The following is a 57671-nucleotide window of genomic DNA, read 5'->3' on the forward strand; positions in this document are numbered from 1 at the left end:
CCGCGAACTCCAGCGGCCGCGGCGTGTAGACCGCGACCATGATCACGACCAGCGACAGCGCGATGTTGAAGGTGAACAGGACATCCAGGGCGATGGGCGGCAGCGGCAGCACCATCATCGAGAGCATCGCGATCAGCAGGATCGGCGCCCCCAGGCCCCACTTGCCGACAGTCCCCAGGCGGTCGAAGAAGGCCATTAGCGGTTCCTCCGACGGCCGCGCGGCTGCTGCGGATCGAGATAGTCTTCCGGCACCGGCAGGTCATCCGGCATCGCGACGTCTGCATCCGCGCGCTTCAGCTGATAGACGTAGGCGAGGATGCGCGCGACTGCGACGAACAGCCCGTTCGGGATCTCCTGGTTCAGGTCCGTGGTGAAGTAGATTGCACGCGCCACCCGGGGTGCCTCGACGCGAATGATTTTGTGTTCGTCCGCGACCGCGCGGATCGACGCCGCGACCTCGTCCACGCCCTTCGCCACGAGCTTCGGCGCAGCCATGCGCGAGGCCTCGTAGGTAATCGCTACCGCGTAGTGGGTCGGGTTGGTGATGACCACGTCGGCCTTCGGGACTTCCTCCATCATCCGGCGCTGCGCCATCTCCTGCTGCAGCTGCCGGATCTTCTGCTTGACCTCCGGCTTGCCGTCGGTCTCCTTGTACTCGTCCTTCAGCTCCTGGCGCGTCATGCGCAGCTGCTTCTGGTGGTTCCACATCTGAAACGGCGCGTCGATCGCGGCCACCAGGATCAGTGCGGCCGAGACCGCCACGAACGTCCCCAGCGCCAGCTGCGCCGCGTGCGCGATCGCTTGCTCAAGGGGCTCGTAGCCGAGCATCAGCAGGCGATCCGAAAAGGTCCACAACACCGACATCGCGACACCCGCGATGAGCACGAACTTGGCGAAGGTCTTGCCAAACTCCATCAAACCCTGCCACGAAAAAATGCGCTTGAGACCCTTGAGCGGGTTCAGCTTGGAGGCCTTGGGTTTCGCCGCCTGCCAGGAGAAGTTGGCGCCGCCGATCAGGATGGGCGCCAGTACCGCCGCGACCATCAGCACGCCAAAAAGCGGCAGCAGCGTGCGCAACGTCATAAAGATCTGTTCCGACAGATACGGCAGCAGCAGCGAGCTGTCATAGGCCAGATCACGCTCGATGTCGAAGCGCCCGGCCGTCTGTTCGGCCAGCTGCCCGCCCATCGTCGGGCCGAAGAACGTCATGAATCCGCCGGCCGCCATCAGTACGAGGAAGGTCGACAGCTCCCGCGAACGCGGGACCTGACCCTTCTCCTTCGCCTCGCGCAGGCGTTTCGGAGTCGGCTGTTCGGTTTTCTCTTGTCCGCTCTCGTTCTCGGCCATCCTAGAACCCCAGCATCGCTTGCATCAGGCCAAAACCTTCGAACAACAGATCCCCAAGCCGCTCCGGCAACCCGGGCATGGTCAGCATCAGCAGGATGAAGCCCATCAGGATCATCATCGGAAAGCCCACCGCGAAGATGTTCAGCTGCGGCGAGGCCCGGGTAATCACCCCCATCGACAGGTTGACCAGCAGCAGCGAGGCCACCGCCGGGATCGCAACCAGCACGGCCCCCTGGAACATGACACTGCCAAACGCGATCAGCGACGCCAGCGCCTCGGCATCCAGCCCCGAGGGGGCGACCGGCAGCGTCTCGAAGCTGGTCAGAAGCAGCTCGAGCGCGATCAGATGCCCATTCATTGCCAGGAAGATCAACGTGGCCATGATCACGAAGATCGTGGAGACCACCGGCACCTGCACGCCCTGTGCCGGATCCACGATCGAGGCGAAACCAAGACCCATCGACAGTGCGATCACCTCGCCGGCCTGCGTCAGTGCGGAAAAGACCATCTGCAGGATGAAGCCCATCACCAGACCGATCAGGATCTGGTGCACGGTCACCACCACGCCCTCGATGCTGATCGGGTCCACTGCTGGCAGCGCCGGCCCCTGCATGGCCACGAAGATCGCCAGCACCAGGGCAAACAGGATGCGCACCGTCGCGGTGAGCTGATCACCGCCGAACACCGGCATCACCAGGAGCATCGCCCCAATGCGGGCAAACGGCCACATGACCGCCCCCACCCACACGAGGATCTGCTCCATGGCGAGGTTCACGGCTGCCTACCCCACCATGCCCGGCGCGGCATCATAGAGTCGCTCCGTGTATTCGATGATCAGCGCCAGCATCCAGTGTCCGGAGATCAGCAAGGCGGCAAACATCGCCAGCAGCTTGGGGATGAAGGACAGCGTCATCTCCTGGATCTGGGTCGCGGCCTGCAGCATCCCGATCGCCAGGCCCACGGCCAGGGCCGTCAGCAGCGGCGGCGCGGCCAGCAGGACCACGACCGTGAGCGTCTCGCGCCCGACATCAACCACCATTTCGGGTGTCATCGCGTATCCCCCTAAACGAAGAAGCTGGTGGCAAGCGTGTTCATCATCAGCGCCCAGCCATCGACGAGGACGAACAGCATCACCTTGAACGGCAGCGAGATGATCAGCGGCGACAACATGACCATCCCCATCGACATCAGGACGGACGCCACCACCAGGTCGATAATCAGGAACGGAATCAGGATCAGGAATCCGATCTGGAAGGCCGTCTTCAGTTCGCTGGTTACGAAAGCCGGCACCAGCAGGCGCAACGGGATGTCATCAGCGTCTTCGAATCCGTCGATGCCGTTGATCTCGGCAAACATGCGGATATCGCTCTCGCGGGTGTGCGCGAGCATGAATTCGCGAAGGGGCTGCACACCGGCCTGCAGGACTTCTTCGGTCCCCATCTCCTCGTTCATGTACGGGACCACGGCGCTCTCGTAGATCTCGTCGAATACGGGTGCCATCACGAACAGGGTGAGGAAGAACGCCAGGCCAATGAGGATCTGGTTCGAGGGGGTCTGCGTCGTCCCCAGCCCCTGGCGCAGGATCGCCAGCACCACGAGGATGCGGGTAAATGCCGTCATCATGATCAGCGCCGCCGGCAACAACGTCAGCAGCGTCATCAGCAGCAGGATCTGCAGGGTGACGGAATAGGTCTCGCCGCCCTCGCCGTCGGTGGTCACCGTCAGCGCCTCGATCCCCTCGCCGCCGAACTGACCCCAGGCCAGCCCCGGAAGCAGCAACAGCGCCAGCGCCAGAACGGCGCGCGGCAGGTACCTGAGCCGACCCGCCATCACGACCGCTCGCCTCCCGCCTCGCGCCGACCCGAGACGGCTCGGCGCAGCGCACTGGAGAAGTCAGGCGTCGTTGCCTCCTCGACGCTGACCGGCTCCCGCAGCGTGTGCAGGGTCCGCATCCCCGAGGGTGCGACCCCGATCAGGACCTGCTCCTCCCCTACCTGGACCAGCATCAGGCGCTCGCGCGTCCCCACCGAGCGCACCGCCACCAGCTCGATGGTCTGCGAACCCCGGCTCAGGCCACCCTGGGTCCGGCGAAGAATCCAGCCCAGAACGACGATCGCGATGATCACGATGACCAGCCCGCCGATCATCTGCGTCAGGTGGGCGGCGGCCGAGATCCCGCCGTTCGCCTCCTCGGCGAGGCCAATCGCAGGCCAGAGCCCCCCTGTGCCGGTCAGTCCGAGGACTGCCAGCCAATGTGCAAATCGTAGTTTCATCAGTTACTTGAGCTTGCGAATGCGTTCACTGGGGCTGATCACGTCAGTCAGCCGTATGCCGAACTTCTCGTTGACCACGACCACCTCGCCATGCGCGATGAGCGTCCCGTTCACGAGCACATCCAACGCCTCCCCCGCGAGTCGGTCGAGCTCCACCACCGACCCCTGGTTCAACTGCAGCAGATTGCGAATGGGGATGCGGCTGCGACCGATCTCCATCGAGATGGTGACCGGCACATCCAGCACCATCTGCAGATTAATGTCCTCGGCCGACATGCCGGCCGACGCCGCCAGTTCCTCCGGCTTCAGAGGTTCGGCCTCCGGATCGGGCTTGTGCTTGCGCTCCCTTTTCTCCGCTCCCATCAGGGGATCGGCCGATTCACTTCCGCTACTGCTGGCCTGGGCCTGATTCAACAGCTCGTCCGGATCGGCGGCCGGCTCACCGTCGGTGTCCTTCTGCTCGGCCAGCGCTGCGGCCCATTCGTCCGCCAGGGCGTCCTGGTCCTCTTCGGATTCCCCTTCGGCTGCCTCCGGGGTCACGTCACTGTCCTCACTGGAAGCCAGGCTCTCGTCGTCTTTCTTGTTGTCTTCGGTGTCTGCCATGGGTGCAGCCCTCTATCGCTTGATAATGCGATCCGTCACCTGGATCGCATTCTTGCCATCGGATACGCCAAACTTCCCACGAAACAGCGGGATATCTTCGACTCTCAAGGTAACGGTCTCGGGGAGATTGATCGGGATGATGTCGCCCGGCTGGATGTCGAGCAGCTCCTGCACCGTCACTTCGGTCTCGGTCAGGGTGGAGCTCACCTCGACTTCCGCGTCCTGAATCTCTTCTTCCAGCGCCTTCATCCAGCGTTGATCCACGTCGGACCGGTCCGATTGCAGCCCGGTATCCAGCTGCTCGCGGATCGGCTCGATCATCGAGTACGGCAAGGTGAAATGCAGATTGCCGCCGCCACCATCGAGCTCGATATGGAACTCGCTGATCACGACGATCTCGGTGGGCGAGACGATATTGGCGAACTGCGGGTTCACCTCCGAGTTCAGGAACTCGAAGCGCAGATCCATCACCGGCTGCCAGGCCTTGACCATGTCCTCGAATGCGCCTTCGAGGATGCCGTGGACCACGCGCATCTCCATCGGCGTGAAATCCCGTCCCTCGATGCGCGTGTGGTAGCGACCGTCGCCACCAAAGAAGTTGTCGACCAGGATGAACACCAGCTTCGGGTCGAACACGAACAGACCAGTCCCGTGCAGCGGATGCGCCCGCACCAGGTTCAGGCTGGTCGGCACGAACAAGGAGTGCATGTACTCCGAGAACTTCGAGACCCGAGTGCCGACCACGGAGAGCTCCGCAGAGCGACGCAGCATATTGAACAGGCGTACCCGGAGGTGTCGTGCAAAGCGCTCGTTGATCATCTCCAGCGTGGGCATCCGCCCACGCACGATCCGATCCTGCGTCGCGAAGTTGAACTCGCGGGCCTCTCCGTCATTCGGAAACGGGTCATCCGTTTCGATATCGCCGTCATCGACCCCATGAAGGAGGGCGTCGATCTCGTCCTGGCTGAGGATGTCCGTTTGCGCCATGGTTCTGCCTACTGCATGACCAGTTCGTTAAAGCGCACCGCTTCCACATCATGTGGTGCGTCCCGCTCCTCAAGGATCTCGGCGATCGCCTCGCGCAGCTCCTCGGCAAGCGATTCCTTCCCGTCACGCGTATTGAGGTCGTCGTAGTGTTTCTCTCCAAGCAGGCCCAGCACATCGTTGCGAACGGCCGGCATATGCCGCTCCAGTGCTTCAATCACCTCGGGGTCGGTGGTGACGACGCTTAGCTCGACCCGGAGATAGCGAATGCGTCCGGGCCCATCAATGTTCACGGTCATCGGCTCCAGCCCGTGATAGTGACGCTCGGCCGGGCCTTCTTCACCGGTCTCTTCCTCGCCACCGCCGGACAAGAAAAACCACGCAGCCGCCGCGCCGGCCCCGGCGAACACGAGCACCAGCAAAATGACAATCCAGAGCAGCCCCTTCTTGCCCTTATTGCCGGCGCCTTCTCCACCCAGTTCGACTTCCTTCTCCGCCATTTCCCACCCTCGAGATTCGTGAATCCGTCCATGTTGACGGCACGGGATCGCGCTGACTATTGCCTGAACTCATAGCAAAGGCAGTGCCAAAATTAATTTATGTAATGATTTCCGACGCTTAAGCGGTAACGAGGAGAGCACAGGAGGGGTGCAGCCGGGAATTAAAAAGGGGATCGTCAAGATTCAGCCGCCCCGAACCCGGCAGAAGACGGGATCTTGGCGGCACAACAACCGAGGTTGGGAACGACCGGGCGGGTTTACGCACCCGGTCTTTTGCAAACGGACTTACTCAGGCGAACAGGTCAAGCCGGCGGTTCAGGATAGAAAGGGTGCTACCCGTCGCCTGCTCTTCCTCGGCCTCGGACTCATCGGCCTCGCGCCCGGCCCGCTGCCCGTCAGCCAATTCCTGCTGACCTTCACGCTCTTCGGCCGCCTGATCGGACACGGTCGCATCCTCGAGCGTAAGGCCGCTCTGGGCGAGACTCTCGCGCAGCCGAGGCATCGCCGCCTCCAGAACCTCGCGGGTCACCGGATTTGCACTGATGAACTGGACGGTGGCTCGATCACCGTCCACGTTCAGGCGGACATCGAGTGTCCCCAGCTGCGGCGGGTGCAGCTTGATCTCGGTACGGCCGCCCTGGGCACGCGCCAGCATGCGGATCTGGTCCGTCAGCTCGCGCTCGCCACCCGGCTGCAGCAGCCGAGCCAGGTCCAGGCGCAACGAGCTGCGTGAACCCTCGCTGCCTTCCGCAGCCTGTACATGCGCCGGCAGAATGCCGGCCAGAGGTTCCGCGCGTCCCTGCGCCCTTTGCGTATCAGTCCCCTGGGACATCCATTGCGCCAGCAGCTCCAGAACATTCTCGCGCGAAAGGCGGCTGTTCGGACCGAGCAGCTCGGTGCCCGCCCCGCCGCCTGAAGCAGCCGAGCCCTGGCTGGACTCGAGGAACAGCCGCATGACCGCTGCAGGCAACGGCTTGATCTCGCGCGCGCCACCGTTGCCTTCGCCGCGCTCCATACGTGCAACGGACGGACCGGGGCGATCATCCACTGCCGTCATGAGCGCGGCCAGCGGCAAATCCTTGCCGCCCGATTCCACCTCGACGGCCAGTTCGCCTCCGTCCATCAGGGCTTGCAAGCGGGCCAGCATGCCCTCCAGATCGAGCCCTTCAAGCTCCTCTTCACCCACGCCCAGATCGGCCAGCAGCGCCTCGAGCTGTGGCTGAAGAATATCGAGGAAACCCTCGCCTTCTGCGGTTTTCAGGTCCTTCAACCCTTCGAGGCCTTCGAGCGCCTGAAGGTCCTTGAGGTCACTGCCACCCCCCAACAACTGCAGCAGCGGCATCATCCCCTGGCCGGCATTGCCTGTCGCGATCATCAATGGATCCTCTGAGTCATTGCCCGGCTCGTACGCCTTTGATGGGCATTCCTGGTCAGCTCATTCAAGATTCTTGCCAGTCGTTGTTCGTCTCCTGCGTGCGCGTGTGCACCTGCCGTGTCGCCCACATGTCCTGCTCATGCTGGCGACGGCGATCGGCCACCCGCTCCTGTTCTGCAATGCGGCGCTCCAGGAGCTTTTCCAGGGACATCACCGCCCGGTGGCGGAGCAGCCACTCCTGGCGTGCCTGCTCCGCCTGGGCGCCTGCGGCCTGCGCGCGAAGGTCTTGCTGTTCCAGTGCATGCCGCAGTTGATCCCGCATCCCGGAAAGCCACTTGAGCTGATTCGTGTCATCGGGCAGTGGCGCCCGGAGATACTCGAGCTGATAGCCCTCCAGCTGGGTCCGCTGGGTCTCGACCGCGTCCAGTTGCTGCAACCGCGCCCCCAGTTGACGCGTGGCTTCACTCTCTTCGATGCGTCGCAGACGCAGAAGACGTTCCAAGCGCCGAGAATCCATTTCAGGCGCCCCCGATCAAGGCCAGCAGTTCGTCGCGGGCCTGATCAAACCCGACCGCCTCGTCGCGACCCTGCCCAAGGTAGGCCTCCAGCCGCTCGTGCATCGCCACCGCTTCATCCAGATGCGGATCCGCTCCCCTGCGGTAGGCGCCCACGGCGATCAGGTCGCGGTTGCGCATGTAGGTCGAGGCGAGATCCCGGAATCGCCGGGCCGCCTGCTCGTGCTCCGGCGTGATCAGCGCGCTCATCACTCGCGAGACCGACGCCGACACGTCGATCGCGGGATAGCGTCCGGTCTCCGCGATCTCGCGCGACAGGACCACGTGCCCGTCGAGGATCGCACGCGCCGCATCCACAATCGGGTCGTTCTGGTCATCGCCCTCGGCGAGCACCGTATAGAACGCCGTGATCGAACCACCGCCCACATCCCCGTTGCCGGCCCGCTCCACCAGTTGCGGCAGACGCGCGAACACCGAGGCGGCGTAGCCCTTCGAGGCCGGTGGCTCGCCAATCGCCATCGCGATCTCGCGCGCCCCCTGGGCAAAACGCGTGAGCGAATCCATCAACAGCAGTACATTGAGCCCCCGGTCGCGGAACGACTCCGCCACCGTGGTGGCTACCCAGGCCCCGTGCTGGCGAAGCAGCGGCGACTGGTCGGCGGGCACTGCCACGACCACGGTGCGCTGGCGTGACTCCTCATCCAGGATCTCGTGGATAAATTCATTTACTTCGCGCCCACGCTCACCGATCAGCCCGACCACGATCACATCGGCATCAGTGTTGCGTGTCATCATCCCGAGCAGAACGCTCTTCCCGACACCGGACCCGGCGAACAGGCCCAGCCGCTGCCCACGGCCGACCGACAGCAGGCCGTTGATCGAGCGAATCCCGACATCCAGCGGTTCCCGCACCGGAGCCCGCTGTAGCGGGTTGATCGGCCGCCCCGACAGCGGACTGTGGTCACGCGCGCGCAAGGGCCCTTTGCCATCCAGCGGCTGGCCATTGGCATCGATCACGCGCCCGAGCAGCGCGTCCCCGACCGGGATCTCGCGTTGGATATCGAGTGGTTCGATGCGCGCACCGGGCGTCAGGCCCGAGGCAAGCTCCTCCGGCATCAGAAAGGTGCGGTCGTTCTGGAACCCCACCACCTCGGCCGGGACGGCCGCGCCATTCTCGCCGTGGATCAGCGCCCGGCCACCCATCGGAAGGCGCAACCCCTCGGCCTCGAAGGTCAGGCCCGTCAGCCGCGACAGGCGGCCTTCGGACTGTGGCGGTTGCACGCGCTCCAGCCGGCCACGCGACTGCTGCAGACGATCCAGAAGCCCGGTGGTCAGTTGCTCTTGCCCACGCTTGCGCAGGGTATCGAGGGGCGAGCTCATGAATCGTCCTCCGATACCGAAGCATCCTCGGGCGCCGTCGAACGGGCAGGCTCAGCCAGATCGCCCCAGACCGCCTCGACCGCCTGTTGCAGGCGGCGCTCCAGCGAGGCGTCCACAAACGCCGCGCCCGACTCGACGCGGCAGCCACCCCGAACAAGGTTCGTATCCGCGACCCAGCGCACCCGCGTATCCAGCGACTGGACATACTCTTCCAGCAGGTTGCGGTCATCCGGGTGCACATGCACCCGCACTTCCTGATTCCGCCCAGGCAGTTGTGCCAAGGCCTGATGCAATACCTGTTCGATCAGTTCCGGTCGGGTCTCCAGCTCGGCAGACAGCACTTTGCGGGCCAGGGCGACGGTCAACGCCAGCAGCTCCGGCTCCAGCTGGTCGGCTGCTTCGGCCAACGGGTCGGTCAGCCCACCCGCCAGTGACTCCAGTCTGGCGACCGTCTCGCGCAGCTGCTTGTCCGACTTTGCCCGCGCGGCCTTCTCGGCCTCCTGTTTCCCGACCTCGTGGCCTTCGGCGTATCCGGCCTCGAAGCCATTCTGACGTGCCTGTTCCTCGATCGCCTCGATCTCGGCGGCCGTGGGCAGTCGTCGGGGCGGCCGCAGGCCTTCATCGCCAATCTCTGGCGGTTCCCAAACCGACGCGTCGGGGTCATGGACCCGCACCTGGGCGCCGGGACGGGATGTCACAACATCGCCTCGCTACCCTGCCCGCCGAGCACGATCTCGCCGTTCTCGGCGAGGCGACGGGCCACCGCCAGGATCTCCTTCTGCGCCGCCTCGACCTCGCTCACGCGGACCGGGCCCTTGGCCTCCAGATCCTCACGCAGCATCTCGGCCGCACGCTTCGACATATTGCGGAAAATCTTGTCCTGGAGCTCCTCTTCGGCGCCCTTCATGGCCAGCACCAACGAGTCTGTCGAGATCTCGCGCAACAGGGTCTGGATGCCGCGATCGTCGATATCCACCAGGTTCTCGAAGACGAACATCTCTTCTTCGATCCGCCCGCCAAGGTCCGAATCGGACTCCTTGATGGATTCCATGATCTCGGCCTCGCGCGACCCTTCCATCAGATTCATGATGTTGGCCGCCGTGCGAACCCCACCCAGCATCGAGGTCTTGCTGGCGGCATTCCCCGAAAGCTGACGATCGAGGATTTCATCCAGCTCCTGCAGCGCCTGCGGCTGGATGCCGTCCAGCGTCGCGATTCGCATCACGACGTCCGTCTGCACGCGGGTAGGCAGGTATTGCAGCGTGTCCGATGCCTGATCGGAATCCAGGTGCGACAGGACGATCGCGACGATCTGTGGGTGTTCGTTACGCAGCATGTCGGCGATCGCGCGCGGGTCCAGCCACTTAAGGGCCTCGATCCCCTTGGAATTGCGCCCCAGCAGGATCCGGTCGATGACGCCCGAGGCCTTCTCGCCAAGGGCGTTCTCCAGCACGCTGCGCACGTACTCGTCCGCACCCACGCCGAGCGCCGTTTGCTCCTGCACATGCGCGGAAAACTCGTGCAGCGCGGAGTCCACATCCGCGCGCGAGATGCGGTCCATCGAGGCCATCGCGGTCCCGATCTTCTGGACCTCTTTGGGCCCCATATGGCGCATGACCTCGGCGGCGGCATCCTCGCCGAGACTCATCATGAACACCGCGGCGCGTTCCGCGCCATCGAGCTTCTTGGGTTGCTTGTCAACGGCCATCATCACCCAACCAGGTCTTCATTACCTGCGCCACGCGCTTCGGATCCTCGCGCACCATCTCGCGTACCGCCTCGAGATCCATCTCCTGCTGATCGGGCCCCTTGGGGCCCGTCAGTGCGGCCACGGCCGACTGCGAGCCCGCCGGCGCACCGGGACTATCTTCGTCCGACTGGTCCGTCAGCGCCCTTTGCTGGTCGGCCCGCGGATCACGCGGCGGGCTTGCCATCAGCTGCTTGAGCGCCGGGCGAACCACCGTGAGCAACAGAATCAACGCCAACAACAGGCCTGCGCCGATCTTGACCATCTCGAGGAACCACGACTGAGACCAGAACGGCACCTCGTCTTCGATCATTTCTTCCGCCGGGGCCTCAAAGGGCGCCGTCACGACGTTCAGCGTATCGCCTCGGGCCTCCGAGAATCCAACCGCTTCTCGCACCAGCGCTTCGATCCTTTCCAGCTCCTCCGCATCGCGCGCCACGCTCTCGCTGGCTCCGTCCTCGCCCAGCTGCTCACGGAAGTCCACCACGACCGCGGTGGACACCCGGCGGATACCGCCCGGCGCCTCGCGGATATGGTTGATGCGTCGATCGACCTCGTAGTTACGCGTAACGTTGGCGCTGCGGCTCGTCGGCAGCGGCGCCGGGGCCACCTCACCCTCAGTGCCCTCAACCGCCCCGCCCTCCGGCGGCTGATTGGTCAGGGCGCCGGGGACTCCCGCCGGCCCACCATCCATCCCGGTGCGCTCGTCCTCGCGCGTCTGCTCCGAACGCAGCGCGATGGTCTCGGGATCGTAGAGCTCCTCGGTGCGTTCCACCTGCGAGAAATCGATATCGGCATTGACCTGGACGCGCACCTTGTCCGAACCCACGATCGGCGCCAGCAGATCGTGGATGCGCTCGGCGTAGCGTTGTTCGACCTCGCGCGAGAACGACAGGCGGTCACTGCTGGCCATGCCGCCACGATCGGCCCCATCCTGCGTCAACAGGCGGCCACGCTGATCGACCACCGTCACCCGCTCCGCCTCGAGCTCCGAGGTGCTGGAGGCCACCAGATGCACGACCGCGGCCACCTGCGACTCGGAAAGCGAGCGACCACCCCGGAGATGAACAACCACCGAGGCAGTGGCCGGGCGGCGATCGCGCACGAATACCGACTGTTCGGCCTGCGCGATATGCACGCGTGCCCGTTCGACCGCGTCCAGAGACGCAACGGTGCGCGCCAGCTCGCCCTCCATCGCGCGATGAAAGCGCGCCCCCTCCACCATACGGCTGGTACCCAGCCCGGTGTCTTCCTGCAGCAGCTCGAAGCCCACATCGCCCGAGCGCGGCAGGCCTTCCGATGCCAGCTGCAGTCGCGCCTCGGCCAGATCCCCCTGGGGCACCTTCACTTGTCCGGTCGTGGCGTCCACCTGGTATGAAATACCGGCCTGGGACAGCGCCTGCACGACTTCCGCTGCCTCCTCGCTTTCCATGCGCGGAAACAGCGGCACATACGTCGGCCGGAAGGCCCAGTACAGTACCGCCACGATCACCACGATCGCGCCGGCGAGCATGCCCAGAAGCGCAAGCTGACGCCCCGCCGGCATGCCATTGAACTCGCGGATACCACCCGTGATTACGGACGGCAGGGATTGTGCGTTCTCGGCCATGAGTACTTATTCTCCGTGCGGTCCGCGCATCAGACCTGCATCCGCATGATTTCCTGATACGCATTCAGGAGCCGGTTGCGTACCTGGTTCGTGGCCTCGAACGCGATGCTCGACTTGTTCATTGCCACCATGACCTGGGGCAGGCTGACGTTCTCGTCGCCCAGCTCGAAGCGAGTCTGTAGATCGGTCGCACTCTGCTGAACATCATTCACCCCGCGCAGCGAGTCGCGCAGCACGTTCTGGAAATCCGCCCCGCCGACCTTGCCCGGCTGCTGCGCGGGATTGGTCCCTTCCACGCCCGAGCTCTGCGTCAGCTGGCGCATCTGGGCCAGAACGTTCTGAATCTGCATCTCGCTCATGATTCGACTCCCCTATTCGCCATCCACGCCCACGTGTGCGTGTCTTACCCTTCGCGCCAATGCCCGATGTGACCTGTTGGCGTCGAAACAGCACTAAGCAAAGGCCGTGCCAGTGGTCTCACTAGTGACTCGACGAAGGCACCGCGAAGCCCGATTCCCGCAACCGGGCAATCTTGTAACGCAATGTTCTGGGGCTGATTCCCAGACGTTCCGCGGCCTCCTTGCGGCGCCCGCCCGACTCGCGCAGGACATTGAGAATCACCCGACTCTCCTGTGTCTGCAGGGTCTGTTCCAGCATGGGCGTCGAGTTCTCGTCGACCGAGTCGCGGTCATCCGGGTCCGAAGCGTCCGATGGCCGACACTCGTGCGTGCCCCAGGGCATCAGCATGTCCAGGTCCAGCCAGATCGCTTCGACACCGATAACGGGTCCGCGCGCCGCATCGTGCAGCGTCACCGCACGTTCCATCACATTGGCGAGCTCGCGCACATTGCCCGGCCAGTCGTGCTCGACCAGCCGTTTCCGGGCAGACGCATCGAGATCGGTCAAGGCATTGCCGCTCAACCGGCGCAGCAGGGTGCGCGCCAGCGGCACGATATCCTCCGGGCGCTCGCGCAGCGGCGGGATCCAGACAGGAAAGACATTCAGGCGGTAGTAGAGGTCGTCGCGCAGCACCCCTTCCGCCAGTGCCTCGCGCAGGTCGCGGTTCGAGGTCGCAATCACCCGTACATCCACTCGGCGGGCCTGCCGGCCGCCCAGTGGCTCTACCTCGCGTTCCTGCAGCACCCGCAGCAGCTTGGCCTGCAGGTTCACCGGGATCTCCGTGACCTCGTCGAGCAACAGCGTCCCGCCGTGAGCCTGGGCGAACTTCCCGGGCCGCGCCTCCAGTGCCCCGGTAAACGCCCCCTTCGCATGCCCGAACAACAGGGCCTCCAGCATCGTCTCCGGCAGTGCCGCGCAGTTGACGGCCTCGAACGGGCCGTTCGCACGTGGTGAGCGGGCATGCACCTGGCGGGCCAGCACCTCCTTGCCAACGCCTGACTCGCCGGTGACGAATACCGTCGCCGGGCTTGCGGCGATCCTCGAGACAAAGGCGTCCAACAACTGCATTGAGGCGCTCTGCGCCACCATCCGTGGAACCACAATGCTTGGCGACGGCCTGGCCACCGAACGCAGCCATTCAGCCATGGACTCGGCCATCTCGGGAAGGGCGAAATGCGCGGCCAAGCCTTCACGCAAGGCCCCGATCTCGGCGTCCTGCGTGGCGTCGTGCCCGACCGCGGCGACCGGCATCCGCGCCCCCAACTCAGCCCAGTGGCCCGGGGCATCCCTGCGCGCCACCAAAACCGCACGAGGGCGATGCGTCTCCAGTGCGACCGGTAGCGCCTCGCTCCGGCAAGATTCCAGCCGCACGCGCGGGATCGTCGCCAATACGCGGACCACCGCCTCGCGCAGCGCGGGTTCCGCATCGACTAGGAGAATGGTCGCTCTGGACATATACCGGTTCCTCGAAAGTTCAGGAGGCAACCAGCAAGAACCAAGCCAGAAAGAAGAAACGAAATAACTACAAGGACTTAACAAGGGGTCCGGATGCGCGTCGTCAAATCCTCGTCGGGCGTTCCGGTATCAACGCGGCCCCCACCTGACGGCTTCCCGACGATGCTGGGCCAAGGGGCAGAACCTCAGGCCTTGCCCAATCCGAACTTGCGCATACGCTCGACCAGGGTGGTGCGGCGCATACCGAGGCGGCGCGCCGCACGGGCGACGACCTGGCCGGTTTCGTTCAGCGCCGTGACGATCATTTCGCGCTCCAGGTCATTCAGATAGCCGCGCAGGTCCACGCCTTCCGGGGGCAGCCCCTCGCGGGCCAGACCCAATGCCCCATTCGGCGCGCTGCCGGCCTGTCCATTCGCATCGCTCTGCGGCGGCATGGTCAGGTCTTCGATGCCCTCCGGGCGGACCCGCGGAGGGAGCTGCCCGAGGTCCACTGGCAGGTCCGGATACATGATGGCCAACTGCTCGAGCAGGTTTGCCAGTTCGCGGATGTTGCCCTTCCACGGCAGCTGGCTCAGGTGCGCCATCACGGCCGGGGTCAGGTGGGCCGGAGTCATGCCCTGCTCTCGCAACCGATCCTCCAGCGCAGCCACCAGGGACGGGATGTCGCTCGCGCGCTCGCGCAGCGGGGGTAGCTCGATGGGGAATACATTGAGCCGGAAGAACAGATCCTGACGGAAACTGCCCTCGGTCACCGCGTCATCCAGATTGCGATGCGTGGCCGCGATGATCCGTGCATTGGTGGAGATCGACTTGTTGGAACCAACGCGTTCGAACACGCGCTCCTGCAGGACACGCAGCAGCTTGACCTGCATCGGCAACGGCATGTCCCCGATCTCGTCGAGGAACAGCGTCCCGTCGCCGGCCAGTTCGAAGCGGCCCGTACGCGCGGTGAAGGCACCCGTAAAGGCCCCCTTCTCGTGCCCGAACAACTCGCTTTCGAGAAGATCCGCCGGGATTGCGCCGCAGTTGACGGCGACGAAGGGCTTGTCCGCACGATCGGAGGCCGCGTGGATCGCCCGCGCAATGACCTCCTTGCCGGACCCGGTTTCGCCCAGAATCAGCGCCGTGGCATCGGTACGGGCCACCTGCGCGACCAGGCGCTTGACCGCCAGCATCGTCGGATGCACCCCCACCAGGCCCGGCATGTCGTCATGCCCGGGCTCGCGGCCGTACCGCAGCCACTGCAAGACTTGGCTCACCTGGGCAATCGACAACGGGTGCTCCACCACGCAACCCGAACCCGGGGCGCTGACCTTCTCGCCATCGGTGGGCTGCACGACCACGGTCGTCTGCCCGTTGAGTCCCTCGAACAGGCGCTGGTCCAGCTCCGCGGCCGGCCCGCACCACCACACCGCTGCGGCGTCGGAACCCTGGTCGATCAATGCATCAGGGGATTGATGGGATTCGGTTTCACAACCGAGACAGGACAGAATCGCCTGCGTGTCGCGGGCAGCGCCTGGTTCACCGGTGAGAGCAATCCGTAGTTCCTGGCTGCGTCCATTCAGATCCGTCATACCGGCCACCGCTCGTAGACTGAGTTGACTCATGCAGGGTCCAAAGCCGACCCATACAAAGGTGTGATGAGCGTCTCAGTATCCGGCTAGTTGTGACCGGCGTCAACTTTCTGTCGTTTGTCGGCAATCTCGCGCCGATGGAGGCGAAAAATCCAGCGTCCAAGGGACTCTCTGAGGGTGTCTTCCATGCCCGTCCACCGCATCAGCTGTACGTCTCCAGCCGTTGTCGGACTCTCGACACCCAGCACGCAAGGCTGCGGCAACAGCCGGCTGAGATAGATCTCCAGACGGTCACAGTCCTCGGGTACAGTGCCCGCTGGCAATACAATCCCGTGGCGCGACAAGGTCGCCTCCACGGGTGCCGGACGCTCCGGGTGCAGCGATTCGGCCACCAGATGCAGCAGCAGGTCCAGCTTGTGCTCCAGGCGCTGGATCTCGGGTGCGGTCTCGTCCTCGTGTGGGATCGAGCGCGGGTGAGTGTCGTCGAACAGGTCCAGGCTTTCGATCAGGCGCTGTGCGAGCCCCGGGTCCGTCAAGGCGCGCTCCGATGGGCCGACCGCGAGCGCACTGCTCACTCGCAGATCATCCCCCAGGTACTCGCTCCATTCGCTCGCCGTCATCGGACCTCCTGGTTTACCGGCAGGGTGCGTTCCCGCCGCTTGCGCGGTTTGTACAGACGCTTATAGACGATCAGGCCACGAACACACGCGCGTTACGGAACAACCGCATCCAGGGGCCGTCTTCACCCCAGTCCTGTGGGTGCCAGCTGTGCTGCACGGTCCGGAACACCCGTTCCGGGTGCGGCATCATGATCGTGGCACGGCCGTCCTGCGAAGTGAAACCGGTGGCGCCGCCCGGGGAGCCATTGGGGTTCGCCGGGTAGTGGGTGGCCGGCGTGTCGTCCGCCTCCACGTAGCGCAGCGCCGCCTGGTCGTGCACCGGGACCTCGTCCCGATACTGCACGCGGCCCTCCCCGTGCGAGACCACCACGGGCAGCAGGGATCCACCCATACCGTCCAGCAGGACCGAGGGGCCCGGCTCCACCCGAACCAGTGACAACCGGGCCTCGAACTGCTCCGAGCGATTACGCACAAAGCGCGGCCAGTGATCCGCTCCGGGAATCAGCGGGGCCAGATGGGACAGCATCTGGCAGCCATTGCAGACCCCGAGCGTAAAGCTGTCGGCGCGGTCGAAGAAGGCCTGAAACTGATCGCGCAACGCCGCGTGGTTCAGGATGGTCTGGGCCCAGCCGCCCCCGGCGCCGAGCACATCCCCGTAGGAAAATCCTCCACAGACAGCGAGGCCCTGCATCTCGTCCAGCGTCCTCCGTCCCGAGAGCAGGTCCGTCATGTGGACATCCACCGGCTGAAAGCCCGCACGCTCGAATGCCGCCGCCATCTCCAGCTGGCCGTTCACCCCCTGCTCGCGCAGGATCGCCACGCGTGGCCGCTCACCGGTCGCGATCATGGGTGCGGCGATATCCTCCGCCGGGTCGAACCCGAGGCGCGCGGTCAGGCCGCCATCGTTGTCGACACGCGAGAACTCCTCTTCGGCACACTCCGGATCGTCGCGCAGCCGCTGCATCGCGGCCGAGGTTGCCTGCCACTCGCCCTGCAACTGCGCCCGCGTCGTCTCCAGCAAATCCTTCGGTCCCTGGCGCACGAGCACGCGGTCATCCGCGCGCACGGTCGCGACCCGGTGCAGGTGCGCGCCCAGGCCCACGGCGTTCAGCCCGTCACGCAGCGCCGCCTCGGCCCCCGGGGCCAGCTGCACGACCGCGCCCAGTTCCTCGTTGAACAACCACTCCTGTGCACGGTGATCGTCGGGCACCGTGACCTCCAGCCCGCAACGACCGGCGAAGGCCATCTCCGCAAGCGTCGTGAACAGGCCGCCATCGGACCGATCGTGGTACGCGGCCAGCAGATCCTTGCGGCGCAGCCCCGTGATCACGTCAAAGAAGCCGCGCAGACGCCCCACATCGACCAGATCCGGTGCCTCACTCCCGATATGCCCCCAGGCCTGGGCCAGCGCCGAGCCGCCCATGCGCGTATTCCCCTCGCCCAGGTCAATGAGCCACAGGGTCGAGTCCGCACCCGGATTCAGCTCGGGCGTCACGCTGCGCCGGACGTCGGCGACCGGGGCAAAGCCCGAGACGATCAGCGAGACCGGCGAATACATGTCCCGCGCCTCGCCATCGGCGGTCTCCCAGACCGTACGCATCGACAGCGAATCCTTGCCCACCGGGATGGAAATGCCCAGGCCCGGGCAGACATCCTCGGCCACCGCGCGCACGGTATCGAACAGGTTGGCGTCCTCGCCGGAGACACCGGCGGCGGCCATCCAGTTGGCCGACAGCCGAATCATCTCGGTACTGTCGATATCGGCGGCGGCCATATTGGTCACGACCTCGCCAATGGCCATGCGCCCCGAGGCGGGGCCGGAGAGGATCGCCAGCGGCGTGCGCTCGCCCATGGCCATCGCCTCGCCGGTATAGCCCTCGAAGTCGGTCAGCGTGACCGCGCAGTCGGCCACCGGCACCTGCCACGGGCCCACCATCTGGTCGCGCGCGACCAGCCCGCCCACGCTGCGATCACCGATCGTGATCAGGAAGTGCTTGGCCGCTACCGCAGGTACCTGCAGCACGCGGCGGACCGCCTCATCCAGCGGGCAAGCGACCGCGTCAAAGTCGGTAGCCGGCGGTGCCGTGCGACGGTCCTCGCGCGTCATGCGCGGCGTCTTGCCGAGCAGCATGCCCATCGGCATGTCCACGGGCGGCTCGTGGAACAGCCGGTCCTCGACCTTCAGGTGGCCTTCCTCGGTGGCGCGACCGACGACCGCGAACGGCGCCCGCTCGCGCTCGGCCAGCATACGGAAGGTCTCCAGACGGCCGTCGTCCACGGCCAGCACGTAGCGTTCCTGCGCCTCGTTGCACCACAGCTCCATCGGCGACAGGCCCGGCTCGGCGGTCGGGACCTCCCGCATCTCGATCACGCCGCCCCGGCCGGCATCGTCGAGGATCTCGGGAATGGCGTTGGACAGTCCACCCGCACCCACGTCATGGATCGAACGGATCGGGTTCTGCACCCCCAGCGCGGTGCAGCGATCGATCACCTCCTGGCAGCGCCGCTCCATCTCCGGATTGCCCCGCTGCACCGAGGCGAAATCAAGCTGCTCGGCGCTGGCGCCGCTGGCCATTGACGACGCCGCCCCGCCACCCAGGCCGATCAGCATCGCCGGGCCGCCCAGCACCACGATCGGCGTACCCGGGGGTACATCCTGCTTGTGCACATGTTCGCCGCGGATCGATCCCAGGCCGCCGGCCAGCATGATCGGCTTGTGGTAGCCGTACAGGGCCTCGCTCCCGTCCGGGCGCGGCAGGGCCATCTCGAAGGTGCGGAAGTATCCCGCCAGCGCCGGGCGGCCGAATTCGTTGTTGAACGCAGCGGCGCCGATCGGGCCGTCCAGCATGATCTGGCGCGCGCTCTCGATCCGTTGCGGCCGGCCAAAATCATGCTCCCACGGCTGCGGCAACTCCGGGATCTGGAGATTGGAGACGGTAAAGCCGGTCAGCCCCGCCTTGGGCTTGGAGCCCTGTCCGGTGGCCCCCTCGTCGCGGATCTCGCCGCCCGAGCCTGTGGCGGCACCCGGGAACGGCGAGATCGCGGTCGGGTGGTTGTGGGTTTCCACCTTCATCAGGATCGGCAGATCCAGCGATTCGCGCTGATACTCGCCAGTGATCGCATCCGGCATCAGGCGGATGCCCGCATGCCCGGCGATCACCGAGGCATTGTCGCTGTAGGCCGACAGCACACGCTCCGGATGTTTCTGGTGGGTACTGCGGATCATCCCGAACAGCGTGCGTTCGTCCGCCTCGCCATCCAGGATCCAGGCGGCGTTGAAGATCTTGTGGCGGCAGTGTTCGGAGTTCGCCTGGGCGAACATCATCAGTTCGGCGTCGGTGGGCGCGCGCCCGAGCGCCGCGTACCCATCCGCGAGATATTCGATCTCGTCCGGCGAGAGCGCCAACCCCAGATCGACATTGGCGGCTTCCAGCGCCCGGCGCGGGTCATCGCCCAGCTCTACACGGCCCAGCGAGCGCGGCGTCTCGGTCTGGAACAGCCGCGCGGCCTCCGCCGGATCCTCGATCACGGTCTCGGTCATCCGGTCGTGCAGGACATCGCCGAGCGCCTCGAGGGCCGCGCCTTTGGCCCCCTGCCCGCCGATCTGCCAGTGGATGCCGCGCTCGATCCGCACGACGGCCTCCTCGAGGCCGGCATGGTGTGCGATCTCGGAGGCCTTGGACGACCACGGGCTGATCGTGCCGAAACGCGGGATGACCACCAGTTCGCGCTGGATCTCGAAGTCCGGCGCGCGCCAGGCCTCGCCCTCGGACAACAGGCGGTCCAGGATCGCGTCTTCTTCCGCCGTCAGGCGGCGCCGGGGCTCGATGAAATACACAAACCGCGCCGCGAGCGGACCCGCGTCAGGGACACTCGCCCGCAGGCCGGCTTCCAGTGCCCGCAGCCGAAATGGCGAGACGGCGATACCCCCTTCCACAAACCGCATTGCGCTTCCTCGATACCCGGAGATGACAAAGGCTGCGCATTGTACCGGACCCGGCGCCGGGCCGGGACCGCCGCCCGCCTACTGGATCACTCTCCATGGACCGTTACGGTCAGCGTGCGCGTGTGGGCGGCGTAGCGGTGCTCCCACAGAAACAGGCCCTGCCAGGTACCCAGGACCAGCCGGCCCATCCCGACCGGGACGGTCAGGTCATTGTGGGTCAGCATCGCGCGGGCATGGGCGGCCATGTCGTCGTCGCCTTCCATGTCATGCCGGTAAGCGGGATCGCCGTCCGGGGCCATGCGCGCGATCAGGGTCTCCAGGTCATGACGGACATCGGGATCGGCGTTTTCGGTCACCAACAACGAGGCACTGGTGTGGTGCTGAAAGACATGGCAGGTACCGGTAGTGATCCCGCTGGCGGCCACGATCTCGTCGATCTGGCGCGTGATGTTGATCGTGCCCCGCCCCTCGGTGCGTACGCGAAAGCTGTCCTGATGCACGGCCATACCCGGCTCCCCAACAAAAAAGCGCCCGAAGGCGCTTGATTGGACTTGCTAATTTGGTGGAGGCGGCGGGAATCGAACCCGCGTCCGCAGGCCCTCCGCCTTCGGCTCTACATGCTTATTCTGTCTTTGAGTTTAACCAGCCGCTACCCGACAGGCAGGGAAAACAACTGGCGATCCCGGTTTAGTTTTAATGGATCCACGCCGGGCGCGCTTCACCACGAGCTTGTGAGAGTCGACGCCCGATACTGGACGCACAAGCACGGCTCCAGTCGGACGGCATCTACCGGTTTTAAGCGGCGAGTGCGTAGTTGTCGTCGTTGGCAACTATTTTTTTGCAGTGATTTTTACGAGGCTCACCACATCCTCGGCATGCACCTCAGGTTTCGCGACCCGCGTCGAATCCAAGTCGCCCCCTTACAGTACACAGACAGTCTACCGCGCCAAGGGTTCCCCGACCAGACGAATATGCACGGTGACCTCCTCCCGATCGTGATACAACTGTCGTGCCCGGACCTCATAAGCCAGCCCCGCGTCGCTCAGCCGTTCATCCAGGTGTTCCAGACAGTCCCGCACGGTCTGCCAGCGTTTCTTCATCGGCAGTTTCAGGTTGAAGATCGCCTCGCGGCACCACTGTCTTTCCAGCCAGTCCCCCATGCGGGCCGCAACACGTGCCGGCTTGTCCACGATATCGCAGACCAGCCAGATCACCGGATTCGGCGGCTCCCAGACAAAGGCATCCTCGCGGTGATGCTCCACCTGGGTGGTCGCCATCAGCCGCTCGTCCATCGGTCCGTTGTCCACGGCATGCACATGCATCCCGCGCCGCACCAGCTGCCAGGTCCAGCCGCCCGGAGCGGCCCCCAGATCCACGGCCTGCATGCCCTCGGCCAGTCGCTCCGGCCACTGCTCCGCCGGGATAAATGTGTGCCAGGCCTCTTCCAGCTTCAGCGCGGAGCGGCTGGGCGCATCGGATGCCGCCCGCAGGCGCGGCTTGCCCTCCGGCCAGTCGCTGCGTTCTCCCGGCCGGGAGAATGCAATCTGTACCCGGTCGCCAGCGGACCAGAACAGGTGCGCCCGCAACCCGGCCGCATCCGGGACCAGCAGGCCGCGCTTGCGCAACACGGCCTGCAAGGGTCGATCCAGGGCGCGCGCCAGCCGAACCAGTGACTGGCCGTCGTTGGTGTCCGGGCACTCGTGCCACAGCGAGTCGAAACAGATCCCCGTCAACTGCAGCTGATCCAGGATCGGCGTCACTCGATCCTCTCGGCTCAGCCGTTCCAGTGGGTGCAGCGCCACCAGCCGCTGCCGGGCAAAAATCAATTCATCCAGCGGCAGTGCCGCGGCCAGCCCCACAAGATCGCCATCCGCCGGGACAAAGCGTACAAATCCGGTATCGGGCTTCGCACGCGGATAGGCGGCCATACCCGCCTCCGCCGCCCGCTCCGTCAGCTCGGCAATCAGGTCGGGCTCGAAACCCGGGCGGCAGTAAAACAGCAGTTCGGACGCCGTCGCCTCGATCGCCACCATGTCTCCTCCATGAAAAAAGCCGCCACACCCGAGAGGGGTGAGGCGGCTTCGAGGGTAACCGGACCGAACATCCGGGTCACCAATCCACGGTCGGGATTAGATCTCCAGGCCCGGATCGCCTTCGACGTTCTTCAGCTTCGGCAGATAGGGCTTGCTGACCTCGACCGTACCCTTCTCGCGCAGATAGTCCGCGACCAGTTCCCAGACCGGCTCGGAATCCAGCGGCTCGTGCACGTTCGCCCAGCCGGCCACGACATAGTTCTTGTCCATGTCGATCGGTTCGCCATTGATCTCCAGGTCGCTGATACGCGAACCCATCGACTCGTGCGGATCAATCGTGTACTTGATCCCGCCGGTCCGGACCATGTCGCCACCGCGATGATGGTACGGGTTCTGGTTAAAGATCGAGTTGGCCACATCCTCCAGCGTGTTCTTCAGCTGTTCGCCGGTCATCTCGTTACGCTGGACCTCGGAGTACGTGGTCACGGTCTGGCTCATCACCTCCTCGAAGGTGATCGGCTGACCCGGCAGCACGCTGACACCCCAGCGGAAGCCCGGGGAAAGTGCGACTTCGGCATCCAGCTTCTCGCGCAGTGCATCCAGGATCACCTCGTCGAAGGTGCCGTTGAAGTTGCCACGGCGGTACAGCACACCGTCGGTCACCGCGAGCTCTTCGTTCAGCTTGTCCTGGTAAGGCTCGTGAACCTTCTTCACGTGCTCTTCCATCTCCGGATCGGCATCCAGCAGGTTGGAGAACACCGGCAGCATGTGGAACTTGTAGTCGCGCACGCCGCTCTCGCCGACATCCAGATCGAGCAGACCCAGGAACTTGCCGTTCGAGCCCGCGTTGGTCACCAGCGTGATGTCGCCACCGGCATTTTCGATCTCGACCGCACCGGGGATCGGGTCGTGGGTATGACCACCCATGATCACGTCCACGCCTTCCAGGTTACGGGCCATTTCCATGTCCGTGACCATGCCGTTGTGCGACAGGATCGCGACCACCTTCGCGCCCTTTTCGCGGCACTCGTTGATCATGCGCTGCATGTGCTCGTCGCGGATGCCGAAGCTCCAGTCCGGGAACATGTAGCTCGGGTTAGCCACCGAGGTGTACGGGAAGGCCTGACCAATCACCGCCACCGGCACGCCGTTCATTTCGCGGATGGTGTAGGGCTCGAACACCGGGTCGCCCCAGTCGCGGTCCTCGATGTTCTGCGCCAGGAAGTCGATGCCGTTCGGCTTGAAGTCGTTCTCGACGATCTCCATCACGCGGTCGTCCCCGAAGGTGAACTCCCAGTGGCCGACCATGATGTCCACACCCAGCAGCTTCTGGGCATCGACCATGTCCTGACCGTCGTCCCACAGGGACACCGCAGAACCATGCCAGGTATCGCCACCGTCCAGCATCAACGAGTTCGGCCGGTCAGCGCGCAACTTCTTGACCAGCGTGGAAAGGTGCGAGAAACCGCCCATACGGCCGTACTTCTCCGCCGCGTCGACGTAGTCGAGATGGGTGATGGCATGCGCCATCGGCGTACCGGGCTTGATACCGAACCACTCGAGCAGCTCGTTGCCCACCAGCACCGGCGGCTTGCCCTTCATGTCGCCCACGCCAATGTTCACGTTCGGCTCGCGGAAGTAGATCGGCTTCAGCTGCGCGTGGCAGTCGGTGTAGTGCATGAACGAGACATTGCCGAATTTCGGGATGTCGTACATCTCGCTGCTCAGGGGCTTCCACGATCCCTTCTCGCCGGCCCAGGCATTCATCGAGAAGCCGGCGGCGCTCGCCACGGCCATGGCCTGCAGGAATTCTCTCCGAGTCAGATTCATTGACTGGCTCCTATTGGTGGTTTGAATTGGATAAACCGCAATTTCTAGCTGGACCTGTTCCGGTCCTCTTCCCGGTTATTCCGGACGTGCTTTGGCCAATTTTGTTCCATCGGCCTGGTCGTCATCGGGTGCGCAGCCTACCGGAGTTACCGCGAGTTCGCGCGGGATCGTATAAAAATCGAACCCATTCCAATCCGATCTGCGCTGACAAAAAAATGCTCCGGGAGCCTGCCAGAGCCACAACGCAGGTCACAAAAAAGGCCTGTCACCCTAGGGGTAACAGGCCAAGACGCGACATACACCGCCGGAGGAATCGATACGGGGGCACGGCGCCGACAGCGCTGATCCTTGTGCCCTCGCCGACCGACCCATGCCCGGCAGCTACAGTCTATGAACCTGGAACCCGGCGGGAATTGATTCAGATCAACTATGCCGCAGGTTCCAGGTTGCACCCGCCCATCGTGACCCGCACGCCCTAGGCCGCGTACTTGCCCTCCGCGGCCAGGCCATTGTCGCGGGCACGCTCGTATACCGTCTTCTGCGCGCTCTCGAAATTCGCCTGCATGTCCTCGCCCCACAGCTTCATCGCGGCCTGCTGCATGCCGCGGCCGTAGGAGAACGAGAGCGGCCAGGGCGTGCCCCCAATGCGATTCATTGCATCCAGGTGCGCAGTTGCATCCGCGTCGCTCTGCCCGCCCGACAGGAACACAATACCGGGGAGGATTGCGGGCACCGCGGAGGCAAGGCAGCGAAGCGTTGCGTGGGCGACATCGTCCACACCCACCTGCTCCGGGCAGTCCTTGCCGGGGATCACCATGCTGGCCTTCAGGATCGTGCCTTCCAGCAACACGTGATGCTCGTACAGCGCGCTGAACACCGCCCGCTGCGTCGCCTCTGTGACGCCATAGCAGGTCTCGATGTCGTGATCGCCGTCCATCAGCACCTCGGGCTCCACGATCGGCACCAGCCCCTGCTCCTGGCAAAGCGCCGCATACCGGGCCAGCGCATGCGCATTGGCCTCGATGCAGGTATCGGTGGGCATGGTCTCGCCGATAGTGATCACGGCGCGCCACTTGGCGAACTTCGCACCCATCCGCGCGTATTCCTGCAGGCGCTCGCGCAGCCCGTCCAGGCCCTCGGTAACCTTCTCGCCGGGGAACCCCGCCAGGTCCTTGGCGCCCGTATCCACCTTGATGCCGGGCAGGATGCCCGCCTCGCGCATCACATCCACAAACGGCTTGCCGTCGCGCGTGGACTGGCGAAGGGTCTCGTCGTAGAGGATGGCGCCGGAGATGTATTCGTTCAGCTTCGGTGTGGTGAGCAGGAGCTCGCGGTAGGTTCGGCGATTCTCCTCGGTGTTCTCCACGCCCACCGCTTCGAATCGCTTGGCAATCGTGCTGGTGGATTCGTCGATGGCAATAATGCCCTTGCCGGGGGCCACCATAGCCTCGGCCGTCTCGATCAGTGTGTCGATTTTCATCTCTGCTCCTTGGGCGGGGGTACCCGTATGGATTTCCGTTGGAGACTAGTTCCCCACTCGGGGTTCTTCCATACGGACTCCCAACGCCCGGGAGCGGTTCACAAACCGTCGCTGCCGTTACAACCGCAGCGGTGGCCTAGTTCAGCCACTCCTTGCGCACGACGAACGTCTCGGCGATCAGGTCGTGCAGCCCCTGGCGGCGGCGGGTAAACGCCACCATCAGGTAGCCGATGCCGAACAGCAGGCCCGAAAGGATCTCCGCGAGATAGCGTCCTGTCGCGCGCATGAAGGTAATGCGCTCGCCGTGATAGTCGACCACACGCAGCCCCACCGCCATCTTGCCGACCGTCGCCTGGTAGCGGGAGCTGTGCATCCCCGCCCAGTACAGCCAGGCCACCAGGATGTTGATCAGCATCCAGGCAATATCGGCCGCCATCAGCTCGGGTTCCGGCCCCTTGGGCGCCATCGTCTCCGGGCTGATCACCATCTGCGCCACGATCTGCGGCACCCCGATCACCACCATGTCGACCAGGGTGGCCAGCACACGCCGCCAGAACCCGCCAAAGGCGGCGCGATCCTCCGGCGGCCCGGCGTGCGCCGGCGACGCTGCGGCCACCTCGACCAGATCCGCTCCGCAGCCATTGCAGTAGCGCGCCTCGGGCGGGTTGTCCCGCCCGCATGCCTTACATTCCATGTAACCCCCCTGACACTACAGCCCTACGGATGCACGACCGTGTTATGCCCGAACCGGATCTGCCAGCCGTGGTGATCATCCCGCTCGAGCAGAAAGCTCATACGGGTGTACAGCACGCCATCGCCGCGATCCGGCAGCCCGGCCGGCATGGATTGGATATCCGATACCCGCAGCACAGCCTCGGCAAACGCCGTGTCTTCGCTCAGCATCGAAATATCCTGGACATCCACGCTTAACGACGTACCGGCAAACGGCCCTTGCAGGACCTCGGTATGCCGCTTGGCATTCGTCGCACGATCATCAAAGCGCGTACCGAACAGGTTCACGAGCCCCGCGTCTTCCTGATAGTCCCGCGCCCAGGCCTCGCCATCACCGGCCTCCCAGGCCGCCTCCTTGGCCTCCAGAATGCGCTGGATTTCGCCTTCATCGGCGCCGGCGGTGGAGATCAGCGCGGCCAACGGCAGGGCGAGAAGCGAGAGTGCTTTTCTGGACATGACAACTCCTATAGTGAACGGCAAGACAGGCCCCTGTTTACAGGAGCGGCTCCACTGGCGCCAGTCGCGTAATCCCGGACAAGAAGCGCCGCCAGATACCCGCCTTCGGATCCGTGCGGTAGAGCGTGCCCTCGTCGTCCGTCCAGATCGGCCAGCCCTCGTCGTCCAACCGAACCTGATACGCCAGCTCCGGCCGGGTGCTGTGTTCGTACAGCTCCAGCAGCTCCTGGACGATCTCCGGCTCGCGCAGGAACACGCCCAGTTCGGTGTTGGTATAGCGCGAGCGCGGGTCCAGATTGAACGAGCCGACGAATCCCTCCTCGCGATCGATGATCAGCGCCTTGGTATGCAGGCTCGCATGCGAGGAGCCAATCCCCATCTCGCGATCCGCGGCTGCGCGTGGCGGCAGCGCAGTCGGGCGCAACTCGTGCAGCTCCACCCCGGCCTCCAGCAATGCGGGACGGCGGCGCGAGTAGCCGCTGTGGGTAAAGGCCACGTCGTTCGCCGCCAGGGAGTTTGTCAGCACACTCACCCGCACCCCCCGCTCACGCATCGCGATCAGCTGCGCCGTGCCATCCCGCCGCGGCACAAAATACGGCGATATCATCAACAACTCGTGCTCGACCGCATCCAGTCGCCGTGCCACCGCCTCGGCGACCCCGTCCCGGATATGCTCGTAGCCCTTGGCCTTGCCAACGTCATCCACGACCAGCTTGGCCTGGTCCGTCCAGGTGTAAGCCCCGGCATCATCAATCGGCTCGGCGAGAGGCACACCATTCAGTGGCTCCAGTGTCAGCAGCGGATGTTCCTGGTGCTCGGCCAGCCAGGCGTCGAGCTTCTCCCGGTGGCGCGCGAGCTTCTCCGGGTCCTGCTCCACCCGACGCATCCGCCGCAGATCGATCGCCGCGCGGCTGTTCCAGTACTCCACGAACGAATGATCGACCTCCGTCGCCAGCGGGCCGACCATCACCAGATCCAGATCCGTGAAGTTGTAATACGGGCTGACCTCGAAATACTCGTCGCCGATGTTGCGCCCGCCGATGATCGCCAGGTGCCCGTCGACCACCCAGACCTTGTTATGCATACGGCGATTCAGGTCGCTGCCACGAAAAACAAACTCCACCCCCGCACGCACCGCACCCCGGCGCGTACGAAACGGGTTGAACACGCGAACCTCGATATTGGGATGCTGATTGACCGCGGCCAGCAGGTCATCACTGCCGCGCAAATCCATGTCGTCCAGCAACAGCGACACCGCCACGCCCCGGTCCGCCGCATCCAGCAGCTCCCCGAGCAGCGTGCGACCGGCCACGTCATCGCGCCAGATGTAGTACTGGATATGGATGCGTTCCTGCGCCTTGCGCGCACTCTGCACCCGCCACTGAAAGGCCTCCGCCCCGGTATCCAGCAGCCGGAACCCCGTCTGCCCTTCCTCGACCGCCGGCAGCGTATCCAGCCAGGTGGCCAGCTCGCCCTGTACCGCTGGCGCCTGCGGGGTACGGTCCACCCGGTCCGACGCCGGCTGCATCGGGGTACACGCCGCCAGAAACGCCAGCAGCAACGCCGCGACCAGCGGCTGAAGCAACGTACGCGCGTTCATTCGCAGATGTCCGACACCCGCCCCCAACGAAGCACCCATAACGCAAGCATGTACCCACCCTGCGAACCTTTCCATGGTCCGTATCCCCAAAACAAAAAAGCGAGCCGGGAAACCCTGGCTCGCTTTCTCAAAATACTGGTAGGCGCGATTGGACTCGAACCAACGACCCCCACCATGTCAAGGTGGTGCTCTAACCAACTGAGCTACGCGCCTGTCGTCTTCGAGCCGCGTATTCTACGCGCTCCCCGCCCCCTGTCAAAGCCCTTTGTAACGCGGCGCTCGCCGCCGCTCTATCCGTAGCAAGACACGCTTTGCCTGGGAGAACCTGAGGTGCCAACGTCAGCGTGTCCATTGATCCGCTTTCCCAAAACGCATGCGCACGGGTTCAACCTGGCAGAGCAGGCGGGAGCAAAGAAATCTGCCAGTCCTCAGGCGCATCCTCCGGCAGGGCATGATCCAGATAGGCGATCAGGTCTTCCTGTCGCGGCTGACCGAATACCATGCGGTAGAGCGCGAGCTGGCGTTTCATGCGCTTGAGGCGCCCCACGTCTCGGCTCAATGGCAACAGCAGGACCCGCCGCATGATCCGTGCGTCCCCGGCCTCGTAGATCCACCACGGTGCCAGGTCGGATTGCTGGCCAAACTCCGTCGCTTCAGCGCACTCGAACAGACGGGCCCACGGGTCTCCTTCCCCCTGCCAGTCCGCAAGCGCGGCCAGGCCGATGTGCTGGGCGACGTTCCTCCTCACCGCGTGGCCCTTGTAGCGATGAACGCGCCCCTCGCGCTGTTCCATGTCCACCGGATTCGACGGGAGGTTCCAGTGCACCACCGAGTGACACCAGGTATGGAAGTCCAGGCCTTCCTGCCCGACCGAGGTGCTGGCCAGCACAAAAGGTCGAAAGGGCGAATTGAACGCCGCCCGCACGGAGTCGGTACGGGCGACAGCGCCGCCAGTGTCATCGCGCATATCGCCAAACCGCAGTGCGAACCTGCAACGCATGGAGAGATCCGCAACCTCCACCCGGCGCTTATTCACTCGCACGTCGTCGACCTTGAGCTGCGCCGAACGCATGGATAAGGATTCCGTCACGGCGCGCGCCACCGCATCGATGCGCTCGGCGGCGGGGGCCTCTACCCTCCCCAGTTGCTCCGGCAGCACATGCACCTGCTCGTCCAGGACGGCCTGCAGATTGCCCTCCACCGCATAGTCCAGTGCCTGCCGCCAGTAGGGCTGTTCATCCCGGTTCTGGATCAGCACCACGCTCTCGGGCAGATTGAACAGCATACGAAAGCCGTTGGCCACCCGCGCGGCCCCCAGCAACAATGCCGGATCGTTCCAATCGACATCCGTAGCCACCCGCCGCAGTGCACGTAACGCGCAAACCCCGGGGCCTCCAAGCGCGAACCGGGCCAGCACTTCTGCAAGGTCTGACGGGCGCCGCCCCAGGTCCAGTTCCCCCCGCATGGCCTGGATCATCTGGTCGCGATGGGCGCGAAAGTGCTCGCCCCCTTCCTGTTCGGGGATGGCCTCGGGCCAGCCGCTCGCCGCCTGCATCCACTCGATCAGGCCCGCATCCCGTTCCAGCATCGCGATCGCTGCCCAGTACCAGCGCTCGTCGACCCGCCCGTACTCGTCCCCCTTTGGCAGTTCGTCGAGCAGGTCACGACAGCGCCGCGTGGCCTCCACAAGGAGTACGTCGAGGGCCGGTGGTTCACCATTGCCAAAGGCGATGGCTAGATGCAAAGGATCCACCTCGCGAGCCAGGCGAGGCGCCGGCATGATGCGGGCCAGGGCTGGCATTCCCGTCAGGCGCCCATCCGCGTCCGTCTGAAATCGCAGCAGTGGCCGGACCCGCTCGTAGGTATTGCTGTACCCGACATCCCCGCCCACCTGGCCAAACGCCCTCGCCTGCGCCTCGTACGAGCACAGCGTGGCAATCGCATCCGGCACGGCATTCCAGGCCGAGAACACTAGCTGTTTGGTGACCTCTCCTGCCCGCGCCCACGGCCCGGCCAGCTGCGTATAGGGCAACGAAGGCGGTAACCACAGAAGCTCCCACAGACCAGCACCCACGGTTTCGTCGATGAATCCGCGCATCCGTGCGTGCGGAATATCCAACGGCTCATAGGCCTCAATGCGATTGACGTCGATCGTACTGAGCCCCTTCCCCCGCGCGATCGCCCGCCGAAGCTTCTTTGGTGGCTTGGTCGCAATGGCATCCAGCTCCCGGCGCATCTGATAGCCGCGCATGTAGCTGAGCATGTACGGCACCGACTTCCAGTACTCGATGACATCCGGCAACCCCGCCGCATGCGCCGTGGAATCGATGTTCCGGGCGTATTCGAGATCCAGGGGCGCCAGATCCACGGTGCGCTCGTCCCCGGAAAGCATGGCATCGCGTCGGCGCGTCAAGCCCACGCGCTCCGTTCTGCACATCACCCGTAGCAACCGCGATTGAAGACCCTCACGCGCCTGCTCAATACCCTCGTGATCGCCCTCTGCCAGTTGCCGGCAGCCGCGGCGATAGGTCTCCAGTGCCCAACGCAGGCCGTCCACCTCGTGCACGTCGCCGTACAGGAAACCCACCGTATCCAGGAAGTTCTGGTGATGATCTTCGTCCGACTCCCCGTGCATGCTCAGCATCCGGTACGGAGTCGCCGACAGCAGCAGGAGCCGCGCACCCTCCAGCGAGAACAGGTCATTGGCCAGTTCGGCTTCTTCTGTCTCCCCGTTCAGCAGGTCGGAAAACCGCTGGAACTCGTCCAGGATCACCAGCGATGGGCGCAGCGCATCCAGACAGACGCGAGCAAGCCTGCGGCGCAGCCGACCCACCAGAGCATTGCGCTCGGCATTCGTCTCCGCCGGCCGCTCGGATTCTGGTACCTCAAAGACCTCGCACAGTCTCCGCAGCTCTCCGAGCAATTCCGTCTGCTGGCGCATATCCTCCAGAAACGCGGCGGCCAGGTCGGTTTCGATCTCCTCCGGCCCCTCTTTCAGTAGTTGCGGCCAGCGTTCCCCCACGTTGCACTGGAGCACCTTGCTCAGACCGGCCGGGCTCAGACCTTCCAGCCCATCGAGCAGATGGAACAGCAGCACCCGCTCCCGCGCGATCCCCGTGCTGGAGCGAAGGTTGAAGGTGGTCCCCGGGGTCAGGCTGATGAAATTGACAGGATTCCGGTTGAGCTGATGAACCGTCTCGGGCAACAGGGTCAAGCGGCTGGCCAGCGCAAACTCGTTGTCCTCGAGCACATTCATCCGGCGGATGTTCTGCTGCGCAATCGCCGCGTTCGAGCACACGTAGATGATGTCGACGCGCTCGCCCTGTCCGCTCAGCGCCTCCAGGCTGCGCGCGATGACCCCCCGAGCGACCAGCGTCTTGCCCAGCCCCACCTCGTCGGCCACCAGAAAGCGCCCGCTGCCGGCCGGGTCGAACAGCCGCTGGAAGGTGTAATCCACGGTGCGGCGCTGAAAGGGCTTGAGCCCGTCCAGCACCGGCTGGGCATCGAAACCCTCAATCCCGGCCATCGCGGTGCTCCATCGCTTCCTGATACGTCCGCCACAACGCCTCGAACTCCGGCGGCACCAAGTCAGAGGTGCCCAGGCGCCCCTGCAGGCGCTCGATCATTTCGGCGATATCCCGCAGGCGCTCCGGTTCCCGGCTGTAGCAGCGGGTCATCTCTTCCAGAAGCGGCAGTTCGTCCAGCACCGCCCTTTGCCAGTGCCCGTGACCACTTCCCGCCATCGGGATAAAGGCGCCAGCGGCGGCATCGTCATTCGCCAGTAGCAGCATCAGATACCGCAGGAACCCGTCGCGATTCTCCACCACGGCACGCAGGATGGCCGCCTCGCGATCCTCTGCCGGCAAGCCCTCGATCGGCAGGTTCAGTGCAAAGCGCAGCTCGTGGTCCGCCGCCGGATCCGTAAGCTCAAAGGCAATGACCCCGGTCAGGTAGGCCACGCCGCCATATGGCAACTCGCTTCTCCCTGCGTCTCCGCCCGCCCCAAGCGCTACCGCATCACTGGGGGACCGGCTCACCGGCCAAACGCGGCAATTCACCGACTCCGGCAGCTCCACCTGCCCGACCAGCCAACACCGCCACATATCCTCCGAACTGCCGGCCTCGCAAACCACCCGCAGCCCACCCCGCGCAAGCTCGGCACGCGCCCGCTCCAGCCGCTCGCGCGCCCTCACGAGTTCTGCATCCTCGTGCGCCGCGCGCTCCCCGGGCTCCCAGCGCTGCAGCACGCCCCCAAGGCCCTTTTCGCCCAGAAGGTCGTCGATGCCACCCAGTTTGCGCCGAGGGCCTTTCAGGGTCGCAATCACCTCCAGGTTTTGCTGCGCCAGCAACGCCGCATCCGTCACGTTGGCTGACCCCAGCGTGATCGACGTGCGAGTACCTCGTTCGCTGATCCATGCCTTGGCGTGCAGCCCGCGGGTGTCGTGGTCGATCTCGCCCTCGTTGTCCTCCGTCTCGGCCGCCTCGTGCAGCACGTAACAGCCATCGAAGGCGCCGCAGACATCCGGCGAAACCTGCTGCAGCTCCTCCGGACGCGAGACCAGCGCCACCGGCCCGCGACTGGCGCCAGCCAGCCGGCCCAGCGCCGCATCCTTCAGAAACGGCGAGATCACCGCCAGGCGATCGCTCTTCTCGGGTTCCCAGCGTTCCCCGGGCAGGCCCGGAACCGAAAACTCGAGGGTCTCGGCGCCATGGGGCAACGCGAATTTGCAAGCCATCAAATCGCGGGCCAGCTCCCGCGCCTGCGCCCGCCGGCCCGCATCAACCTCGCGCACGGCCAGTCCCGGCAGGGCCTCCAGCAGCCGCGCTAACGGCCGGTTCGCCTCAATACTTTCGTCGCCCAGCTCGCCATCAAGCTGCAGCGAGAGATCCCAGGAGCGATCGTCGGTCACGTTACGCGACAGAATCGCTACCCGCAGCAGCGGCGGTTCCCGCACCCCCTCGTCCGGCCGGAAGCGCAGCACCCAGACCTTGGGGTGAAACACCCCGTCCCCGGCTGGCTCCACCTCCACCATGCAAGGCTCCAGCAACCCGAACAGGTGATTGCCGGCCTTCGGCGCGCGCATCTGGCCGCGCTGGAGATAGAGCGTTACCCGATCCATCGTGCGGCGGACCGACTCGTACACCGCGATGCCGTCATCCCGCCGCTCCGCTCCCAGCAGCGACAGATGCACGGGAATGGTCAGCAGTGTCGGAATATCCAGCGAGAACGTGGTGCCCAGCGCCTGATCCAGCGAGTATCCGGGCGGTGGTGTGAGCAGGCTCGTGTACAGGCTGCGGCCATTCGGATCGAGCATTACCCGTCCTCCCCCTGCAACGCAGCGTACAGGTCACGGTGGAACCGGCTCACCGTCGGCCAGCGATAGTTGTAGCGATAGGCACCCGACTGGCCGCTCCATTGCGTCAGGGCCTGCGGGTTGTTGAAGCGCGAACGTGCCTTTTTCAACAGCGATTCGCGCCGACGCACCAGATCACGCGCCGCCTCGTCCGCCCGCAGCCGCGTCCCGTCGCTGCCACAGGCCACTACCCGCTCGCGCCATTCCCGCAGGAAGTCGCGCGCCCCCTGCTGTACCCGCAGCGCTCCCCCATCCGTCAGCGCAAACAGATGGTCCAGGTTCCACTCCGCCAACGGCAGTGCCCGGGCCGCCTCGGTCCAGTCATCCATCCGCTGCACGTAGTGCTCGACCCAATCCTCGCGTTCGCGCCGTTCGGACAGCGCCAGGTTGTAGAGCAGGAACGCCCCCTGTGCGAGCACCGCAAGCTTCTCCGCCTGATCGAGCAGCGCCTGCTGCCGGTCGCTGAAGCCCGCCCGATCCGGGTGCTCCCAGGGGTATTCCACGTCCGCCGGTGCGCTGCGCTCGAACAGATGGGCCAGCAGGCTCGTCGGATGACACTCGCGCACCCGGTCCAGGATGAACGCCGCCTCCGCACGGTCCAACGCCAGCGTCACATTTGACGGGAATCGCTCGGGCGCGTCCGGCAGTCCGGCATGCCAAGTGCGATACTCCGAAACGCTGTCCGCCGATTCACCCTCGCCCGTCAAGGCCGCCCTCTCGCGCCGCCGTTCCACCAAGCCAACCACACTGCGGTGGTAGCGCTCCTGCGACAGCGGCACCTCCCGAATGCCCCAGGACGCCAGCCCCGCCCAGTACACCGAGCTCGGCAACCGCTGCAGCGTCCGCCCGGAACCGATTCCGAACACCCCGGCCCGGTCGTCCCCCTCGCGCAGCACATCCACAATGCGAAACTCCAAATCAGCCGCCCGCGCCGGCACCTTCTCCGGCGCAAGCTCCCCCCGCGCCAGCTCCGACTCCACCTGCTGGTACACCCACGCGACCAACAGCATGTAGCGCAAGCGCGTCTGGATCGTACTCGTGCCCGGAAACAGCAGATCCGCCAGGTTGTCTCGGATCGCCCCAAGCCCCAGCTCGTCGCGCGTATCGCGCTCCCCGAACATCGCCAGCACGCGCATGCTCCGCTCGCGCGCCTCCGCATCGTGATCAAGCCAGGCAATTCTGGACTGGAGCATTCCCATTCCCTGTCCCTATCCCCGCGCCCGCTTCACCAGACCATGCCGCGAGCGTACGCTCCATTAGTCATTTCCGACCCACACCTTTTTCTTGCCACTCCAGCGAAGTCGCTACAACACCATTGACGCATTAATGTACAGCCTGAATTCAGGCAGCAAATAATCACATTCCAATCCCGATATGCCGCTCCGGCCCCGATGATTGGCTTCGCGCACCCTCTTGAACACACTATTCCGGTGAAGGCGCAAACTTCAACTCGAGCTGGTCCGCAATCGACTCGACCAATTTATCGCACTCCCCCATCGTTCCACGCAAATAATTGTGATCTGGCCAAAGAAAACCACTCTCCGGCTCACTAACTGCAAGCCCGGCCTCTTGCACCTTCCTCCGATAGATCGAATTTATTTTCCAGTTATTATGCACGCCCAAATCGCGTCTCGCTTTCGCCTCAATGAAAGCCGCCCAATGAGTTTTAACTGGCTCAGCTTCGATTGACATCAACTCTGTAAGCTTATCGAGGTACTCCATCGGCCTCCCATACATCAAGCCATGAAGGTGCTCCTCCGCCGCCATGAGAACCATCTCCTCTTTAGGCTTATCAATTATGTCCCTTAGTGCAAACTCCATATGACCGATCTTTTTAGGGTAACACTGAAGCAGATGTTTTGTAACATCGACAAGATAACTTTCAACCTCAGTAATCACAGAGGACAAAAGCATTCCACTAAAGTGATTCGCTACACTCATCCCGTACGGACCCAAACACCTCTCGAGACTCTGGAACTGCTCCTTAAGATCACCATCTCCATATGACAAAAGCTGGCTATTCAGAATGATTACCGCAGAACTAGAAATAGCGGACATCTTGCTATAGTACCTACGCCTAATCTCCAAGAGTGACGCGGAGAGCTGCTCCTTATTATTAACTAAGCTCATGGAATGCGCCCTTGATTAATCGTGTAATGATTCACTGATTCCTTAAACGAGCACTGCGTAAATACTTTTTTAAACCCCTCCGGCACGGGTCACCGCCGTCGCGCGCAACGTACCGCACTTACGTGCAATATGGACCTCTAAGGAATCCTTCTTTTAATGTCTTCCGGACAAGATAGTTGTCAGTCTTTAGGCAGAAGTGCTCGAAGGGATCGTTTAGCTCCACCAGCCGCTCAACCTTGAGTTTACGATTCTCAAGTTCCTGAAAACCGTAGTGTTCGCTTATAAAATTGTAGATACGCATTCTTGATCCTAAAAACAGAGGGAACTCATGATCTTTTATGGCGCCTGCGGAAGACCGGTTTGACTGTTCGCCTAGTTAAACGTCTTCTGGATCAATCCCGCCATGTAGAAATGTCTCCATAGCATTTTTACCTTCCGGTTTTAAACCCTCACGCTGCATGGCTCGGTACCAATTTTCCACTACACGCTTCATCCAGTTCAGATCGTTTTTCCAGGCAGGGCCAACATGCTCAACCCACAACTCAATCTCGCGTTCTGATGTGGGCTCCGCCGAAGACAACAGCCGGGCTGTGAAAACTAATTTACCTGCCAGCTCGACGTCAATAACTTCGTCAGGAACTGACCAGTTCCCCTCGTTGCCAAGACAGTCTGTATAAAAGCCGATTTGCTTAACCTGATCCAACAGGTATGGGTGCTCGGCATTTTTATCGAATAGTGGACGAAGGTCGTCTAGTTTTCTTACGCCCTCAGCGACCAGCTGAGGAATGATCCACTGGACATTCTTTTCGGTATGAGAGCGGTAACGCTTCCATTCTTCCTTTAGTTCGTTGTCGTCACGCGCAAGCGCCATGGCACGAAGTATTGAGACCTTTCCTGACTCTTCTATAGAAAGGGCAGCCAGGGAACATGCGGTCGGAAGCCTTCCATTTTCCAAAAGTATCTGGGCATCCTTTGCCAAGCGTGCTGCATTGGCAGACGCAGCGGTCATGCCTTCGGCTACCTGCGAGGAGCTTAAACGTCCTTTATAACTTGGCAGCTTCTTCGGCACGAGCATCAACCGTTTAACAGGTGTTAGGCAGAGACTGGGATACTGGCACGATTCAGATTCTGGCTGACACCGACATAGCCTCGATGTTCCGCATATCGTTCTGTTAGTAACACGTACATGCGAGACCGCTTGTGCAAACGAATTACGGTCTCGCAGCGTTGTGGCTGTGCCTTTCCGGTGGACGAGGAGCGCCACGATGCACTGGAACGCTTGTTCATTGGCTGGGCCTTGTGGCCATTGATTGTTGGTCGGCAGCACCGCCGGTCAGCAAACGGAGTATCAGCAGCGCGAAGTCCCGCTGCCGCTCCGGGTCGTCCAGGACCTGCATGGAGAGTTTTTCGTGGTCGGTCATGGCGTCGAGGACGGTGTCGGTGACGCGTTTGGGGAACAGGCCGTGCATCACCTGGTCGGGGCTATGGTTCTCGACCTGGGCCATCACGGCGTCGTCGCGGCGGATGCGGTCGGCGATGCCGTTGGCGAACTGGAGCTTGTCCGCGTCGCTCACTTCGGCGCCGAACAGTTCGTTGAGCTGGTCGATGATCTCGGAGAGGCGTTTCTTTTCCGGGTCGTGGGGCTTGCCGGAACCGACGTCGGAGACGGGCTTGAGGCCGTCGTAGTCGGCGCCGTCCTCTGCGAGGCTCAGGCGCTGCTCCGCGCGCTTGTTCAGGCGGTAGTGGGTCAGCTCCAGTTCGTCGACGTCGATGGCGTCTTCTTCGATGTTTTCGATGCGCAGCAGCGGGTGCAGGGCGCGGGCGTAGACGTTGAGCTGTTCCAGCTCGTGGTCCTCGAAGTCGACGATCTGTGACAGGAACTCGTAGCTGCGCACGAAGCTCTGCAGGTTCTTGCGGAACAGGTCGAGCTCGTCGCGGGTGGTGTGGGCGTCCTTCAGCTCCTGCTCGGCGCGGTGCAGGCCGGCCTTGTCGCCGTTGCGCTCGGCTTCGGCATGGGCGGCCTTCCAGGTCTGGATCTGCTCCAGCACCGCCTTGTAGCGGGTGTGGTAGCGCTCCTTCGCGGGCTGGCAGTAGTAGCTGAGCTGGCTGGCGCCGGCCTTCGGATCAAAGAAGGCGCGGGCGAAGTTCTCGACCTCGTCCCAGTGGTAGATGCCGGCGGCGTCCAGGCTCTTCTGCAGGTCGTAGACGATCTGATGGTCGGAGACGTCGGCCAGCTCGGCCTTGTTGTAGTACGGGCGGAAGGCCTCGAGGATGTCTTCGGCATCGTTGAAGAAGTCGAGGACGAAGGTGGCCTCCTTGCCCGGGAAGATGCGGTTCAGGCGCGAGAGGGTCTGCACGCACTCCACGCCCTGCAGCTTCTTGTCCACGTACATGGCGCAGAGCTTGGGCTGGTCGAACCCGGTCTGGAACTTGTTGGCGACGATCATCACGTTGTATTCGTCGGTCTTGAACGCCTCGGCCAGGTCGCGGCCCTTCAGCCCCGGGTTCAGCAGCGAGCTGGTCTCGGTCACCTCCTCGGGGATCACCTCGTCCGGCAGAACGGAGCCGGAGAAGGCGACCAGCGCGTGCACGTCGGTGTAGCCCTTGTCCTGGATGTACGCGCGCATGGCCAGCGCGTAGCGCACCGCCTCCTGGCGGCTGCCGGTCACCACCATGGCCTTGGCCTGGCCGTCCAGCAGGTGGCGCACGTTGGCGCGGAAGTGCTCGACGATCACCTCCACCCTCTGCGAGATGTTGTACGGGTGCAGGCGCACCCAGCGGGCGATCTTGGTCGAGGCCTTGCGCGACTCCACCTCCTGCTCGTCGGCGTGCGGGTGCGCCAGCTTCCAGGCGGTGGAGTACGTGGTGTAGTTCTTCAGCACGTCGAGGATGAAGCCTTCCTCGATGGCCTGGCGCATGGAGTAGAGGTGGAAGGGCTCGGGCTTATTGTCCTGTGATGCCGGCAGTTCCGGATTCGGCGGGCGGCCGAACAGCTCCAGAGTCTTCGCCTTGGGGGTGGCGGTAAAGGCGTAGTAGCTGATGCCCTCGGCGGGTTTGCGCGCGGCCACGGCCGCGTCCAGCAGCTCCTCGGCGCTGATCTCCTCGTCCTCCGGCTTGTCCGTTCCGAGAATCGCCTTCAGCTTGGTGGCGGAGGAGCCGGTCTGCGAGGAATGCGCCTCGTCGGCGATCACCGCGTAGCGCCCGGCGGCCAGGTCCGGGCGCTTGTCCAGCGCGTCGAACAGCGCCGGGAAGGTCTGGATGGTCACGATAATGATGCGGGTCTGCTCGGCCAGCGCCTCGGCCAGTTGCTCCGACTTGCTCTGGCTGCCGACATCGCGGGTGATCGGCCGCACCACCCCATGCGCGTGCTCGAAGTCGAAAATAGTCTTCTGGAGTTGACTGTCCAGCACCGTGCGGTCGGTGACCACGATCACGGAGTTGAACAGCTTGTCGCCCGCATCGTCGTATAACGCAGAAAGCTGGTGGGCGATCCAGCCTATGGAGTTGGACTTGCCGGAGCCGGCGCTGTGCTGGATCAGGTAGCGCTGCCCCGCGCCTTCCTCGCGCGTCGCCTCGATCAGGCGGTTCACCACGTCCCACTGGTGGAAGCGCGGGAAGATCAGCGACTCCTTCTTGCGCCGTTTTCCGTGAAAGTCTTCCTCCGGTTTGTCCTCCAGGTGCAGGAAACGGCCGATGATCTTCAGCCAGGCATCCGGCTGGAACACGCGTTGCCAGAGGTAGCCGGTGGCGTAGCTGTCCGGGTCCGGGGGTGCGGGGTTGCCGGCGCCGCCCTCCTCGGTGCCCTGGTTGAAGGGCAGGAAGAAGGTGTCCTTGCCGTTCAGGCGCGTGGTCATCGCCACCTGGTCCTGGCTAACGGCAAAGTGCACCAGCGCCCCGCGCTTGAAGGTCAAAAGCGGCTCGGGCTTGCGGGTGACCGGGTCCTTCAGCGGGCGGTCGCGCCGGTACTGGCGCTTGGCGTTCTCCACCGACTGCTTGAACTCGCTCTTCAGCTCCAGCGTGGCGGTGGGGATGCCGTTGACGAACAGCACCAGATCCAGCCGGGGGTTGTACTCGCCGCTGCGCGCATGCGGCGAGTACGAGACCTCCGGCACCACCCGCAGGCGGTTGGCGCGGTAGCGCGCCAGGGACTCGGGGTTCATCTCGTGGTCGGGCCTGAAGCTGCACAGATCCAGCTTTACACCCGGGGTCTTCACCCCGTGGCGCAGCACTTCCAGCGTGCCGTCGTGCTCCAGCTCGCGGGTGACCGCGCGCACCAGGGCCTTCTGCGGGTCCTGCGCGTTCTTCGCGGCGAACTTCTCCCAGCGCTCCGGCCAGGCGTCCTGCAGGTAGGCGACCAGATCCTCGGTGTACAGGGCGTTGGCGGCGTCATACCCGCTGGCCGGACCGGTCAGCCAGCCATCGGCGGTCATCGCTTCGATGATGTCCTGCTGAAACTGGGCTTCCCTGCTATCCGCCATCAATGCTTCCCTTCCTGGTGGTTACGGCCTCCGATGGCTCCCAATTTGCAGGGTTATGCGCGCAACGGCAAACCGCCATTCCCGTGGCCCGCCCCAGAGTCCTTATGGAGAACGGTAATGCGGTTCCAAAACGCGCCCGGCGCCTGGCTAATGCGCACCGCCTGCGGCGTCACCCTTCAGCGGGTTCCTGGTGGCTTCTTCCTGGAGGCGCTCGACCAGCCACACCTTGATGATGGACTGACGGGTCACGCCGATGCGCGCCGCCTCGCGGTCCAGCGACTCCACCACCCAGGCGGGAAAGTCGACGTTGATGCGCTTCTGTTCCTGATTGACGCGGCGCGCCGACGAGAGGTCGAGATCGCCAACGATATCTTCCTGCCCTTCGTCGAATTTCTTGTCGAAGTCTTTAGCTTTCATAGAGCTCCACCTCCTTCCTGCGGGAGCGCCTGACGGAGATCAGGCGAGTACGGCCTTCCCTGTAGGTGACGACAGCCGACCAGTGTCTTCCAGCAATCTTCCCGATCAGCAGGAATCGCGGCTCGCCCTCGGACCTTGCCCGGATCTCCAGCAGGTTCGGGTCTTCCCACAGCGCCTGGGCGGTCTCGAAATCGATACCGTGCTTTTCCAGATTGGCCCTGCTTTTGGCCTCGTCAAACTGAAACTCACCCATGAGTCGTAATTATACCTTTTTTAATCATCCAGAAGGAACGGGGGATGCGCGACAACACTGGCCGTCATCGGATCGCGCGTGTTCAGCCGGGAGCAGGAACTGGCCAATCGCGTGCGAAAGCGATCGGTCGCCGGTACCAACAGCGGCGGATCAGAGCACTTCAGCGCTGCTTTCTGCGGCTTCGCTGACCACCTGCTCCTGCCATTCGCCATAGGTTTGGCCAGTGTCTTCCCGTTTCCATTCGGTACGGCCGTTGGCCGACCTCCCCACCACCATGGCCGCAGCGGCGCTGGGACTGGAGAACGCGTAATCGCGGGAAAATCGCAGCAACCCGGTCTCGTCCTCCACCAGTACGCCCTCTTCGAGCAGTCGTTGGTGCAGGGGCTGATAGCTATGCCCCGGAGCGGCCCACGACGCCCTGGCCTGCGAGCCCTCCAGAACGAAGAACTCGCCCTCCGCCTCCTGCCCGTACGCGGTGATGCCGTATTTCGGAAAGATCATGCGGAATCGTGGCGAGGCAGCAGCTTCGTCAGCGCTAAGGGAACTGCCTTCCGCGCCATCACGCGACGGCGGTCGGCTCGAGTCGCGCAGGAACTCGAAGCCGAGCACAGGGAGCACGGTACGGATCTGTTCCAGGAAGAAGGCCATGTCGGCCTGGTCGGCCTCGGGCAGGCCGATGTAGTCGTGGCGGGTCCCGTTGACCAGAGTGCAGCGGCCCACTCGCTGAGCCTGCTGGATCAGCAGGCTCTCCAGGTACTTCACGTGGGCCTTGGTCAGGTTCTGATCCTTGCTGGTGATCAGGCAGACCTTTTCCCAGAAGTCCTTGCCGCCCTGCTCCTCGGTCCGGTTGTGCTGCTTGAGTCGCTTGCCGACATCATCCGACTCGCCGATGTACACCTGCGGGCGGGCGCTGTTCTCCGCATCCGGGCCGACCAGAAAGTACACGCCGGTGCGCCCGCACTCTGGGCGCTGCACCAGCTCGCTCAGCTTGCCCCGCGGCCCGGTAAGCACATGCCCGGTCCAGTTCATGATCTCCGCCGTCAGCAGCCCGTGCGGCGTGCCGTCGACCAGGAACAGGCGGATGCTGCGGCCCTGGGTCATTGGGCACCGCCTTGCGCCGAATACCCGGCCGACGCCTCGGCGACCATCGCCAGCCCCGGCTTTTCCGCCTCAGACCCACGCGACCAGGCGCGCGCGTCGATCTTGCCGGTGACGGCGGCGGAGATCAGGGCCGATCTCCTTTCCAGAAGGAGAGCGATCGCACGGTCTGTCTTGCTAACCAATTCATCAATGCGAACTAAAGCCTCAGATAACTGCTCCAGAATTTCGGATTGCTCTTTGGGCGAAGGGATCGGAACAAGGCAAGACATCACGTTCCGGGATGAAATGGATGCAAGATTGGTGCTTTGCTTCGAGTATAGGTAGAAGTACGCTCTCGCGGAGTCGCTCCGCGTAAACATTGACAGCCAGTTTGCAGACAACCCCCTGCTTGGCCGAATGGCGAAAACGTGATTTTGATGCAAACAACCTTCAATCTGCCCCTGCCACACTGCGCCACGCCCAAGCTTGTCGCTATCCCCGCCTTCGTTCATCAAGACATCGCCTTCTCGAAGTTCATAACGATTCAGCTCAGTTAAACTGACAGGAACGTCGTAAACTTCAGACAGGTCCAGGTGCCCATCCTGGACATTTGCGACGCGAAGGTAGGGACGCAGGACCACCGGTTCGTCCGGCCCATATTTCTTGCCCTTGGCAACTCCACCCTGAACAGTTGCGTACCAACGCAACGCAGCAACAGCCCAATGCGCCGGCACCTCACCGAGCCATTCGACGCCGGAGTCCTTCATGGGCACGTTGGGGTCGAGGCCCTTGGTGACGGCGTGGGAGATCACCACCTGCCGCTTCTCCTTCAGCAGCTCGATCAGCCGCCGCTGCGCCTCGATCAGCGCATCAATCTTCCCGGTCTCGTGGTCGAGGAAGGCGGCGATACGGGATTGCTCATCGGCTGTGGGAACGAGCACGTTAAGCCACTTCATGTCCGAATATTTGAGCGATTGTCGAAGCCCGCCGCCCATCGAGTAAAAGACTTTCAGAAGGTCATAGGCACGAAAGAGGTAATGCGCGAACCGTTTGTTTATACCTGCGGGGCTGACCGCAAGATATGCGGAGGTAATAATACCTCTTTCTGGAACGATTGCGCTTCGAAGACTGCGCTTGTCATTCTGAAGATCAGTAAGACGTAAGACGATGTCTCCAGGCTGGACGATTTGGTACGTTTCGAACGAGGCAGGAAGTAACCCATCCTGTGTCTCAAGATCCTTTTGAACAATGCGCCCGAAGCTCAGTGAGAGAAGATTGTCTTCGATCATCCCTGTATTCGCATCACGGCGCTCTTCAAAGAGACTAAAGAACGGCTGCAAGCACCAATGCTGGGGGACCTCGCCCAGCCACTCGACGCCGGAGTCCCTGTACTCGGGATACTTCGGGAAGCTCACGCCGACAGCTCCTCGATCATCTGCTTGATGCGGGTGGTGACGGCCTTCAGGTCGGCGTCGATCTCTTCCAGCGGACGTGGGGGCTGGAACACGTAGAAGTGGCGGTTGAACGGGATCTCGAAGCCGACGATGCCGATCTCGCCGTCCTGCTCGTCGCGCTTGTCCTCGTCGATCCAGGCGTCGGGGACGTGCGGCTTCACCTCGCGCTCAAAGTAGTCGAACACGTCCTCGCCCAGCGGGACGTTCTCGGTGTCACGCAGGTCGCTGTCCGGTTCCGGGTTGCCCTTCTTGTCGGTGCAGATGTCCGCTTCCGGGTCGCGTTCGCTCAGGCCGTTCCATACGGCCTTCAGCGCGGCAGCGGGAAACTTCACGTCCAGCGCCTTCAACTGGGCCTTCAGGTCGGTCAGGAAGGCCTCGCGGTTGGTGTATACGCGCTCGGCGTCCAGTCGCTCGCAGGCGGCCTGCACGCCCAGGCGGGTGGTCTCGTCCAGCTTCTGGATCGGCTTTTCGGCCAGCATGCGTTCGATGCGCTCGGGGCTGGCCTGGAAGTTCAGGCGCAGCGGGCGTTCGACCGTGATACGGCGGTAGCCGAAGGCCTCGTTCGGGAAGATCTTGCTCTTGTCGCTCTCTTGGAAGGCGCCGTAGCTGCGCACGATGGCGTCGATGTTGGCGTCGTCGATGTACTGGCGCTTGGAGCCGAGCGACTTGCGCATCTTGGCGTAGCGCTCGGTGGCGTCGATGAGCTGCACGCGGCCGCGGCGCTCGGCCGGCTTGCGGTTGTTCAGAACCCAGATGTAGGTGGCGATGCCGGTGTTGTAGAACATGTCGGTGGGCAGGCCGATGATGGCCTCCACCATGTCGTGCTGCAGCAGGTAGCGGCGGATCTCGGACTCGCCACTGCCGGCCCCGCCGGTGAACAGCGGCGAGCCGTTGAGGATGATGCCGATGCGCGAGCCACCCTCCCGCGGGTCGCGCATCTTGCTGACCAGGTGCAGCAGGAACAGCAGCGAGCCGTCGGACACGCGCGGCAGGCCGGGGCCGAAACGGCCGTTGAAGCCCTTGTGCTTGTGCTCGTCCACCACCTGCTTCTGGACCTTCTTCCACTCCACGCCGAACGGCGGATTGGCGAGCATGTAGTCGGCCTGCAGCTCGTCGAGCTGGTCGTCGGACAGGGTGTTGCCGAGCTTGATGTTCTCGACGTCCTGCCCCTTCACCAGCATGTCCGCCTTGCAGATGGCGTAGGACTCGGGGTTCAGCTCCTGCCCGTGCAGGGACACGGTCACGTCCTGGCTGATCTGCTGAACGTATTCGTCGCTCTCGGACAGGAAGCCGCCGGTGCCGCAGGTGGGGTCGTACACGGTGACGATACTGTGCGGCTTGAGCTTGTGCTCCTGCCCGGTGAGCACGAGCGAGGTGGTCAGGTGCACGATGTCGCGCGGGGTGAAGTGCTCCCCCGCCGTCTCGTTGGAGCTCTCCGCGAACTTGCGGATCAGCTCCTCAAAGATCATGCCCATGCCAAAGTTGGTGATGCGCGCCGGACGCAGGTCAATGGCGGCGAAACGCTGCACCACCTGGTACAGCAGGTTGTTGGACGCAAGCTGCTCGACGAAGTCCTCGAAGTGGAAGTGATCGAAGATCTCGCGGGCATGGGTGCTGAAGGACTCGATGTAACTCATCAGGTCCTCCGCCGTCTGCGTATCCGACAGACTCGCGAGCGACAGCGGCGAGGTGTTGAAGAACGGCTGCTCCGCTTCGCGCAGCAGAAACTTTTCGCGCACGGAATCGGGCTTCTGTGCGTGCTCCCTGGCCGCCGCAAGCACCGTTTCCCGGGTCGGCTCCAGTACACACTCCAGCCGCCGCAGCAGCGTGAACGGCAGGATCACCCGCCCGTACTGCGACTGCTTGAAGTCCCCCCGCAACAGATCCGCCACCGACCAGATCCACGCGGCGGTCTCTGAATGATTCTCCGTGTTCAAGCCCTGCTCCCCTGTTCGTTCTTCCATGCCGGGCACCAAGCCCCAGTGATGGGGACATTGTTGCAGCAAACGAAGGCACGCGGCGAACAGAGGAACGACAGCCGCCTTATCGGCCACCCACAACCCTGCTATGTGACGGTAACAATTGCGGCCGCAGGCCCAAGAGCGCCCGTCAGGCTACGCACCCATCCGCGCCTTGATGAGCTTCTTCAGTTCGTCCACGGCAAGCGGCGGTACTTGCCTATGCACCACCGCGTGACAGTTAGGGCACAGCGGAATGAGGTCATGGACAGGATCGACGGTATATTCCTTCCCGATGTCGGACAGGCGAACGTTGTGGTGAACCTCAATTAGGTCCTTTGCGATGGGCCCATATCGCTCTTCGAAGGACATCCCACAGGCCTGGCAAGTCAGCCCATAGTGCTCCAGACATTTCCGCCGCGCTTCTGGGTTACGCTCGTACCGCGTCGCCACGGTCAATAGCCTCTTCCCTTCCACCACGCCCATCGATGCCGAATATGCAGGGCGCTGCGCGCGCTCTGCCCAGCGAGCTTCCAGCACCTCAGCCACGTCGCTCGCTATCGTCACGCCGGAGGCCTGGGGAAACCAGTCCTGAGCATCAAGCGGTTTTGAGCGGAGTTCAGCCTCGTCCACCACAGGCTGTTCACTCAGAACATCAAACTCGATCTCCACAACGTTGGCGGTATCGCCTTTCGCACGCCGCTCTGCATCCCAGTGATGCCTTTCGCGCGGACTCGACAGCACGATACCCGACCCGATCAAACCCTTGGGTGACTCACCCAGCCGAATCAGAAACGCGCGGTCTCCAGGCTGAACGTTCTTGGTTACTCCACAGCTCCATTCATCTCTGTAAGAACCTTCCTGGTTCGCCCGAACAACCGCCCGGGGAAGCTCATCCCAGACCCACTTTCTTGGGTTCCAGGCAAAAAGAATCGTCTTCATCCAGTCACTCCCTACTCCTGCAGTGTGCGGACCAACACCAGCGTATGGGTAAGCGAACCTGACTTCCGGGGGTGAGCAGAAGGCTCTTGAACAGGAAAGAGGACACCCCTCTTCTTCCATACCCCACCGGGATCATTCTCCCTACACGCCAGTCTTACCTATAGGCCATCTGTCAGTCGGATCGACAAGCATCCACACCCCGTAACGATCGGATTTGCCTGGAGGGGGCTCATCATGCGCCCGAACCTGATCACGGTATTCGGCGGCACCGGCTTTCTCGGCCGCGCCACGGTGCACGCACTGCTCGACGCCGGGCACACCGTGCGCATCGCCTCGCGCCGCCCCGTACTACCCGATTCTCTGCAAGATCACCCCCGAGTGGAGCACTGCCGCGCCGACATCCGGGACGATGCCGATGTCGCCCGCGCCGTGGAAGATGCCAAGGGTGTTATCAACGCCGTCAGCCTGTACGTGGAGCAACGCGACCTGCGCTTCACCTCCATCCACGTCGAAGGCGCCGCGCGCCTCGCCCGTGCCGCCCGGAACGCGGCCCTGGAGCGCGTCGTGCAGGTCTCCGGCATCGGCGCCGACAGCCGCTCGCCCTCGTCGTACATCCGCGCCCGAGCGCAAGGCGAAGCCGCCGTCCTCCGCGAATCCCCCAACGCCATCGTCGTGCGCCCCAGCGTACTCTTCGGCCCGGGCGACGCCTTTGTGCGCAACCTCGCCGGCCTCGCGCCCCTGCCCGTAATACCCCTGTTCGGCCGCGGCACCACCCGCCTGCAACCGGTACACGTCAGCGACATCGCCCGCGCCCTCGCCCGCCTGTGCGCAGACGAGCCGCCCACACACCCCATCTACGAACTCGGCGGCCCGGACATCCTCAACTATCGCCAGATCGTGAGCCTGGTCCTCACGCACCTGGGCCGCAAACGCCCCATGCTGCCCATTCCATTCATCCTCTGGCACGCCCTAGCCGCCGTGGGATCGCTACTCCCCAACCCACCCCTGACGCGCGATCAGCTCTACCTGATGCAACAGGACAACATCGCCAACCCCACCCTCGGCGCCTTCGCCGACCTCGGCATCACCCCTCACTCGTTCGAACAATCCCTGCCCGACTGCCTCCCAACCCACTAACCCCACCCAAATACATCACTCCACTGTTGCCCGTCTCCCCCTGTGGGAGCCCCTCGTCATCCCGGCCGCAGCGAAGCGAAGAGCCCGGATCTCCCAAGAGAAAGAGCGAGAAATAGGACACCCAGCTTCTCCCTGGCGGCAAACGGTCATCCAAAGAGCGAGAAATAGGACACCCAGCTTCTCCCTGGCGGCAAACGGTCATCCCGGCCGGAGCGAAGGGGAGAGCCGGGATCTCCGGCGTCCGCTCCTGCCTCGGCGCCCGAAATCCCGGATAACCGCTGCGCGGTTTCCGGGATGACCTTCCAGGCTGGGCGAAAGGACAATTCCTGGAACGATCCGAACGGTTGCCGCAGTTTCTGCGGTGTCTGGCGGTGACGGAATACCCGTACGGTTTACGGAACGTACGCCAAGGCGTACTCTTGGTCGAAGCCCACACACTTGCGAGGTGCGCCATGACGGGAATTACGGCTACAGAGGCGCGCAGCAACCTCTACCGGCTGATCGACGAAACGGCGGAATCCCACGAGCCGATTGTGATCACCGGCAAGCGGAACAACGCGGTCCTGCTATCCGAGTCGGACTGGTCGGCCATTCAGGAGACCCTGTACCTGCTATCGGTGCCGGGTATGCGCGAGTCGATCCGCGAGGGGATGGATACTCCGGCGGATGAATGCCACGAGGAGCTGGATTGGTGACATGGAAGTGGGTCTACACCCGGCAGGCTCAAAAGGATGCGAAGAAGCTGGCGGCCAGCGGCCTGAAGCCGAAAGCACAGGAACTGCTGACCCTGATTGCGGAAGATCCGTATCGAAAGCCCCCACCATTCGAGAAGCTGGTGGGTGATCTCTCCGGCGCGTACTCGCGGCGCATCAATATTCAACACCGGCTTGTGTACCAGGTGCTTGAAGACGAGGGAGTCGCCAAGGTGATTCGTTTATGGAGCCACTACGAGTAACCCGGCTACACGATCCCGCAGCCGCCAGGAAAAGAGGACACCCGCCTTGTTCAAATGCCGCCACAGCCCCTTCTCTCGTAGGAGCCCAGCCCTCTGGGCGACGGGGCATTGGGCACGTCTGATCGGCGAGGGGGCTCGCCTCCTACAAGGGGCTCCGGGGTCAGGCCTTGCCTTTTGTCCATAGGGTCAGCGCTTGTCTTTTGCCGCTGTCTCGGCCAGAGGGCCGGCCTGAGCTGTTGAACGCGCGCCGCGTTGTGGTAGCTGTCTCGACGAGCATTCCCATCAAGACGCCACTGAAAGGCCTTAATGGCGACACTCCCAACGGCCTGGCGCTATCCGACCACAGGATGCATCGAGTCGGTTGTTGCGCCACCGCCGGTCCTGCGGCACCCTCGCGGGACTTCCGCGCCTGGCGGGCGTGTTCCCAACGGTATCCTCCGAGCGAAGGCCATGAGTGAAGCGACAATGACGGCGGTGGCCCGGCAGCGACTGCTGCTCCAGGGACAACTGTCGACCGCACTGGCGCGGCTGGTGACCCCCTGTGCCGAGAGATGGGGTGATCGCGAGGCCCTGGAGCAGCGACTCGCGGTGGCTCTGGGCGCGCTGCCGTCCTGCAAGTACCTCTATGTGCTCGATCATCGCGCTCACCAGGTGACCGCCAACGTATCCCCGGAAGGCCCCTTGCCAGACCAGGCCGGACGGGATCGCAGCACCCGGCCCTACCTGGCCGATGCCCTGGCCGGTGCCGAGTTTTCCATGTCGTCGGCCTACATCAGCCGCAACCGGCGCCGCCCTACCCTGACGGCCGTGCAACGGCTGACCCAAAGCGACGGCACACTGCTGGGGTTCCTGGGGGCGGACTTCGACCTGCGGGAACTGCCCCTGACCCGCGACCTCTATCAGCAGCCGGACCAATGGATGCAGCTCAAGGGGGATCCAGCGATCCGCGGGGGCCTGTTCAACCAGCATCGGGTGGACAGCCCGCTCGACACCCGTATCGACGAGGTACTGGACCTCCTGACTGAGCTGGTGGCCGCCCACGGTGTATTCCACGGCAAGCTGCATTTCTCCAGTTCCCGGGCCACCTTGTGGCTGCGCGACGATCCATTCCGCTACCGCTTGCTGGACTACGAGGACCTCACGGATCCCGGGATCTGTCTCGCCTATCCTCAGCGGTCCTACCCCGAGGAGGCATTACTCTCCACGGAGCAGGTAGCAGCGGTGTTCCGTACCTTCCGTGAGCTGCGCTTCATGGACGACACGATCTACCTGCGCTCCGGCTCCCTCAATATCTTCAACGGCATGGTTGGCCTCAACTTCTCCTGTGACGGGTCCCACTACATGAGCGGGCAGGAGTTTCTCGCCAAACGCCTGGACTTCTGGCTGGGCTCCGGAGAAGAGCACGAACACCCGTAATCCCTCGGCCTCCGGGGAAGGGCAACCTGGGCAAGAATCACAACGCGTCGTAATGGCCCCCGATCGCGAAGATATAGATGGCTTGATCGTCGAAGCGGTAGATCAGTCGGTCCCGGGCGGAGAGACGTCGGGACCAGAAGCCCGAGAGCGAATGCCGGAGGGGTTCCGGCTTCCCGGTTCCGGTGGCCGGGTCGTTCCGGAGCATCTCCTTCAGGATCCGGCGCAGGGCTCGATGCAGCTTTGGGTCGCGCTCCCGGAGCGTTTCGTACGCGGCCCAGGTATTACCCTCGAATACCAGTGATCTCATCGATCTCCCCTTCCGTGGGTCGATAACCGTCTCCCTTCCGATGGGTGGCGGCGGAGTCCGCAATCTGCTGCATCAAGCTGGAGTTCTGAAGCACATAGAGCGTTTCCTGCTCCCGCTCCCAGTCATCCGCGCTCATCACTACGAAGGCTTCACCCGCGCGCCGCGTCACCTTGAGCGGGGTGTGCGTGGATACCGCTTCCTCGACAAAGGCCTTCAGGTTCTCACGAAACCGGTTGACGCTTACTGTTTCCATGGTCGCTCCGAACCGTACGGTAATTCAGTACGAGAATAGACCAATTATTGGGGGTGATTCAATCGCCAAACATGGCTGGAAGCATGCGAAAGTGGACACCCATCTTGTTCACATGCCGCCACAGCCCCTTTCTCTCGTAGGAGCCCAGCCCTCTGGGCGATGGGGAACTGGACACGCCCGATCGGCGAGAGGGCTCGCCTCCTACAGTGGTAGGACCCAGCCTCACCAGGGAACGGGCGTGGGGTGATTCCGTTGCTACAGGCTACGGACATGCCCCTTGGGGCGCTGGGTCAGGCGGCGTCTAGTGGGTGGATGCGGTTTATGTCGTCCTGAATGGCCTGGGCGGCGTCCCAGAGGTCCACGGCACGTTGAGCATTCATCCAGTACTCCGGGGTAGTCCCGAACAGCCGTGCGAGTCGCAGTGCCATCTCCGGACTTAGAGCTCGACGTTCGCGCAGCAGTTCGTTGATGGACTGGCGCGATACGCCTGCCGCCTTGGCCAACTCCGCGGTGCTCAGGCCAAAATCCGGAAGAAAGTCCTCGCGCAGCATTTCACCCGGATGGGTCGGCCGCCGCTTCAGGCCGGTGGTGTTGGAGATGCTCATCACTATTGCCTCCTAGTGATAATCCGTGATTTCGACATCGAAGGCGTCGCCATCCTCGAACCGGAAGCAGAGCCGCCACTGGTCATTGACGGAGATTGCATACTGACCCTTGCGATCTCCTTCCAGCGCGTGCAGCCGATTGCCGGGAGGAACCCGCAAGTCATCAAGCTGCTCGGCTACCGAGAGATAGTCCAATTTGCGGACCGCCCTTCTGGCAACATCTGGCGGGATCCGCTTCGACTTCCCTGTCGCGTACAACTCTTGCGTACGCCGATCCGCGAACGTCTTGATCATGGCACCAATGTCTCGTATCACGTGACACGTGTCAATCTGCTAGCTAACGCGGCGAGAAAGCGGAGTCCCATCTTGTTCACATTCCGCCACAGCCCTTTTCTCTTGTAGGAGCCCAGCCCTCTGGGCGATGGGGCATTGGACATGCCCGCTCGGCGAGAGGGCTCGCCTCCTACAGTGGGTAAACCCCAGCCTCGATGACGCACAGGCGCAAGCGCTTTGGGGGGGTATCGCCGCTTGAGGACGAGAAAGAGGACACCCGTCTTGTTCACATGGCAACACAGCCCTTTTCTCTTGTAGGAGCCCAGCCCTCTGGGCGATGGGGCATTGGACATGCCCGCTCGGCGAGAGGGCTCGCCTCCTACAGTGGGTAAGCCCCAGCCTCGATGACGCACAGGCGCAAGCGCTTTGGGGCGGTATCGCCGTTTGAGGACGAGAAAGAGGACACCCGTCTTGTTCACATGGCGCCACAGCCCTTTTCTCTTGTAGGAGCCCAGCCCTCTGGGCGATGGGGCACTGGACATGCCCGCTCGGCGAGAGGGCTCGCCTCCTACAGTGGGTAAACCCCAGCCTCGGTGACGCACAGGCGCAAGCGCTTTGGGGCGGTATCGCCGTTTCGCTGGAGGCTGGATTCCGGCGCAGGCCGCTAATGGGTCGAGGCAGTACCAAAAAACTCAACCATGCGTGCAAGGGTTGTCTATAGTTCACAAGGTACATTCCAAAAGGACTTTGAATCACATGGCCGATGTTTCCGGCAGCACCCCGCAGGCGAAGTCCTCTCCAACTCCATCCGATAACACCACCAGCCGGGAGTTTGTCCGGGGCCTGCCACGGATGGTCGCCGACCTGGCCGACCGGTGGTACATGATCCGGCAGCGTGGCTGCCGCCATGTGGACCTGGGGGAGATCCGCGCGCTGACCCGGGTGATCGCCGGAGGGCTGGCCGGGACGGCGCTGAAGGAAGCGCTCAACACCGCACGGCGCATTGACGAGCGTGTGGCCCAGCATCTGCAAAGCCCGCTGCCTCCCAACTCCAACGAGCAGGAGACCATTGGCGCCCTGATCCTGCGCCTGCAGGGGACGCTTCCGGACGATCTCGCCGCGTCGGAGGGGCTCCCGGCGGCTCCGGAGCCCGACAGTATGCCGACTCCGGTTCCCGACCGACTGCGGGTCCAGTTGCTCGGGCCGGCCGGCGCGGAACGCGACGAACTGGCACTGCAACTGGTGGCCTGTGGCTTTCGGGTGGACGCCTTCGCCAGCCTGCAGGAGGCGGTGCATGCCGAATCGACAGCGACGCCTCATGCACGCGTCGTCCTGGCGGCGCCGCCGGGCCCGCCAACACCGGATGACGATGCAGCGTTGCCCAATATCCTGATCCTGCAAGCTTCCCAGGGCGGGGAACAGCCAACCACGATCGATGACTGGGACGCGGTCCTGTCGATGCCCACGATTCCCTCCGAGATCGCCGCGACACTGGAGGGCCTGGTCGACTCCAGCCCATGGGATCCGCTGCGGGTCATGCTGGTCACCACCGGGCAGTCGGTCTCCCCGACCCGCGCCCTGCAGGAGGCCCCGGCACTCGACATCCAGCGTCTCTTGCCGGAGGACGATGTGCCGGGCCAAGCCCTGGAGAGCCTGCCCGAGGCCATTGTGATCGACGTGGACATCACGCCCGGCCAGGCCGCGGCCCTGTCCCGCTCCCTTGATCAGGACCCATCGCTGTTCGACATCCCGCGCGTTCTGCTGACGCCACCAGAAGGCCCTGGAGCCGAGCCGGGCCCTCGGCTTGCGCACATATCGCCGGAGGCGGCGCCCGCGCGTGTCCGCTCCGAGGCGCGCCTCTGCCGCCGACGTCGTCGGGCCGGGCGGGCCCCCGCCACCCTGCGCTCCGGCGACCTGGCGCCCCTGCTGGACCACTGGCGAGCGGGGCTGGCCACTCAGCCCGGAATCGTCGCCCTCGCCTGCGTCGAATGGGACGAGGCCTCAAGTCTGATCCGGGAACAGGGAGTGGCCGGTTTCTCGCTGCTTCAGCGTCGCCTGCTGGGGCGAATCGCGTCAGGCCTGGCCGCGGGCGAGCGCATCACCCGATTCAGCGAGAACGCGACCCTCGTGCTGCTGAACCGAGCCGACGCGGAAGCCCTGTCAGGCTGGGGCGATGCCCTTTATGCGAAGGTCCCGGCGCCGCATGGTGCCCCGAGCCACGCGCCGTACCCGGGCCTGAGCATCGGGATCACGGCACTGGCCGACATTCCCGCGGCAGATGCAGTGGACCAGTCTCTGGCGCTTTGTGCGCAGGCCCGCCGGGAGGGCGGAAACCGTATCCAGCTGGACCCGGCGCTGATCACGCCGGAGTGCGGTGCCGCCCAGCAGCAGCACTGGCGCCAGGTGATCACTCGGGCGATTCACGAGCACCGCCTTTTTCTGGTGTATCAGCCGATCGCCAACATCGCCGGCTCCGACAACACGGAGCGCTACGAAGTGCTGCTCCGGATTCGCGATCCGGAAGGCCACACCCAATTACCCGGCCCGTTCGTCAACATGGCCGGACACCTGGACCTCGACCGGGCGCTGGACCGCTGGGTGCTGGCCAACGCAGTGGACATCCTGGGCGCACGACGGCGCACCCATCCGGACTCGGTGTTCTTCGTCAAACTGTCGCGCGGGTCGCTGCGCGACAAGGACCTGGCAGGTTGGCTCGAGCGCATCCTCGCCCAGGCGGCCTTGCCAGCCCGAGCGCTGGTATTGCAGCTGGCGGAGGAAGACATCGTGGCGGACCTGCAGCAGGCCGAACGGGTCATTGGGACACTGCGCGATATCCATGTCGGAGTGGCCGTGGAGCACTTCGGACTCTCCAGCGAACAGCCGGCGCAGCTACTGCGCAGCCTGCAGCCCGACTACGTGAAGGTCGCGCGTCCACTGACCCACGGGCTGCACGATGCCGCCGACAAGCTCGCGCGCCTGGAGCCGCTGCTGAACATCGCCCGGGCCAGCGGCGCACGCACCATGGCGGCCTATGTGGAGGATGTGGACGGCCTGGCCCTGCTGTGGCAGTCGCAAATCGACCTGGTGCAGGGCAACTTCCTGCGTCAGCCGGACGAAGAGCTGCGCTACGACATCGAGTTCTAGCGCACGGTGCGGTGGTGCCTTCAGTCGCAGGAGGGCCCGGGGTCTGCCTTCAGATTGAGCAGACCGCCGCGTTAGCGGAAGAGGTCGCCCATCTTGCGCGCACACCGCCCCAGCCCCTTTTTCTTATTTTTCTTGTAGGAGCCCAGCCCTCTGGGCGATGGTGAGCCGGACACGCCCGATCGGCGAGAGGGCTCGCCTCCTACAGTGGGCAGACCCCGGCCTCGGCGACGAACCGGCGCGGACCCGGGGCAGACCTTGCCTGTTGCCCTGCCCGGCCAACTTTGGCGCAAAGGGGGGCTCTGATTCCGAGGGGCTCTGTTCCGGCCACACGGGGACGAAAACCAGGATCTGACCTTGTGCCTTGGCTCGTCGATCATTGCGGTCGGTCACAAGGGCCACCTACGGTACCGAGCGAACAGCAACCTCTCGGAACGGTCCGGCAGATTGCCGCGGTCTCTGCGAGACCTCGCAATGACGGAATATCGCGGGCATGACGGGGCCGGACCAAGGTAAGGTCAAACGCATGCACGGCGACGCGGTGCCGCATCGCGAAGGTGGCCCGGATGGCGCGAGTCAGGTCCCCGATGCAACGACCTTGAGGGGTCCGTGGTCGTCGCAGTGGTCACCATGGGGGTGATGCAGGTGGCCGTCTACCAGGTAGTCGACGTGGTCCCCGTGCGGAACGGGCTCGTGGCCGCAGCCGGGACCGTGCACGTGATTCGGGTCGTGACCTTGGCACTGATGGTCGGGGGTGCAGTGATCGGGGTTCGTTTCGCTCACCTCGATGACATGCTCGTCAACATGGTCGCCATGCGGATGGTGGAGATGGCCATCATGCAAGTAATCCACGTGTCCGTTGTGCTCCACCGCGGTGTGTCCGCAGCCGGGTCCGTGTTCATGATCGTGATTCGGATGTTCCTGGCAACTCATGACGCTTTCTCCTGCTGGACAACCTGTTGAGCGATCACACCTAACCCGTGTTTTAGGTGACCATGGCGATTTCCTCAACTCGTTGGTTGACCCGACGGCACAGCAAGTTCCGACCGTTGTGCTGATCAATGACAGGGTTGGACCCCGGTAACCGGCCAATACGACCGCGGAGAGCCGGACTCTCTGACGTCACCTCGCCTGTTCCCAAGGGCCGTTTACCGCTGCGCGGTTGCCGATCGACCCGGGACACCAAAAGCATCCTGAGGGAGCCTGCTTGCAGGCGCCTACCGGGCCCAGAATCGTTGAGGCCTATGGCGAGTGATCAGGGGTACACGATCGTTCGGGGCGTCCGCCGCTGCGATCGAAACTGGCAGCGTGTGGTCGGATAGAGACCTTTGTGCCGATGGCGAGCGACCCAGCCCATGACCTCTCCGAATGTGGAACACGACCGAACCGTTGATCCCGCCGAGGTGGAACGCTACCGCGCCCTGGCCGAGATGTGGTGGGAACCGGATGGAAGACTCTGGCCCCTGCACGTACTGAACGGCCTGCGCAGTGACTACATCCGCGACCAACTCTGCCGCTCGCTCGGGCGGGACGCGGAGGCCGAGCGCCCCCTGGACGGCCTGCGCATCCTCGATATTGGCTGTGGCGGCGGGCTGCTGAGCGAGGCCATGGCCCGCCTGGGCGCGAATGTACTGGGCGTGGACGTCGTCGACCGGAACATCGCCGCGGCTCGGCTTCATGCCGCGGAGCAGGGCCTGGATATCGAGTACGAAGTGAACACCGCGGAAGCCCTCGCGGCACGAGGCGAGACCTTCGACGTGATCCTGAACATGGAGGTGGTGGAGCATGTGGCGGACCTGCCCGCGTTCATGGCGAGCGTCAACCGCATGCTGCGCGCCGGCGGCCACACCTTCGTGGCCACGATCAATCGCAATCCGGTCTCGTTCGTGGTGGCGATTGTCGGTGCCGAGTACCTGTTCCGCATCCTGCCCCGGGGCACCCATCAGTGGAAGCGCTTTGTCACACCGCGGGAAACGAGGGCGCTGCTCGCGCGGGACGGCCTGGAGCCCGTGGCGCAGACGGGAGTCAAGGTGAATCCGCTTTCCCGCCGGATGTGGCTGTCGCGCTCCATGAGCGTCAACTACATGCTGTTGGCACGGAAGCCCGAAGCCTGAAAGACGGGTTCGCTGTATGCCGATTCCGCCGATCCCTCATCCGGGTTACACGATCATGAAAGAGGACACCCACTTTTCCATCGGGCCAGTGGTCCCTTAATCCGGCTGATACTCCAGCGACGAGTGATGCAGATTGATGCGCAATGCACCGGCGTCATCGCGCACAAAACCCCAGGTCTTGTCGACGGTTGTAACCTCTCCATCCTGGTCCGTGAAATGCACCTTCCCCATCGTGATCGCGCTCTTGCCATCGATGAAGATTCCGGCATTCTGTGGTTCGCACTCCTTCCAGGCCTCGAGAGCAAACCCGGAGTCGTCAGGAAAAGAGGAATCGCCCCCCACGAAGTACGACAATGCACCTTCCCGGGTCATGCGGAACGTGTCCGGTTTCTGCGCCAGCGTGGGTTTGAAGAGAACCGTGCCCATCTGGTAGGCATATGCTTCGTCGATGATGTCTGCGGCGAGCGCCTTGGCGGCTTCATGCCCGCTTTCCGCATAGGTGGAACTGATATCGACAAGCGCCTCGCACCAAGCGTCCTGAGCCGCCAGGACGTCTTGCTTCAGAATCGATTGATCGACCACCACGACATCTTCCGCAGCCGCCGAGCCGGAGATCAACGAGATCGTTGCGACTAGTGCGAAGCCAAAAGAGTGCTTCATTGTTACCTCCTCTTTACGCGAGATCATCTCTGTCATGCACTGTCCTGGCGGGCGTCACGCGGTTGGTCGCTCGGCCGGGCGATATCCCGAGCAGCGAGCGCCCGTGAGACCCTTGCACAAAAGCATTCGCGAACGGCGCCTGTCTACACTCCGCTCGAACCCGGGCCAGCACCCCCACGACTGAAAGCCCACGCAGTTCCTTGCGGTCCGACCGCGCGAGACATGGACATCGAGCCTGCGAAATAACAGCCAATGGGTCAAGCAGCGAAGAGGACGGGCACAGATG

At 63.9% G+C, this 57671-nt stretch carries 51 protein-coding genes, 1 tRNA gene and 1 other RNA gene (1 of these 53 only partly in view); 7 read left to right on the forward strand and 46 right to left on the reverse strand.

The genetic code is table 11. The features are described from left to right. From flhA to F466_RS0109295, 41 genes are all read right to left on the reverse strand, one after another. Positions 1–196: the 5' portion of a flagellar biosynthesis protein FlhA gene (gene flhA, locus F466_RS0109100; protein WP_018139233.1), read on the reverse strand. It extends 1916 nt beyond the left edge of the window; the window shows 196 of its 2112 coding nt (coding positions 1–196); the start codon lies at positions 194–196; its stop codon lies off the left edge, out of view. Beyond that, positions 196–1347 (reverse strand): flagellar biosynthesis protein FlhB, encoded by a 1152-nt coding sequence (gene flhB / locus F466_RS0109105; RefSeq protein WP_018174311.1) that lies wholly within the window; start codon positions 1345–1347, stop codon positions 196–198. Before flhB ends, flhA begins: the two co-directional genes overlap by 1 nt. Position 1348: 1 nt before the next feature. Continuing rightward, on the reverse strand, positions 1349–2110 hold the full coding sequence (gene fliR, locus F466_RS0109110) for a flagellar biosynthetic protein FliR (RefSeq protein ID WP_018174310.1): 762 nt from the start codon (positions 2108–2110) through the stop codon (positions 1349–1351). Between the two features lie 18 nt (positions 2111–2128). After that, positions 2129–2398 (reverse strand): flagellar biosynthesis protein FliQ, encoded by a 270-nt coding sequence (gene fliQ, locus F466_RS0109115; RefSeq protein ID WP_012982568.1) that lies wholly within the window; start codon positions 2396–2398, stop codon positions 2129–2131. Between the two features lie 11 nt (positions 2399–2409). Then, a complete protein-coding gene (gene fliP, locus F466_RS0109120) occupies positions 2410–3177 on the reverse strand; it encodes a flagellar type III secretion system pore protein FliP (RefSeq protein ID WP_018993944.1) in 768 nt (255 codons plus the stop codon). Next, positions 3177–3620: a flagellar biosynthetic protein FliO gene (gene fliO / locus F466_RS0109125; RefSeq protein WP_018139230.1), complete on the reverse strand. Its 444-nt coding sequence runs from the start codon at positions 3618–3620 to the stop codon at positions 3177–3179. Before fliO ends, fliP begins: the two co-directional genes overlap by 1 nt. Before the next feature lie 3 nt (positions 3621–3623). Beyond that, positions 3624–4223 carry a flagellar motor switch protein FliN gene (gene fliN / locus F466_RS0109130; protein WP_018993945.1) on the reverse strand — a complete coding sequence of 200 codons (600 nt, stop codon included), beginning with the start codon at positions 4221–4223 and terminating at the stop codon, positions 3624–3626. Between the two features lie 12 nt (positions 4224–4235). Then, positions 4236–5210 carry a flagellar motor switch protein FliM gene (gene fliM, locus F466_RS0109135; RefSeq protein ID WP_018139228.1) on the reverse strand — a complete coding sequence of 325 codons (975 nt, stop codon included), beginning with the start codon at positions 5208–5210 and terminating at the stop codon, positions 4236–4238. A gap of 8 nt (positions 5211–5218) precedes the next feature. After that, complete coding sequence (gene fliL, locus F466_RS0109140) at positions 5219–5707, reverse strand: flagellar basal body-associated protein FliL (protein ID WP_018993946.1); 489 nt, start codon at positions 5705–5707, stop codon at positions 5219–5221. A gap of 289 nt (positions 5708–5996) precedes the next feature. After that, on the reverse strand, positions 5997–7082 hold the full coding sequence (locus tag F466_RS0109145; RefSeq protein WP_018993947.1) for a flagellar hook-length control protein FliK: 1086 nt from the start codon (positions 7080–7082) through the stop codon (positions 5997–5999). Positions 7083–7146: 64 nt separating this feature from the next. Then, positions 7147–7599 carry a flagellar export protein FliJ gene (locus tag F466_RS0109150; protein WP_018993948.1) on the reverse strand — a complete coding sequence of 151 codons (453 nt, stop codon included), beginning with the start codon at positions 7597–7599 and terminating at the stop codon, positions 7147–7149. A 1-nt stretch (position 7600) separates the two neighbouring features. Continuing rightward, complete coding sequence (locus F466_RS0109155) at positions 7601–8977, reverse strand: FliI/YscN family ATPase (protein ID WP_018174305.1); 1377 nt, start codon at positions 8975–8977, stop codon at positions 7601–7603. Continuing rightward, the gene (locus F466_RS0109160) at positions 8974–9675 is read right to left on the reverse strand and encodes a FliH/SctL family protein (RefSeq protein WP_018993949.1); all 702 of its coding nucleotides are present in this window, start codon (positions 9673–9675) and stop codon (positions 8974–8976) included. The genes F466_RS0109155 and F466_RS0109160 overlap by 4 nt, the downstream gene beginning before the upstream one ends. Next, positions 9672–10688, reverse strand: coding sequence for a flagellar motor switch protein FliG (gene fliG, locus F466_RS0109165; RefSeq protein ID WP_018139222.1), 1017 nt, complete (start codon positions 10686–10688; stop codon positions 9672–9674). Before fliG ends, F466_RS0109160 begins: the two co-directional genes overlap by 4 nt. Continuing rightward, entirely contained in the window at positions 10675–12333 is a 1659-nt protein-coding gene (gene fliF, locus F466_RS0109170; RefSeq protein WP_018993950.1) for a flagellar basal-body MS-ring/collar protein FliF, read from the reverse strand. The genes fliG and fliF overlap by 14 nt, the downstream gene beginning before the upstream one ends. A 29-nt stretch (positions 12334–12362) precedes the next feature. Then, positions 12363–12692, reverse strand: coding sequence for a flagellar hook-basal body complex protein FliE (fliE, locus tag F466_RS0109175; RefSeq protein ID WP_018139220.1), 330 nt, complete (start codon positions 12690–12692; stop codon positions 12363–12365). A 121-nt stretch (positions 12693–12813) separates the two neighbouring features. After that, entirely contained in the window at positions 12814–14187 is a 1374-nt protein-coding gene (locus tag F466_RS0109180) for a sigma-54-dependent Fis family transcriptional regulator (protein WP_026182223.1), read from the reverse strand. Positions 14188–14372: 185 nt separating this feature from the next. Next, positions 14373–15761: a sigma-54-dependent Fis family transcriptional regulator gene (locus F466_RS0109185; RefSeq protein WP_026296442.1), complete on the reverse strand. Its 1389-nt coding sequence runs from the start codon at positions 15759–15761 to the stop codon at positions 14373–14375. 86 nt (positions 15762–15847) lie between these two features. After that, a complete protein-coding gene (locus F466_RS0109190; protein WP_018993952.1) occupies positions 15848–16381 on the reverse strand; it encodes a PilZ domain-containing protein in 534 nt (177 codons plus the stop codon). Between the two features lie 70 nt (positions 16382–16451). Further along, entirely contained in the window at positions 16452–20327 is a 3876-nt protein-coding gene (gene purL, locus F466_RS0109195) for a phosphoribosylformylglycinamidine synthase (RefSeq protein ID WP_018993953.1), read from the reverse strand. A gap of 86 nt (positions 20328–20413) precedes the next feature. Continuing rightward, entirely contained in the window at positions 20414–20833 is a 420-nt protein-coding gene (locus F466_RS0109200) for a secondary thiamine-phosphate synthase enzyme YjbQ (protein ID WP_018139215.1), read from the reverse strand. 54 nt (positions 20834–20887) lie between these two features. Beyond that, positions 20888–21247: a transfer-messenger RNA gene (ssrA, locus tag F466_RS13470) on the reverse strand. A gap of 18 nt (positions 21248–21265) precedes the next feature. After that, on the reverse strand, positions 21266–22360 hold the full coding sequence (gene rlmM, locus F466_RS0109205) for a 23S rRNA (cytidine(2498)-2'-O)-methyltransferase RlmM (RefSeq protein WP_018993954.1): 1095 nt from the start codon (positions 22358–22360) through the stop codon (positions 21266–21268). A 96-nt stretch (positions 22361–22456) separates the two neighbouring features. Beyond that, the gene (soxB, locus tag F466_RS0109210; protein ID WP_018993955.1) at positions 22457–24190 is read right to left on the reverse strand and encodes a thiosulfohydrolase SoxB; all 1734 of its coding nucleotides are present in this window, start codon (positions 24188–24190) and stop codon (positions 22457–22459) included. A 475-nt stretch (positions 24191–24665) separates the two neighbouring features. Continuing rightward, the gene (locus tag F466_RS0109215; protein ID WP_018139212.1) at positions 24666–25670 is read right to left on the reverse strand and encodes a class I fructose-bisphosphate aldolase; all 1005 of its coding nucleotides are present in this window, start codon (positions 25668–25670) and stop codon (positions 24666–24668) included. Positions 25671–25806: 136 nt separating this feature from the next. Next, on the reverse strand, positions 25807–26364 hold the full coding sequence (locus F466_RS0109220; protein ID WP_018139211.1) for an RDD family protein: 558 nt from the start codon (positions 26362–26364) through the stop codon (positions 25807–25809). Positions 26365–26387: 23 nt separating this feature from the next. Beyond that, on the reverse strand, positions 26388–26858 hold the full coding sequence (locus tag F466_RS0109225) for an SgcJ/EcaC family oxidoreductase (RefSeq protein ID WP_018993956.1): 471 nt from the start codon (positions 26856–26858) through the stop codon (positions 26388–26390). 37 nt (positions 26859–26895) lie between these two features. Beyond that, entirely contained in the window at positions 26896–28458 is a 1563-nt protein-coding gene (locus F466_RS0109230; RefSeq protein WP_018993957.1) for a phospholipase D family protein, read from the reverse strand. A 136-nt stretch (positions 28459–28594) separates the two neighbouring features. Beyond that, a tRNA-Val gene (locus F466_RS0109235) sits at positions 28595–28671 on the reverse strand. A 172-nt stretch (positions 28672–28843) separates the two neighbouring features. Next, positions 28844–31984 (reverse strand): helicase-related protein, encoded by a 3141-nt coding sequence (locus F466_RS0109240; RefSeq protein WP_018993958.1) that lies wholly within the window; start codon positions 31982–31984, stop codon positions 28844–28846. Next, positions 31971–33773: a phospholipase D family protein gene (locus tag F466_RS0109245; RefSeq protein WP_018993959.1), complete on the reverse strand. Its 1803-nt coding sequence runs from the start codon at positions 33771–33773 to the stop codon at positions 31971–31973. Before F466_RS0109245 ends, F466_RS0109240 begins: the two co-directional genes overlap by 14 nt. Further along, complete coding sequence (locus F466_RS0109250; RefSeq protein ID WP_018993960.1) at positions 33773–35005, reverse strand: DUF6361 family protein; 1233 nt, start codon at positions 35003–35005, stop codon at positions 33773–33775. The genes F466_RS0109245 and F466_RS0109250 overlap by 1 nt, the downstream gene beginning before the upstream one ends. Positions 35006–35234: 229 nt before the next feature. Continuing rightward, the gene (locus tag F466_RS0109255; RefSeq protein WP_198004211.1) at positions 35235–35870 is read right to left on the reverse strand and encodes a hypothetical protein; all 636 of its coding nucleotides are present in this window, start codon (positions 35868–35870) and stop codon (positions 35235–35237) included. Between the two features lie 448 nt (positions 35871–36318). Beyond that, on the reverse strand, positions 36319–37011 hold the full coding sequence (locus F466_RS13165; RefSeq protein WP_198004212.1) for an AbiV family abortive infection protein: 693 nt from the start codon (positions 37009–37011) through the stop codon (positions 36319–36321). 214 nt (positions 37012–37225) lie between these two features. Beyond that, a complete protein-coding gene (locus F466_RS0109265; protein WP_018993963.1) occupies positions 37226–40420 on the reverse strand; it encodes a type I restriction endonuclease subunit R in 3195 nt (1064 codons plus the stop codon). Between the two features lie 147 nt (positions 40421–40567). Next, positions 40568–40837, reverse strand: coding sequence for a type II toxin-antitoxin system BrnA family antitoxin (brnA, locus tag F466_RS0109270; RefSeq protein ID WP_018139201.1), 270 nt, complete (start codon positions 40835–40837; stop codon positions 40568–40570). After that, complete coding sequence (locus F466_RS0109275) at positions 40827–41090, reverse strand: BrnT family toxin (protein WP_018993964.1); 264 nt, start codon at positions 41088–41090, stop codon at positions 40827–40829. The genes brnA and F466_RS0109275 overlap by 11 nt, the downstream gene beginning before the upstream one ends. Before the next feature lie 150 nt (positions 41091–41240). Then, positions 41241–42191: a GIY-YIG nuclease family protein gene (locus tag F466_RS0109280; protein WP_018993965.1), complete on the reverse strand. Its 951-nt coding sequence runs from the start codon at positions 42189–42191 to the stop codon at positions 41241–41243. Beyond that, positions 42188–43585 carry a hypothetical protein gene (locus F466_RS0109285; protein ID WP_018993966.1) on the reverse strand — a complete coding sequence of 466 codons (1398 nt, stop codon included), beginning with the start codon at positions 43583–43585 and terminating at the stop codon, positions 42188–42190. The genes F466_RS0109280 and F466_RS0109285 overlap by 4 nt, the downstream gene beginning before the upstream one ends. After that, positions 43582–45561: a class I SAM-dependent DNA methyltransferase gene (locus F466_RS0109290; protein WP_018993967.1), complete on the reverse strand. Its 1980-nt coding sequence runs from the start codon at positions 45559–45561 to the stop codon at positions 43582–43584. The genes F466_RS0109285 and F466_RS0109290 overlap by 4 nt, the downstream gene beginning before the upstream one ends. A gap of 177 nt (positions 45562–45738) precedes the next feature. Then, complete coding sequence (locus F466_RS0109295; RefSeq protein WP_018139196.1) at positions 45739–46524, reverse strand: HNH endonuclease; 786 nt, start codon at positions 46522–46524, stop codon at positions 45739–45741. A 234-nt stretch (positions 46525–46758) separates the two neighbouring features. Here F466_RS0109295 and F466_RS0109300 point away from each other — a divergent pair, with 234 nt between their 5' ends. From F466_RS0109300 to F466_RS0109315, 4 genes are all read left to right on the forward strand, one after another. Then, on the forward strand, positions 46759–47661 hold the full coding sequence (locus F466_RS0109300; protein WP_018993968.1) for a complex I NDUFA9 subunit family protein: 903 nt from the start codon (positions 46759–46761) through the stop codon (positions 47659–47661). A 452-nt stretch (positions 47662–48113) separates the two neighbouring features. Beyond that, complete coding sequence (locus F466_RS0109305) at positions 48114–48356, forward strand: type II toxin-antitoxin system Phd/YefM family antitoxin (protein ID WP_018139194.1); 243 nt, start codon at positions 48114–48116, stop codon at positions 48354–48356. Then, a complete protein-coding gene (locus F466_RS0109310; RefSeq protein ID WP_018993969.1) occupies positions 48353–48616 on the forward strand; it encodes a Txe/YoeB family addiction module toxin in 264 nt (87 codons plus the stop codon). The genes F466_RS0109305 and F466_RS0109310 overlap by 4 nt, the downstream gene beginning before the upstream one ends. A gap of 465 nt (positions 48617–49081) precedes the next feature. Continuing rightward, entirely contained in the window at positions 49082–50032 is a 951-nt protein-coding gene (locus F466_RS0109315; protein WP_018993970.1) for a PDC sensor domain-containing protein, read from the forward strand. A gap of 37 nt (positions 50033–50069) precedes the next feature. Here the strand turns inward: F466_RS0109315 and F466_RS0109320 are convergent, their stop codons facing one another. The 4 genes from F466_RS0109320 to F466_RS0109335 all read right to left on the reverse strand — a co-directional run bounded on the left by F466_RS0109320 (position 50070) and on the right by F466_RS0109335 (position 51491). Next, complete coding sequence (locus F466_RS0109320) at positions 50070–50339, reverse strand: Txe/YoeB family addiction module toxin (RefSeq protein ID WP_018875306.1); 270 nt, start codon at positions 50337–50339, stop codon at positions 50070–50072. Then, a complete protein-coding gene (locus tag F466_RS0109325; protein ID WP_018139190.1) occupies positions 50314–50592 on the reverse strand; it encodes a type II toxin-antitoxin system Phd/YefM family antitoxin in 279 nt (92 codons plus the stop codon). Before F466_RS0109325 ends, F466_RS0109320 begins: the two co-directional genes overlap by 26 nt. Before the next feature lie 290 nt (positions 50593–50882). Beyond that, entirely contained in the window at positions 50883–51197 is a 315-nt protein-coding gene (locus F466_RS0109330; protein WP_018173892.1) for a HigA family addiction module antitoxin, read from the reverse strand. A 12-nt stretch (positions 51198–51209) separates the two neighbouring features. Then, positions 51210–51491, reverse strand: a complete 282-nt coding sequence (locus F466_RS0109335; protein ID WP_018861293.1) for a type II toxin-antitoxin system RelE/ParE family toxin — start codon at positions 51489–51491, stop codon at positions 51210–51212. A gap of 831 nt (positions 51492–52322) precedes the next feature. Between F466_RS0109335 and F466_RS0109340 the strand changes: the two genes are divergently transcribed. The 3 genes from F466_RS0109340 (at position 52323) to ubiG (ending at position 56725) form a co-directional block, all read left to right on the forward strand. Further along, positions 52323–54614, forward strand: coding sequence for an EAL domain-containing protein (locus F466_RS0109340; RefSeq protein ID WP_018993971.1), 2292 nt, complete (start codon positions 52323–52325; stop codon positions 54612–54614). A 606-nt stretch (positions 54615–55220) separates the two neighbouring features. After that, positions 55221–55574 carry a hypothetical protein gene (locus tag F466_RS0109345; RefSeq protein ID WP_026296443.1) on the forward strand — a complete coding sequence of 118 codons (354 nt, stop codon included), beginning with the start codon at positions 55221–55223 and terminating at the stop codon, positions 55572–55574. 392 nt (positions 55575–55966) lie between these two features. Beyond that, complete coding sequence (ubiG, locus tag F466_RS0109350) at positions 55967–56725, forward strand: bifunctional 2-polyprenyl-6-hydroxyphenol methylase/3-demethylubiquinol 3-O-methyltransferase UbiG (RefSeq protein WP_018993973.1); 759 nt, start codon at positions 55967–55969, stop codon at positions 56723–56725. Positions 56726–56821: 96 nt separating this feature from the next. Here the strand turns inward: ubiG and F466_RS0109355 are convergent, their stop codons facing one another. After that, positions 56822–57421 carry a hypothetical protein gene (locus F466_RS0109355; protein WP_018649553.1) on the reverse strand — a complete coding sequence of 200 codons (600 nt, stop codon included), beginning with the start codon at positions 57419–57421 and terminating at the stop codon, positions 56822–56824. Positions 57422–57671 lie beyond the last annotated feature (250 nt).

The sequence above is a fragment of the Thioalkalivibrio sp. ALgr1 genome, from assembly GCF_000378285.1.
GTDB lineage: Bacteria > Pseudomonadota > Gammaproteobacteria > Ectothiorhodospirales > Ectothiorhodospiraceae > Thioalkalivibrio.

What these genes read in the sequence shown, in the direction of transcription:
- F466_RS0109280 (WP_018993965.1), bottom strand. Translation starts at nt 42,191, where the DNA reads ATGACCCAGGGCCGCAGCATCCGCCTGTTCCTGGTCGACGGCACGCCG.
- fliG (WP_018139222.1), bottom strand. Translation starts at nt 10,688, where the DNA reads ATGATGGCCGTTGACAAGCAACCCAAGAAGCTCGATGGCGCGGAACGC.
- F466_RS0109315 (WP_018993970.1), top strand. Translation starts at nt 49,082, where the DNA reads ATGACGGCGGTGGCCCGGCAGCGACTGCTGCTCCAGGGACAACTGTCG.
- F466_RS0109320 (WP_018875306.1), bottom strand. Translation starts at nt 50,339, where the DNA reads ATGAGATCACTGGTATTCGAGGGTAATACCTGGGCCGCGTACGAAACG.
- flhB (WP_018174311.1), bottom strand. Translation starts at nt 1,347, where the DNA reads ATGGCCGAGAACGAGAGCGGACAAGAGAAAACCGAACAGCCGACTCCG.
- F466_RS0109230 (WP_018993957.1), bottom strand. Translation starts at nt 28,458, where the DNA reads ATGAACGCGCGTACGTTGCTTCAGCCGCTGGTCGCGGCGTTGCTGCTG.
- F466_RS0109275 (WP_018993964.1), bottom strand. Translation starts at nt 41,090, where the DNA reads ATGGGTGAGTTTCAGTTTGACGAGGCCAAAAGCAGGGCCAATCTGGAA.
- fliQ (WP_012982568.1), bottom strand. Translation starts at nt 2,398, where the DNA reads ATGACACCCGAAATGGTGGTTGATGTCGGGCGCGAGACGCTCACGGTC.
- fliR (WP_018174310.1), bottom strand. Translation starts at nt 2,110, where the DNA reads ATGGAGCAGATCCTCGTGTGGGTGGGGGCGGTCATGTGGCCGTTTGCC.
- F466_RS0109180 (WP_026182223.1), bottom strand. Translation starts at nt 14,187, where the DNA reads ATGTCCAGAGCGACCATTCTCCTAGTCGATGCGGAACCCGCGCTGCGC.
- purL (WP_018993953.1), bottom strand. Translation starts at nt 20,327, where the DNA reads ATGCGGTTTGTGGAAGGGGGTATCGCCGTCTCGCCATTTCGGCTGCGG.
- fliP (WP_018993944.1), bottom strand. Translation starts at nt 3,177, where the DNA reads ATGGCGGGTCGGCTCAGGTACCTGCCGCGCGCCGTTCTGGCGCTGGCG.
- F466_RS0109325 (WP_018139190.1), bottom strand. Translation starts at nt 50,592, where the DNA reads ATGGAAACAGTAAGCGTCAACCGGTTTCGTGAGAACCTGAAGGCCTTT.
- F466_RS0109240 (WP_018993958.1), bottom strand. Translation starts at nt 31,984, where the DNA reads ATGGCCGGGATTGAGGGTTTCGATGCCCAGCCGGTGCTGGACGGGCTC.
- F466_RS0109295 (WP_018139196.1), bottom strand. Translation starts at nt 46,524, where the DNA reads ATGAAGACGATTCTTTTTGCCTGGAACCCAAGAAAGTGGGTCTGGGAT.
- F466_RS0109225 (WP_018993956.1), bottom strand. Translation starts at nt 26,858, where the DNA reads ATGTCCAGAAAAGCACTCTCGCTTCTCGCCCTGCCGTTGGCCGCGCTG.
- F466_RS0109155 (WP_018174305.1), bottom strand. Translation starts at nt 8,977, where the DNA reads ATGAGCTCGCCCCTCGATACCCTGCGCAAGCGTGGGCAAGAGCAACTG.
- F466_RS0109330 (WP_018173892.1), bottom strand. Translation starts at nt 51,197, where the DNA reads ATGAGCATCTCCAACACCACCGGCCTGAAGCGGCGGCCGACCCATCCG.
- F466_RS0109200 (WP_018139215.1), bottom strand. Translation starts at nt 20,833, where the DNA reads ATGGCCGTGCATCAGGACAGCTTTCGCGTACGCACCGAGGGGCGGGGC.
- F466_RS0109340 (WP_018993971.1), top strand. Translation starts at nt 52,323, where the DNA reads ATGGTCGCCGACCTGGCCGACCGGTGGTACATGATCCGGCAGCGTGGC.
- fliO (WP_018139230.1), bottom strand. Translation starts at nt 3,620, where the DNA reads ATGAAACTACGATTTGCACATTGGCTGGCAGTCCTCGGACTGACCGGC.
- F466_RS0109335 (WP_018861293.1), bottom strand. Translation starts at nt 51,491, where the DNA reads ATGATCAAGACGTTCGCGGATCGGCGTACGCAAGAGTTGTACGCGACA.
- fliF (WP_018993950.1), bottom strand. Translation starts at nt 12,333, where the DNA reads ATGGCCGAGAACGCACAATCCCTGCCGTCCGTAATCACGGGTGGTATC.
- F466_RS0109255 (WP_198004211.1), bottom strand. Translation starts at nt 35,870, where the DNA reads ATGTCCGCTATTTCTAGTTCTGCGGTAATCATTCTGAATAGCCAGCTT.
- fliM (WP_018139228.1), bottom strand. Translation starts at nt 5,210, where the DNA reads ATGGCGCAAACGGACATCCTCAGCCAGGACGAGATCGACGCCCTCCTT.
- F466_RS0109145 (WP_018993947.1), bottom strand. Translation starts at nt 7,082, where the DNA reads ATGATCGCGACAGGCAATGCCGGCCAGGGGATGATGCCGCTGCTGCAG.
- F466_RS0109215 (WP_018139212.1), bottom strand. Translation starts at nt 25,670, where the DNA reads ATGAAAATCGACACACTGATCGAGACGGCCGAGGCTATGGTGGCCCCC.
- F466_RS0109245 (WP_018993959.1), bottom strand. Translation starts at nt 33,773, where the DNA reads ATGCTCGATCCGAATGGCCGCAGCCTGTACACGAGCCTGCTCACACCA.
- F466_RS0109150 (WP_018993948.1), bottom strand. Translation starts at nt 7,599, where the DNA reads ATGGATTCTCGGCGCTTGGAACGTCTTCTGCGTCTGCGACGCATCGAA.
- fliN (WP_018993945.1), bottom strand. Translation starts at nt 4,223, where the DNA reads ATGGCAGACACCGAAGACAACAAGAAAGACGACGAGAGCCTGGCTTCC.
- F466_RS0109265 (WP_018993963.1), bottom strand. Translation starts at nt 40,420, where the DNA reads ATGGCGGATAGCAGGGAAGCCCAGTTTCAGCAGGACATCATCGAAGCG.
- F466_RS0109250 (WP_018993960.1), bottom strand. Translation starts at nt 35,005, where the DNA reads ATGCTCCAGTCCAGAATTGCCTGGCTTGATCACGATGCGGAGGCGCGC.
- F466_RS0109300 (WP_018993968.1), top strand. Translation starts at nt 46,759, where the DNA reads ATGCGCCCGAACCTGATCACGGTATTCGGCGGCACCGGCTTTCTCGGC.
- F466_RS0109185 (WP_026296442.1), bottom strand. Translation starts at nt 15,761, where the DNA reads ATGACGGATCTGAATGGACGCAGCCAGGAACTACGGATTGCTCTCACC.
- F466_RS0109305 (WP_018139194.1), top strand. Translation starts at nt 48,114, where the DNA reads ATGACGGGAATTACGGCTACAGAGGCGCGCAGCAACCTCTACCGGCTG.
- F466_RS0109190 (WP_018993952.1), bottom strand. Translation starts at nt 16,381, where the DNA reads ATGACGGCGAGCGAATGGAGCGAGTACCTGGGGGATGATCTGCGAGTG.
- rlmM (WP_018993954.1), bottom strand. Translation starts at nt 22,360, where the DNA reads ATGGTGGCGATCGAGGCGACGGCGTCCGAACTGCTGTTTTACTGCCGC.
- fliL (WP_018993946.1), bottom strand. Translation starts at nt 5,707, where the DNA reads ATGGCGGAGAAGGAAGTCGAACTGGGTGGAGAAGGCGCCGGCAATAAG.
- brnA (WP_018139201.1), bottom strand. Translation starts at nt 40,837, where the DNA reads ATGAAAGCTAAAGACTTCGACAAGAAATTCGACGAAGGGCAGGAAGAT.
- fliE (WP_018139220.1), bottom strand. Translation starts at nt 12,692, where the DNA reads ATGAGCGAGATGCAGATTCAGAACGTTCTGGCCCAGATGCGCCAGCTG.
- F466_RS0109220 (WP_018139211.1), bottom strand. Translation starts at nt 26,364, where the DNA reads ATGGAATGTAAGGCATGCGGGCGGGACAACCCGCCCGAGGCGCGCTAC.
- F466_RS0109355 (WP_018649553.1), bottom strand. Translation starts at nt 57,421, where the DNA reads ATGACAGAGATGATCTCGCGTAAAGAGGAGGTAACAATGAAGCACTCT.
- ubiG (WP_018993973.1), top strand. Translation starts at nt 55,967, where the DNA reads ATGACCTCTCCGAATGTGGAACACGACCGAACCGTTGATCCCGCCGAG.
- soxB (WP_018993955.1), bottom strand. Translation starts at nt 24,190, where the DNA reads ATGAATCTGACTCGGAGAGAATTCCTGCAGGCCATGGCCGTGGCGAGC.